The organism is Hominisplanchenecus sp. (genome assembly GCF_046967715.1).
In the GTDB taxonomy this organism is placed as follows: Bacteria; Bacillota; Clostridia; order Lachnospirales; family Lachnospiraceae; genus Hominisplanchenecus; species Hominisplanchenecus faecis.
The window spans coordinates 1-43,759 of record NZ_JBKVNQ010000018.1 but is presented as its reverse complement, the minus strand read 5'-3'; the positions used below and the strand labels follow the sequence as shown (position 1 = coordinate 43,759).

At 46.0% G+C, this 43,759-nt stretch carries 39 protein-coding genes and 1 tRNA gene; 32 read left to right on the top strand and 8 right to left on the bottom strand.

Annotated features, from left to right (window positions below):
• Both ACLTL4_RS04225 and ACLTL4_RS04220 read left to right on the top strand, forming a co-directional pair.
• Positions 1 to 471 (top strand): RNA-guided endonuclease TnpB family protein (locus ACLTL4_RS04225; RefSeq protein ID WP_412320272.1); only part of this gene is annotated, 471 nt, incomplete at its 5' end.
• A 290-nt stretch (positions 472 to 761) separates the two neighbouring features.
• A complete protein-coding gene (locus ACLTL4_RS04220) occupies positions 762 to 1,553 on the top strand; it encodes a hypothetical protein (protein ID WP_412291199.1) in 792 nt (263 codons plus the stop codon).
• A 7-nt stretch (positions 1,554 to 1,560) separates the two neighbouring features.
• Here the strand turns inward: ACLTL4_RS04220 and ACLTL4_RS04215 are convergent, their stop codons facing one another.
• On the bottom strand, positions 1,561 to 2,547 hold the full coding sequence (locus ACLTL4_RS04215; protein ID WP_412291198.1) for a DNA cytosine methyltransferase: 987 nt from the start codon (positions 2,545 to 2,547) through the stop codon (positions 1,561 to 1,563).
• Between the two features lie 497 nt (positions 2,548 to 3,044).
• Between ACLTL4_RS04215 and ACLTL4_RS04210 the strand changes: the two genes are divergently transcribed.
• The 4 genes from ACLTL4_RS04210 (at position 3,045) to ACLTL4_RS04195 (ending at position 6,196) form a co-directional block, all read left to right on the top strand.
• A complete protein-coding gene (locus ACLTL4_RS04210) occupies positions 3,045 to 3,473 on the top strand; it encodes a hypothetical protein (protein ID WP_173866127.1) in 429 nt (142 codons plus the stop codon).
• A 70-nt stretch (positions 3,474 to 3,543) separates the two neighbouring features.
• A complete protein-coding gene (locus ACLTL4_RS04205; protein WP_173897596.1) occupies positions 3,544 to 4,902 on the top strand; it encodes an SLC13 family permease in 1,359 nt (452 codons plus the stop codon).
• A gap of 101 nt (positions 4,903 to 5,003) precedes the next feature.
• Entirely contained in the window at positions 5,004 to 5,606 is a 603-nt protein-coding gene (locus ACLTL4_RS04200; protein WP_173866129.1) for an AAA family ATPase, read from the top strand.
• Positions 5,607 to 5,692: 86 nt separating this feature from the next.
• Positions 5,693 to 6,196, top strand: a complete 504-nt coding sequence (locus ACLTL4_RS04195; RefSeq protein WP_022117990.1) for a PTS glucose transporter subunit IIA — start codon at positions 5,693 to 5,695, stop codon at positions 6,194 to 6,196.
• An 89-nt stretch (positions 6,197 to 6,285) separates the two neighbouring features.
• Here ACLTL4_RS04195 and ACLTL4_RS04190 read toward each other — a convergent pair whose 3' ends face one another.
• Together ACLTL4_RS04190 and ACLTL4_RS04185 are read right to left on the bottom strand one after the other, a co-directional pair.
• Complete coding sequence (locus tag ACLTL4_RS04190; protein WP_412291197.1) at positions 6,286 to 6,474, bottom strand: hypothetical protein; 189 nt, start codon at positions 6,472 to 6,474, stop codon at positions 6,286 to 6,288.
• 364 nt (positions 6,475 to 6,838) lie between these two features.
• Positions 6,839 to 8,047 (bottom strand): IS110 family transposase, encoded by a 1,209-nt coding sequence (locus tag ACLTL4_RS04185; protein ID WP_412320237.1) that lies wholly within the window; start codon positions 8,045 to 8,047, stop codon positions 6,839 to 6,841.
• Positions 8,048 to 8,534: 487 nt separating this feature from the next.
• On the opposite strand from ACLTL4_RS04185, the gene ACLTL4_RS04180 reads away from it, so the two are divergent.
• From ACLTL4_RS04180 to ACLTL4_RS04165, 4 genes are all read left to right on the top strand, one after another.
• Complete coding sequence (locus tag ACLTL4_RS04180) at positions 8,535 to 10,007, top strand: S1C family serine protease (protein WP_173895477.1); 1,473 nt, start codon at positions 8,535 to 8,537, stop codon at positions 10,005 to 10,007.
• Positions 10,008 to 10,161: 154 nt separating this feature from the next.
• Positions 10,162 to 11,205, top strand: a complete 1,044-nt coding sequence (locus ACLTL4_RS04175) for a tetratricopeptide repeat protein (protein ID WP_412320271.1) — start codon at positions 10,162 to 10,164, stop codon at positions 11,203 to 11,205.
• A gap of 22 nt (positions 11,206 to 11,227) precedes the next feature.
• Entirely contained in the window at positions 11,228 to 12,475 is a 1,248-nt protein-coding gene (hflX, locus tag ACLTL4_RS04170) for a GTPase HflX (RefSeq protein WP_147632836.1), read from the top strand.
• A gap of 181 nt (positions 12,476 to 12,656) precedes the next feature.
• Positions 12,657 to 15,032: a ribonucleoside triphosphate reductase gene (locus ACLTL4_RS04165; RefSeq protein ID WP_022117994.1), complete on the top strand. Its 2,376-nt coding sequence runs from the start codon at positions 12,657 to 12,659 to the stop codon at positions 15,030 to 15,032.
• 196 nt (positions 15,033 to 15,228) lie between these two features.
• Here ACLTL4_RS04165 and ACLTL4_RS04160 read toward each other — a convergent pair whose 3' ends face one another.
• On the bottom strand, positions 15,229 to 15,429 hold the full coding sequence (locus ACLTL4_RS04160) for a cold-shock protein (RefSeq protein ID WP_022117995.1): 201 nt from the start codon (positions 15,427 to 15,429) through the stop codon (positions 15,229 to 15,231).
• A 301-nt stretch (positions 15,430 to 15,730) separates the two neighbouring features.
• Here ACLTL4_RS04160 and ACLTL4_RS04155 point away from each other — a divergent pair, with 301 nt between their 5' ends.
• The 15 genes from ACLTL4_RS04155 to ACLTL4_RS04085 all read left to right on the top strand — a co-directional run bounded on the left by ACLTL4_RS04155 (position 15,731) and on the right by ACLTL4_RS04085 (position 31,203).
• Entirely contained in the window at positions 15,731 to 16,552 is an 822-nt protein-coding gene (locus tag ACLTL4_RS04155; RefSeq protein ID WP_022117996.1) for an undecaprenyl-diphosphate phosphatase, read from the top strand.
• A gap of 119 nt (positions 16,553 to 16,671) precedes the next feature.
• A complete protein-coding gene (locus ACLTL4_RS04150) occupies positions 16,672 to 18,012 on the top strand; it encodes a CCA tRNA nucleotidyltransferase (RefSeq protein ID WP_412320270.1) in 1,341 nt (446 codons plus the stop codon).
• Between the two features lie 146 nt (positions 18,013 to 18,158).
• Complete coding sequence (locus tag ACLTL4_RS04145) at positions 18,159 to 19,199, top strand: phosphotransferase (RefSeq protein ID WP_412320269.1); 1,041 nt, start codon at positions 18,159 to 18,161, stop codon at positions 19,197 to 19,199.
• Positions 19,200 to 19,268: 69 nt separating this feature from the next.
• A complete protein-coding gene (locus ACLTL4_RS04140) occupies positions 19,269 to 21,002 on the top strand; it encodes a phospho-sugar mutase (RefSeq protein ID WP_022117999.1) in 1,734 nt (577 codons plus the stop codon).
• 1 nt (position 21,003) lies between these two features.
• Positions 21,004 to 21,513: a MazG nucleotide pyrophosphohydrolase domain-containing protein gene (locus ACLTL4_RS04135; RefSeq protein ID WP_022118000.1), complete on the top strand. Its 510-nt coding sequence runs from the start codon at positions 21,004 to 21,006 to the stop codon at positions 21,511 to 21,513.
• Between the two features lie 47 nt (positions 21,514 to 21,560).
• A complete protein-coding gene (locus ACLTL4_RS04130; RefSeq protein ID WP_173866135.1) occupies positions 21,561 to 21,890 on the top strand; it encodes an HU family DNA-binding protein in 330 nt (109 codons plus the stop codon).
• A 79-nt stretch (positions 21,891 to 21,969) separates the two neighbouring features.
• Positions 21,970 to 22,209, top strand: a complete 240-nt coding sequence (locus ACLTL4_RS04125; protein ID WP_022118002.1) for an RNA-binding S4 domain-containing protein — start codon at positions 21,970 to 21,972, stop codon at positions 22,207 to 22,209.
• Between the two features lie 82 nt (positions 22,210 to 22,291).
• Positions 22,292 to 22,579 carry a sporulation protein YabP gene (gene yabP / locus ACLTL4_RS04120; RefSeq protein ID WP_022118003.1) on the top strand — a complete coding sequence of 96 codons (288 nt, stop codon included), beginning with the start codon at positions 22,292 to 22,294 and terminating at the stop codon, positions 22,577 to 22,579.
• Entirely contained in the window at positions 22,579 to 23,025 is a 447-nt protein-coding gene (yabQ, locus tag ACLTL4_RS04115) for a spore cortex biosynthesis protein YabQ (RefSeq protein ID WP_412320268.1), read from the top strand. Before yabP ends, yabQ begins: the two co-directional genes overlap by 1 nt.
• A 22-nt stretch (positions 23,026 to 23,047) precedes the next feature.
• Positions 23,048 to 23,362: an FtsB family cell division protein gene (locus tag ACLTL4_RS04110; protein ID WP_022118005.1), complete on the top strand. Its 315-nt coding sequence runs from the start codon at positions 23,048 to 23,050 to the stop codon at positions 23,360 to 23,362.
• Between the two features lie 151 nt (positions 23,363 to 23,513).
• Complete coding sequence (locus ACLTL4_RS04105) at positions 23,514 to 24,998, top strand: SpoIIE family protein phosphatase (RefSeq protein WP_412320267.1); 1,485 nt, start codon at positions 23,514 to 23,516, stop codon at positions 24,996 to 24,998.
• 9 nt (positions 24,999 to 25,007) lie between these two features.
• Positions 25,008 to 26,411, top strand: a complete 1,404-nt coding sequence (gene tilS, locus ACLTL4_RS04100) for a tRNA lysidine(34) synthetase TilS (RefSeq protein ID WP_412320266.1) — start codon at positions 25,008 to 25,010, stop codon at positions 26,409 to 26,411.
• Position 26,412: 1 nt separating this feature from the next.
• A complete protein-coding gene (hpt, locus tag ACLTL4_RS04095) occupies positions 26,413 to 26,934 on the top strand; it encodes a hypoxanthine phosphoribosyltransferase (RefSeq protein WP_412291193.1) in 522 nt (173 codons plus the stop codon).
• Positions 26,935 to 26,949: 15 nt separating this feature from the next.
• Positions 26,950 to 28,761: an ATP-dependent zinc metalloprotease FtsH gene (ftsH, locus tag ACLTL4_RS04090; RefSeq protein WP_201887639.1), complete on the top strand. Its 1,812-nt coding sequence runs from the start codon at positions 26,950 to 26,952 to the stop codon at positions 28,759 to 28,761.
• Between the two features lie 339 nt (positions 28,762 to 29,100).
• Positions 29,101 to 31,203 (top strand): glycoside hydrolase family 13 protein, encoded by a 2,103-nt coding sequence (locus ACLTL4_RS04085; protein WP_412320265.1) that lies wholly within the window; start codon positions 29,101 to 29,103, stop codon positions 31,201 to 31,203.
• A gap of 211 nt (positions 31,204 to 31,414) precedes the next feature.
• On the opposite strand, the gene ACLTL4_RS04080 is transcribed toward ACLTL4_RS04085, so the two are convergent.
• Positions 31,415 to 31,487: transfer RNA gene (locus tag ACLTL4_RS04080), tRNA-Gly, on the bottom strand.
• 299 nt (positions 31,488 to 31,786) lie between these two features.
• On the opposite strand from ACLTL4_RS04080, the gene ACLTL4_RS04075 reads away from it, so the two are divergent.
• The 7 genes from ACLTL4_RS04075 to ACLTL4_RS04045 all read left to right on the top strand — a co-directional run bounded on the left by ACLTL4_RS04075 (position 31,787) and on the right by ACLTL4_RS04045 (position 38,758).
• A complete protein-coding gene (locus ACLTL4_RS04075) occupies positions 31,787 to 33,529 on the top strand; it encodes a B12-binding domain-containing radical SAM protein (RefSeq protein WP_412320264.1) in 1,743 nt (580 codons plus the stop codon).
• A complete protein-coding gene (locus ACLTL4_RS04070; RefSeq protein WP_412291189.1) occupies positions 33,526 to 34,245 on the top strand; it encodes a PolC-type DNA polymerase III in 720 nt (239 codons plus the stop codon). The genes ACLTL4_RS04075 and ACLTL4_RS04070 overlap by 4 nt, the downstream gene beginning before the upstream one ends.
• Positions 34,246 to 34,396: 151 nt before the next feature.
• Complete coding sequence (locus ACLTL4_RS04065) at positions 34,397 to 36,040, top strand: VanW family protein (RefSeq protein ID WP_412320263.1); 1,644 nt, start codon at positions 34,397 to 34,399, stop codon at positions 36,038 to 36,040.
• A gap of 24 nt (positions 36,041 to 36,064) precedes the next feature.
• On the top strand, positions 36,065 to 36,589 hold the full coding sequence (locus ACLTL4_RS04060) for an AIR synthase-related protein (protein WP_412320262.1): 525 nt from the start codon (positions 36,065 to 36,067) through the stop codon (positions 36,587 to 36,589).
• Positions 36,590 to 36,603: 14 nt separating this feature from the next.
• Positions 36,604 to 37,086 (top strand): Lrp/AsnC family transcriptional regulator, encoded by a 483-nt coding sequence (locus ACLTL4_RS04055; RefSeq protein ID WP_022119181.1) that lies wholly within the window; start codon positions 36,604 to 36,606, stop codon positions 37,084 to 37,086.
• A complete protein-coding gene (locus ACLTL4_RS04050; RefSeq protein WP_022119182.1) occupies positions 37,083 to 38,255 on the top strand; it encodes a pyridoxal phosphate-dependent aminotransferase in 1,173 nt (390 codons plus the stop codon). Before ACLTL4_RS04055 ends, ACLTL4_RS04050 begins: the two co-directional genes overlap by 4 nt.
• Positions 38,255 to 38,758 (top strand): tRNA (cytidine(34)-2'-O)-methyltransferase, encoded by a 504-nt coding sequence (locus ACLTL4_RS04045; RefSeq protein WP_022119183.1) that lies wholly within the window; start codon positions 38,255 to 38,257, stop codon positions 38,756 to 38,758. The genes ACLTL4_RS04050 and ACLTL4_RS04045 overlap by 1 nt, the downstream gene beginning before the upstream one ends.
• 201 nt (positions 38,759 to 38,959) lie before the next feature.
• On the opposite strand, the gene ACLTL4_RS04040 is transcribed toward ACLTL4_RS04045, so the two are convergent.
• From ACLTL4_RS04040 to ACLTL4_RS04030, 3 genes are all read right to left on the bottom strand, one after another.
• Complete coding sequence (locus tag ACLTL4_RS04040) at positions 38,960 to 40,378, bottom strand: ATP-binding protein (RefSeq protein WP_412291186.1); 1,419 nt, start codon at positions 40,376 to 40,378, stop codon at positions 38,960 to 38,962.
• Positions 40,375 to 41,079 carry a response regulator transcription factor gene (locus ACLTL4_RS04035; RefSeq protein ID WP_022119185.1) on the bottom strand — a complete coding sequence of 235 codons (705 nt, stop codon included), beginning with the start codon at positions 41,077 to 41,079 and terminating at the stop codon, positions 40,375 to 40,377. The genes ACLTL4_RS04040 and ACLTL4_RS04035 overlap by 4 nt, the downstream gene beginning before the upstream one ends.
• A gap of 219 nt (positions 41,080 to 41,298) precedes the next feature.
• The gene (locus ACLTL4_RS04030; protein WP_412320261.1) at positions 41,299 to 43,683 is read right to left on the bottom strand and encodes an endonuclease MutS2; all 2,385 of its coding nucleotides are present in this window, start codon (positions 43,681 to 43,683) and stop codon (positions 41,299 to 41,301) included.
• Between the last annotated feature and the right edge of the window lie 76 nt (positions 43,684 to 43,759).

The window sequence follows — 43,759 nt, the reverse complement described above, 5'->3', positions numbered from 1 at the left end:
CTGGTGAAACTGCAAAGGCAGTTAGCCCATAAAGAGAAAAGAAGTCAAAATTACTGCAAAACAAAGAAAAAGATAGCATTATGCCATGAAAAAATAACAAATACCAGAAAAGATTATCTGCACAAGATGTCCCATGAGATTATCAGCGAAAACCAAGTGATAGTTTCGGAAGATTTGCAGATAAAAAACATGGTAAAAAATCACCGTTTGGCAAAGTCTATAAGTGATGTATCATGGTATGAGCTGACAAGACAGTTAGAATATAAGGCAAAGTGGAATGGCAGGAAATATGTCAAAATAGATAGATTCTATGCCAGTAGTCAGCTGTGTTCAGTCTGTGGATACCAAAATACAGAGACAAAAAATCTATCAGTAAGGGAATGGACATGTCCTGTCTGTGGAACAAATCATGACAGGGATATCAACGCAGCAAAAAATATACTGGAAGAAGGATTAAGACGAATAGCATAAAAGGAATAACAATATAGGGCAGGGACTGCCCGAATGAACGCCTGTGGAGATAGTAGGTTGCGAGGTCTGCGAAGCAGGAAGCCCATTGGCTTTAGACAATGGGTAGTTCACGATATCCTTGCCAATACGATCAGCAAAAAGATCCGTGCCAGGATCCAGGTTCCAACGATGTTTTAACGTACGGGCTTCATGCATGGAAGGAAAACGGAGAACCCCACCCCGGAATCGAAGAATTCTTCAGATGCAAAGAAAAAAGTATGCTGCGTATCAGGAGGCGATGGTGGAAGAGTATGAATAAATGGGAAAAGTTTGAACAGGACTGTGTGGAATTTTTGAACAAAACATATGGCGTGTATGCCAGATTTACGCACAAAGGCGGAGCAGATTCTGCCGTTCCGGATATTTTGGTGGAGACACGACAAGGTTTTTGCTTTTATATAGAGGCGAAACATTCCCCGGCACAGTGCGGTCAGTTTGTTTTATTACCGGACATTATGACACAGACATTTCAGTATAGCAAGCAGAATACAGACAGTATTAATTCGTCAGCACAGATGATCATGGAATATATGAATCAGAAATTCGATGACTACAGAAATGCAGGGACAGCAGGAAAAGAAATTATGATGCCGGGCGGTCAGGAGATTTTTGCAGACTGGATTGCAGAACATTATCGAAAAAAAGATGTCCGATTTTTTATCACCAATGGATTTAAAATTATCCCAATCAGGCAATTTCGGGAGTGTTTTGAGATCAGTGCCACTTATCGTGTGAAAAGAAGTGGCTCAAGTGACGTTGGGAAAAAACGGATTTCTGTTGTAAAAGATTTTCTTTTCAGACAGGATTATGAAATCCGTAATGTACAGACAGAAGGAAACAAACTGTTTATAACTTCAGATCTGCCATATCATGATCAAAGATTTATTTTAAATGAATATGAATACATGTTTTCCCAACGGGGTGAGCGGTATGAGATCAGAAAGCTTTCCAATACCTATAACGCAAACGTAATTTTTTCTGTTAAGTTAAATGAATATGCTTCGGGTCTTACAGATCAGGAATTTATTACAGCATTGATATGATCAGAAGTCAGGATTCGGAGTCTGGCAGAACCTTTCCAATCTCAATGCCGATCAGCTGCAGCACATCGATCACAACAGAATTTCCGAATTGTTTGTATGCCTGGCTGGAACTTGGGCAGAGCTTGTAAGAATCCGGAAATCCCATGATTCTGGCACATTCCCGGGGATGGAGTTTGCGTGTTCTGCCATGGATCAGGTATCCGCCTGTCTTGGCAAAAATACCGCCGCCATAGGCAGATAGGGTGATGGCAATGCCTTTTGTACTGTAGATACGTTCGCCCTGACCACCTTTGTTGACGATGCCGAGCCTTATCGGTTTGTTGCTGTAACTGGTATCGGCAATGCCGTTAAAATAAGTATCCGGTCGACTGATGTACAAATTTTCTACCAGGCTTTCATCTTCCAGAAGAAAATCCTCAACATGTTTTTTGAGTGGAAAAGCCTTTGGAAACGAGAAATCCTTTATCTTCAGATCATTTTGAAAACAGACCATATAGATACGTTCCCGGTTTTGGGGAATTCCGTAATCAACTGCATTCAGGACATCTTTAAAAAAGGTGTATCCAAGTTCCTCAAGAGTGCCTTTTACGACTTCCAGTGTATGTCCGTTATCATGCGAAGCAAAATTCTTTACATTTTCCATAAATACGATTTTTGGATGTTTCTGCCGTATAATCCGGGCAACATCAAAAAAAAGAGTTCCGCGGCTGTCCTCAAATCCACGCTGCTTGCCACTGATAGAGAAAGCCTGGCACGGAAACCCGGCACAGAGGATGTCGTGGTCAGGAATCGTATGTTCATCCACTTTGGTGATGTCCCCTTCCGGGAGGTCACCAAAATTTTCTTTATAGACATTCTGTACCGGTTTGTCCCACTCATTGGAATATACGCACGTTGCCCCAAGAGATTCCAGGGCGAGCCGGAAGCCGCCAAGGCCGGCAAAGAGGTCGATGAAAGTCATTCCTGTCAAAGTTTTTTCTGTGATCGTGATCATAAAATGTCTCCTGAAATGTTGTTACTCTATATCAGATGTGATGTAACTTCTGCCTGTATAAGCAAAAAAGCTGTATCAGTGACGAGATTCAATATCCTGTCTAATATAGCTTTTGAGGGGCTGTAGATGTGTAACGATTATAACACAGGGAGAGAGAATGTCAAATGTTATGTTACTAAAACATTGCATATTGAATAATGATCGATTCTTTTTGAAATTAAAGAGATAATTAAGAGCGTGTAATATATTATATACAAAAAACAGATTTTGATAATGGAAAATGTATATGAAAAAAATAAACCATTTTCTTAAAAAAATCTATTGTCAAATACCTCAAAAAGTTGTAAAGTTGTTGCTGGAATAAAATAACATCAAAAACGGTCAAATATTATGAAAAATATGACGGAATTTGAACGCAGAGAAGCGGATTGTGAATGTCCACTTTACTGACGATGAATTTTCGGATAAACAGCGGACATACTACAGGAGGTGAGGACATGAGGCTGTCAGTTGGCAAAAGAGTGATACCGGTTTTTGTGGTTGTAGCAGTTTTGATTTTTTCGACGATCGGGCTGGCACATATGAAAACAGAGTTGATTCAGCAGCAGAGGGTATCTGTCCAGACAGCCACATGTCTTATGAAGATGTCTCTTGTAAGAGCACAGGAGTCTGCAGAAATAGACGAAGTACATACAAGGCGGATCAGTCGCCTTATTTTTCTGGAGCGGAGCAGAGAGTTTCGGGATGGCAATATGCGTCTGCATATGCTGTTTTTCCTGTCAGCGATCTGGTGCGGCTGCTTCTGCTTTTTTGAACGAAATGTAAGAAGCATACATGAGCACTGTTCCAGAAAGCGAAATCTCGTGATTTCCTATATTCACAGTCAGGATGGGCAAAAGCACAGGAGACTGGCTTTTAGCATCTGATACAAACGAAAGATGATATCTGCAAAGCTTTTGGTGCGGATATCGATTATGTGAAAAAAGGAGAACACAAATGTTAGCACAAGTATTAGCAATCATCATTTTCCTTGCCATGTTCCTGCTGATCATTCTGGAGATCTGGGAAAGGCAGTGGATCACGCTGGCGTGCGGTCTTCTGACCCTGCTTCTGGTCTTTGGGCTTGGTATGCACAGCATGGGGGCGATCATGCGTACCCTGAATTTACAGAGTTTCTTTACAACCGGATTCTGGTATGCAGCAGGTGAATCCAGCGAGGCTTCTTCCGGTATCAACTGGCAGACGATCATTTTTATCGCCGGCATGATGATCATGGTAGAAGGTATGGCAAAAGTCGGTTTCTTCCGCTGGCTCTGCATGGAAATCGCAAAGATGGTAAAATATCAGGTTATTCCGATCTTTATGACGTTTATGCTGCTGTCTTTCGTACTGGCTATGTTCATCGACAGTATCACCGTTATCCTGTTTCTGGCAGCAGTTACGATCGAACTGTCACAGCTTCTGGAGTTTGATCCGGTTCCGATGATCTTATCGGAAATTTTCTGTGCCAATCTCGGAGGATCGGCAACGATGTGCGGAGATCCGCCAAACATTATCATCGGTACATCCCTGGGATATTCTTTCACCGACTTCATTACCAATACTGGTCTGATGGCAGTCGTATCCCTGGTATTTGTCGTTATCTATTTTTACTTTGCATTTAGAAAAGAACTGAAAAAGAGCGGGGCAAATAAAAAAGATCATGCTTCTTATCCAGATCCGAAGGAAGCAATCACAGACAAACGTGGATTTATCGCAAGCTGTATTATTTTCCTGTGTGCTGTTGTGCTTCTGGTATCACATGCACAGACGGGGCTGACTGTATCGACGATCGGTGTTGCTATTGCAATCGTAACCTTGATCGTGGCAGGAAAAGATGCACTGGAACTTCTGAAAAAAGTAGATTACAAAACACTGCTGTTCTTTGTCGGACTGTTTGTTGTCGTAAGTGGTCTGGAGGAAACCGGTGTTCTGGAAATTCTGGCAGGCTTTATCGGATCTGTCAGTGGCGGAAATATTGCTGTTATGATTGCTATTATCATTATCGTATCTGCAGTGGCAAGTGCCTTTATCGATAACATTCCGTTTGCGGCAACCATGATCCCGGTTATCACGGATCTGGCATCCGATGTTGCAGGCGTGAACTTAAGTGTTCTTGCATGGGCACTGGCGATCGGTACCGATATCGGAGGAAGTGCAACACCGATCGGTGCATCGGCGAACGTTGTAGGTATCGCAACCGCAGCACGTGAAGGTCATATTATTAAATGGGGAAAGTATTGCAAATATATGGCTCCTGCTACTATAATAGTAGTAGCAATATCTCTGGTGATGATCTACGTCAGATATTTATGATGCCAGGGTCAGAAGCCAAAAAACACGATGTGCTTGCACAGGAGTTTTTTAATGGCATCATTTGGCTTTAACATTATACCTATAAAAGGGGGCTGACCAAAATGGAAAAACAATTAATTATTTCGGTAGGACGTGAGTTCGGAAGTGGCGGTCATGAAGTCGCACAGAAACTTGCTGATGATTATGGCATTGCACTGTATGACCATGACCTGTTAAAAGAGATCGCAACAAAGAAAAATTTAAAAAGTGAAGATCTCGAAGCATATGATGAACTGAAATGGAACCGCTTTCTGTATCGTACTGTTCGCGGACTGAACAGTTCACCGGAGCAGAACGTTGCAAACCTGCAGTTTGATTTCCTGAAAGAAAAAGCAAAATCAGGAGAGTCTTTTGTGGTAGTCGGACGTTGTTCCGAGACAATCCTTCGTGAGTACGAAAGCATGGTATCCATTTTTATCCGTGGTGACAAGCCACAGAAGGCAGAGCGTATTATGAAATATTATAATATGAACGAAAAGGATGCTCTGGGCTTCATGAAAGAAAAAGATAAAAGAAGAAAACAGTATCACAACCGTTACTGCCCGATCGCCTGGGGAGATTCCAGAAACTATGATCTGGTGGTAAACAGCAGCCGTGTCGGTGTGGACGGATGCGTGGAACAGGTAAAACATTACATCGACTTAGTAAGAAAATATCACAAATAATGGATTGAGCCTTGCAACTTCTCTGCAATCTATGATATGATTTACTCTAGTAGTGTGAAAATTAATGAAACAACAGGAGGGAAATTATGTTATCATTTTTCAAGAAAAAAGCTGCAAAATCAGAAGAAGCTGCAAATGGCAAAACTATGAAAGCATACCTGACCGGAAAAGTAATTCCGATTGAGGAAGTAAACGATGGTGTTTTCTCAGCAAAGATCATGGGTGACGGTATTGCGATCATCCCGGAAAACGAAGTTCTGACTGCTCCGGCTGACGGTGAAATCACCGTTGTTATGGACGGATCTTTCCATGCAGTAGGTATGAGACTGGACAATGGAGTAGAACTACTGCTTCACATCGGTGTAGATACGGTAGGCATGAACGGAGAAGGCTTCAAACCATATGTAACCGTGGGTGATAAAGTAAAAACAGGTGACAACCTGATCGGTTTCAGCAAATCTGCAATCGCAGCACATGGTCTGCGTGACGTGACAATGCTGATCGTTACCAACGGCGATGAGTGCCCACCGGTAAAACTGATGTCCGGTATGGATGCAGTTGCAGGTGAGACCGTAGTAGCAGAGATGTAATCCGGAACACCATTACACGAAAACATAATATGATGCCAGGGTCAAAAGCCTGAAACCACGATGTGCTTGCACAAGAGTGGTTTTATGGCTTAATGACCCGCCCCGATATGAGCATAAAAGTGGGATGATAATCCCACGATATGCGAATACTGGGGTGCTATGTGCCAGTGGCACATGTTTAGCACCGACCGAAGCGGAGCGTAGAAAGGATTGTGGGAGTGCAACGCACGGAACAATCCGTAGGCATCATAGTTGGGGACTTTTGACACCCACATCATAATATTTCTTATAAAAAACTTCAGACAGAGTGAAACCTCACTCTGTCTGAAGTTTTTTTAGTCTCCAGAACGGTGACTGTTTTATTATTAGTGATGTCTTCACCAGCGACACCGCCGTGCCCACGAAACGTTTTCTGCTTTCAGGTATTGGGTGGCTTTGTATCCCCTGGCAATGTGCAAAATGAACAATTCTCAAGCAGACACTTTTACGTGTCCTGCGGGGAATTTGTTCATTTGCACATTAAGCCTGCAAATAAAAAGTCAAGGCTAAATTGAAGAACATTGAAAATTTTATACAGGTTGAAAATTAGGTATCAAAATAAGACCACCACACCAGTGCTGGTCTGAAAATATTAGTGGATAATTAAGATTCTGGAAGAGATGAAAGATATTCTTTCACTCGTCCGTAGTAGATTCTTAGAAACTTGTTGGCACCTGCAGTCATATAGACATAGTAAGGCTTGCCTTGAGCACGTTTCTTATCTAAGAACTGATAAACAGGATCATCTTGAGGATGCGTTTTAATTAGGACATCCATTACCTGAAATAAAGTCTTTCTTAGATCAGCGGAACCTCGTTTTGAGGTAGGAACACTTTTTTGTTCATAGGTTCCAGATTCATTAACACCGGGATCTACACCGGCAAATGCAGTAATAGCACTTTTGTGAGTGAAACGGGAAACATCTCCGATCTCAGCCATCAACTGAGGACCAAGTGAAGTTCCAACCCCTTTCATAGCCATAACGACAGGATATTCCGGGAGTTTGGATGCAGTTTCATTCATGAGAGTGCGTAGTGACTCAACAGTTGTAGAGGCACTATTAAGCTGGTCTACAGCCTGCTTGATAATAAGCTTTGTAATGGCATCCTTTGGAAGTACAGGAACAAGTTCCTTTGCTTTTCCATAGATTTCTTCAGCTTTTGACTGACTGAAGTTGTACTTCTTGCGTTTGCACCAGTTTTGATAATGGTCGATAAAGGCATTCAGGGACATTTTACGGACACAGTCCACATGCCAGTATGTAGATGCAAAATCAACCCATTTCTGGCTGCCGTCACTGCGTGCAGGACTGTCAAAGTAAGTATTAACACCAGGATAGGTTTGGTCAAGGATGCCGATAAGATTATTTTTCATAGCCGTCTTGTGCTTCATGTAAAAGCCGAACTGACGGTTCATGGTTTTGAGCTGATTGCGTAATTCATCCATAACATTATACTGTTTAAGATTTTGCCATTTGTCAAGAGTATATCGGGCAATCTTAACAGCATCTGCTTTATCAGATTTCACTTTACGAAGAGAATCATTATCAAAGTCTTTGATAAGTTTTGGGTTAATGGCACTGACGAAAAGATTTGCCTCTGAAAGCTGATGAGCGAGGACTTCATAATAACGTCCTGTGTGCTCCATCACGATTCGGGACTCACCTTCAACAGAGTTGATGAGTTCTACAAGTGAATTGATATCACTGGCTGTGTGTTTGATTTCGAAAGGTGCGGAAACAATTTCACCGAAAGGTCGCATGATAGCAACCATACTCTTACCTTTTGAAACATCGATACCTACTGCGTTCATAAATTGTCACTCCTTAAGATTATTGCAATGGATAAGTACCAGTTTTACTCATTGCCTATTCAATCTACTGTGGTGTGACACGAATGCACCTATGGCGATTCAACCTGCATAAAACGAACGCTGCGAATGAGGAGCTGGTTATCAGTCTTAATTGCGGACGCGATGTCCAAGAAAAGGGACGATATACCAATTGCTCCATCATTATACAGCTTAAGCAACAAGATGGATAATTCCTTACTGGCTGTAAGGGATATTAACCATAAATATATTGTAGTAGAAAGAATACAAACATCTCCCCCACCCTGAAACCAGAAAACCAGGGCACACTTTCTTCACAAAATCACCTCAGACTCATCACATATTTACAACATTTCAAACACAAATCGCAGATATACTGTTAGACATAAAGAACAAGAACAACAAAGAATAATAAACATCAGGTTTCCGAAAAGGAAAACCGGATGAGCAAATACAGGAGGTAGTCATTATGTCAGATATGTATAACTTCGATAACAACAATTACAACAACGAGAATCACGATGGATTCAATCACTATGAATTTGATGAAAACAACAGCAACACACCGAACCACAAAAAACCAAATGCAAAGATGGTAAAATTTGCAAAGAAAGTCGGAGCCATTGCATTAAGTGCCGTTCTCTTCGGAGGCGTTGCAGCAGGATCTTATCAGGGAGTAAATGCTCTGTTCGGAACTTCCACACAGACAGAGGCACAGGCAACGACATCAACAAAGAGCAGTCTTCTGAAAACAACTTCCAGCACAACTTCAAAGGGTACGATGGATGTGACTGACATTGTAAAATCCGCAATGCCTTCTATCGTTTCCATCACAAGCAAATCAGTTCAGGAAGTGGAAAATTATTTCGGAATGTTCGGCGGACGTAATTCTATTCAGCAGCAGGAAGTCGAAAGTGCCGGTTCCGGTATCATCATCGGAAAGAATGACAGCGAACTGCTGATCGCCACCAACAATCATGTCATTGATGGTGCAGAGACAGTTTCGGTATCCTTTGTAGATAATGAAACTTATGAGGCAACGATCAAAGGAACCGATTCTGATAAAGACCTTGCAGTTGTAGCCGTTCCGCTTTCCAGCATCTCAAGCGATACGATGTCGAAGATTTCTGTGGCAACGATCGGTGATTCTTCCAAACTGGAAGTTGGCGAACAGGTTGTAGCCATCGGTAATGCACTTGGATATGGACAGTCCGTTACAACCGGTATTGTAAGTGCTACAAACCGTACACTGGATTCGGAAGACAGCAGTGAAGCAAGCTATGACGGTATCAGCCTGATCCAGACCGATGCAGCCATCAACCCTGGCAACAGCGGCGGTGCTCTGCTGAACATGAACGGCGAAGTTATCGGTATCAACTCCGCCAAACTGGCTTCCACAGAAGTAGAAGGTATGGGTTATGCAATTTCTATGAACGATGCATATGATACGATTGAAGAGCTGATGAATGAGACGACAAGAACAAAAGTCTCCGATGATGAGAAAGCAAGCCTTGGCATCTCCGGTACCGGTGTAAGTGATGAGGCAGCAGAAGCTTATGGCATTCCGTCCGGTGTCTTTGTGTCACAGGTAACCGAAGGCGGGGCAGCAGAGCAGGCAGGTATCACAGCAAACTCGATCATTACTGCATTTGACGGCAAATCCGTCAGCGATATCAGCGAACTGAAAAGTCGTCTGGAATACTATAAAGCAGGCGAAGAAGTAGAAGTAACCTTACAGGTACCGGATGGCAATGGTTATACGGAAAAAAACGTTACCGTCACCCTCGGAAAAGCGGACAGCAGCACAAGCGGAAGCAGCCAGCAGTCCGGCAGTGACGAAAGTCAGGATCAGAACCAGGGACAGGATCCGTATAATTACGGCGGTTCTGATGACAATTCTGGAAACTATTTCCGTTTCTCAAACAGCCAGAAAAGCTTTTGAACAGAAAAAATATCTTAAAAATTTTCATACAGCCAAACTACAGATACAAAGTTTGCCCCTGACATTTTACAACGACCCTTTACAGTACGGCTTTTCAAATGCTATACTGTAGAGGGTTTTTTGACGAAAAGAAACATAGATGAGGAGTATACTTATGAAGAAAAGATTTGCGATCATTCTGACAGCGGCAACTCTTTCCATGACCGGATGCAGTCTGCTTGGGCAGGATACTTACTATATAGATCAGGGAATGGAACAGATAAACAGCGGCAATTATGAGGAGGCACTGACCAGCTTTTCTTCCGCAGAGCAGGAAGGGAAGCATCTCGTGGAGAGTTACCGCGGCAGCGGCATGGCGTATATGGCACTTGGAGAATACGACAAGGCGGTAGAGGCGTTTGACCGTGCAGTGGATCTGACAAAAGAGAAGCAGAAAGATGTGAGGAAAGATATTCTGATGTACAAGGCAACAGCACTGTATCAGTCCGGCGATTACGAGGGGGCAGCCAAAGTCTGCGATACGATCCAGACTTTCGGGGACAGTGCAGATGCTTATTATCTTCAGGGACTGTGCTATATGGAGCTGGATGAGAAGGATAAAGCAGGTGTGGACTTTACGACTGCGGTCAAATTATCTCCGCAGGACTACGATCTGCTTCTGAATATTTATGAATGTTATGATGACAAGAATCTTTCCGCAGAGGGGGATGCTTATCTTCAGCAGGCTCTGGCGATCAACAGCGATGATTCTGAAGATATTTACCAGAAAGCGAGAATTTATTATTTTCTTGGCGATTATGACGATGCAAAGACAGAGCTGAATAAAATGGCAGACAGCATGGATGAGCGTTCGACCATGCTTCTGTGCAGAACTTATATGAAGCAGGATGACACCGCACACGCAAGGCAGCTTTATCAGCAGTACATGGACAAATACGGTGAGACACCGGAGGCATACAATGGCATGGTACTGTGTGATATTGCGGATGAAAATTATGACAGTGCCTTGGAAAACATCACAAAAGGCCTGGCACTTTCAAACGACAAAGGAAAACAGGATCTGTATTTTAACGAGATTGTTGTCTATGAAAAGAAGCTGGATTTTGCGACCGCAAAAGAAAAAGCAGCAGAATATGTGAAAAATTATCCTGCGGACGAGGCGGGTATCCGGGAAAATAATTTCCTGAAGACCAGATAATTATGCAGAAGGAGGATCATTTATGCAGCCATATGATATGAAAGAACTGGAAGAGAGGGTGATCCTGGTCGGCGTTCAGGAGAGTTTTTCGGAAGATGTGGAAGAATCTCTGGATGAACTTGCAGAGCTTTGTGAGACAGCCGGGGCACTGGTGGTCGGAAGGGTGATCCAGAATCGTGAAAAGATCCACCCGGGCACCTATGTCGGAAAAGGAAAGATCGAGGAGATCGCCCTTCTGATGGAGGAACTGGGAGCGACCGGCATTGTCTGCGATGACGAGCTTTCTCCGGCACAGCTTAATAATCTGGAGAAAGAGCTGGACTGCAAAGTCATGGACCGTACGCTGATCATTCTGGATATTTTTGCGGCGAGAGCCAACACAAGCGAGGGAAATATCCAGGTTGAGCTTGCACAGCTGCGTTACCGTGCGGCAAGGCTGGTCGGACTTCGCAATTCGCTCTCCAGACTCGGAGGCGGTATCGGTACGAGAGGACCGGGTGAGAAAAAGCTGGAGATGGACAGACGACTGATCCATGCCCGCATTTCACAGCTCAAGGCAGAGCTTGCACAGGTGCAGAAGCACCGTGAACTGATAAGGAGCAAACGAAAAAAAGACCAGATGGTGGTTGCGGCGATCGTCGGTTATACCAATGCTGGCAAGTCCACGTTGCTCAACACACTGACAGATGCCGGTGTTCTGGAGGAAGATAAGCTCTTTGCAACCCTTGATCCGACGACACGCCTTCTGGAACTGCCGGGCGGTCAGAATATTCTTCTGACGGATACGGTCGGGTTTATCCGCAAACTGCCGCATCATCTGATCGAGGCCTTTAAGAGCACGCTGGAAGAGGCAAAGTATGCGGACATCATCATCCATGTGGTGGATGCGTCCAATCCGCAGAAGGAAAAACAGATGCATGTTGTTTATGAGACATTAAAAGATCTCGGTGTGAAGGATCAGCCGATCCTGACGCTGTTCAACAAGCAGGACCGTATTGAAAATCCGGAAATTTTAAAAGACATGAAAGCGGACAAAACTTTAAAAATTTCCGCAAAAACAGGGCAGGGGCTTGATGATCTGAAGGACGAGCTGGAGAAGATATTGCGTGCCAGAAGTATCCTTTTAGAGCGTGTTTTTCCGTATGAAAAGGCCGGTCTGATCCAGATTGTGCGGGCAAAAGGACAGCTTCTGGAAGAGGAGTACAGGGGCGACGGAATCTACGTAAAAGCCTTTGTTCCGGCGGAGATTTACGGCAAAGTTGCATATTAAAAAGTCAGAAATCACACAAACAAAATACTATATCTTGTATGTATTTTTAAAATACAATCCAAGATATAGTATTTTTTGCATTGACTCGCAAACGATAATCTGCTAGAATAAGTTCCTGACAGCATCTGCCGGGAGGCGGATGCGAAAGACGATAATCATGCGGAAGGAGCAGATAATATATATGTTTAAGGTAGTAAAAAGGGACGGCGAAGTCGCAGACTTTGACCTTCAGAAAATCGGGTGCGCTATTGAGAAAGCATTTGATGCGACACAGATGCAGTATAACAAAGACATGGTAGATCTGCTGAATTTGCGAGTGACTGCTGATTTCCAGAAAAAGATTAAAGACGACAAGATCGATGTGGAGAGCATTCAGGACAGCGTGGAGAATGTACTGGTTCAGGCCGGCTATGCAGATGTGGCAAAGGCGTACATTCTGTACCGTAAGCAGAGAGAAAAAATCCGCAATATGAAATCTACGATCCTGGACTACAAAGAGATCGTGGACAGTTATGTGAAAGTAGAAGACTGGCGTGTAAAAGAAAATTCTACGGTTACTTATTCCGTAGGCGGTCTGATCCTGAGCAACTCGGGAGCGGTTACGGCAAACTACTGGCTGTCTGAGATTTACGATGATGAGGTCGCTCATGCACACCGGAATGCCGATATCCATATCCATGATCTGTCGATGCTGACCGGATACTGTGCAGGCTGGTCTTTGAAACAGCTGATCACAGAGGGACTTGGCGGCATTGAGGGCAAGATCACATCGGCACCGGCCAAACATCTGTCCGTACTTTGCAATCAGATGGTCAATTTCCTCGGCATCATGCAGAATGAATGGGCAGGAGCACAGGCATTTTCTTCTTTTGACACGTATCTGGCACCGTTTGTCAAAGTGGACAATCTGGACTATCCGGAAGTCAAGAAATGCATCGAATCTTTTGTATACGGCGTAAATACACCGAGCCGCTGGGGGACGCAGGCACCATTCTCCAACATCACACTGGACTGGACGGTTCCGGCTGACCTTGCCGAGCTTCCGGCAATCGTGGGCGGCAAGCCGCAGGACTTCTGCTATAAAGACTGCAAAAAAGAGATGGATATGATCAACCGTGCCTTTATTGAGACGATGATCGAGGGCGATGCAAACGGACGCGGTTTCCAGTATCCGATCCCGACTTACTCGATCACAAAGGATTTCGACTGGTCCGATACACAGAACAACCGCCTGTTATTTGAGATGACATCCAAATACGGTACACCGTATTTTTCAAACTATATCAACAGCGATATGGAGCCGAGCGATGTACGAAGCATGTGCTGTCGTCTGCGTCTGGATCTGCGTGAACTGCGTAAGAAGAGCGGCGGATTCTTCGGTTCCGGAGAGAGTACCGGAAGTGTGGGCGTTGTGACGATCAACCTTCCGAGAATCGCTTACCTGTCCGAGACAAAAGAGGATTTCTATAAGAGACTGGATCGTATGATGGATATTTCCGCCCGTTCCCTGAAGATCAAACGAGATGTGATCTCCAAACTGCTGGACGAAGGACTGTATCCTTATACAAAACGTTACCTCGGAACTTTTGCAAATCATTTTTCCACGATCGGTATGATCGGTATGAACGAAGTCGGACTCAATGCAAAATGGCTTCGCAAAGACCTTACTCATGTGGAGACGCAGGATTTTGCAAAAGAAGTGCTGAACCATATGCGTGACAGACTGGTGATGTACCAGGAAGAGTACGGAGATCTCTACAACCTGGAGGCAACACCGGCAGAGTCCACGACCTACCGTCTGGCAAAACACGACAAAGAGCAGTATCCGGATATCATCACAGCCGGCGAGCCGGGTGATACACCGTACTACACAAACAGCTCCCATCTTCCGGTTGGCTATACGGCGGACATTTTCGATGCACTGGATATTCAGGACGGACTTCAGACTCTTTATACCTCCGGAACGGTATTCCATGCATTCTTAGGTGAGAAGCTGCCGAACTGGAAAGCCGCCGCAGCACTGGTACGCAAGATCGCAGAAAATTACAGCCTGCCGTACTACACACTATCACCGACCTACTCTGTCTGTAAAGAACACGGCTACCTTGCAGGCGAGCATTTCACCTGCCCGATCTGCGGTAAGAAATCCGAAGTTTACAGCAGGATCACCGGTTACTACCGTCCGGTTCAGAACTGGAATGACGGCAAGACACAGGAGTACAAAAACCGTAAACTTTATGATGTAGAGCATTCCTGTATGAAAAAAGTCAAGACCAGCCTTGTGACTGTACGCAAAGAAGATGTTGAGATCAAGCCGGTGGAGAGCGTGAAATACCTGTTCACGACAAAGACCTGTCCGAACTGCAAGATCGCAAAAGAGATTCTCAAAGGAGAAGATTATCAGATCATCGATGCAGAGGAAAATCAGGATCTTGTAAGAAAATACGGCATCATGCAGGCACCGACACTGGTGGTGACAGACGGCACAAAAGCAAAGAAATACGTGAATGCGTCAAACATCAAGAAATATGTGGCAGATGTAAAACAGACTGTCTGATTGTGAAGTGATTCTTAATTTCAGGACTCGCAGCAAGAATGCCAGAGGCATTCTTGAAAATCAGAAAAAAAGGGAAGCCCGGATTTTAAAGGACTTCCCTGATGTTTGGCATAAAACATAATGAAAAATACCGCTCCTCATTTGTTTATGAATGAGAAGCGGTATTTTTTGGAGAATCTTCAGTTCATCCGATCAATTAGCATTTAACAACGTTAGCTGCCTGCATTCCGCGAGCACCTTCTGTTAAATCATAAGTTACTGCCTGACCTTCGTCAAGAGATTTGAAGCCTTCACCCTGGATAGCGGAAAAATGTACAAATACATCGTTTCCGTCTTCACCTGTGATAAATCCGTAACCTTTTTCAGCGTTGAACCATTTTACTGTACCTTTGTTCATGATGGTACCTCCATTAGATAATAAAATTTTATTGTGGACTTTTGAGTTAAAAAAATCCACCAGTTATTACAGATTATATAGGGGTGAGTATAATCTCTAATAACTAGTGAATTACTTTCATCCAATAAATCCCTCAACGGATATTATAGATTTAACCACCGCAAATGTCAAGAGAATTGTGTATTGTTTTGCACCTGTATATCGGTTATACTGATACTGTTTCCGGGCATGAATCCTGACAAAAAAGGTAGGAAATCCTTTGTCAGGAAGCCACAAAACAGCAAAAAGAAAGGAAGATGAGATGTCAGAAATCATAAAAGCGATCCTGTTCGGAATCGTGGAAGGAATCACAGAATGGCTTCCGGTCAGCAGCACCGGTCATATGATCATTCTCGATGAACTGATCAAACTGAACGTGTCAAAAGAGTTTCTGGAAGTATTTCTGGTAGTGATCCAGCTTGGAGCGATCCTTGCGGTCGTAATGCTCTACTGGAATCAGCTGTTTCCGTTCTCCTTTAAAAAGGGCGAAGACACGATTCGCAAAGACGTATTTTCTATGTGGTTCAAAGTAATCGCAGCCTGCATTCCGGCGGCGGTGGTCGGTATTTTGTTTGACGACCAGATCAACGAGCTTTTTTACAATTACCAGACGGTAGCAACGGCACTGATCGTGTTTGGTATTTTATTTATTGTAATCGAAAATAAAAATCAGACGAAAAAAGCACGCATCACCAGTATTGCCCAGATCACATACCGGGATGCGATGCTGGTCGGACTTTTCCAGCTGATCGCGGCCATTTTTCCGGGAACTTCCAGATCCGGTGCGACCATTCTTGGCGGTATCCTGATCGGACTTTCCAGAACAACCGCAGCAGAGTTTACCTTTTTCCTGGCCGTTCCGGTCATGGCAGGAGCCAGCCTTTTAAAGATCCTGAAATTTGGTCTGGCTTTCTCAGGGGCAGAAATGATGATCCTGCTGGTCGGTATGGCAGTGTCATTTGTTGTATCGGTTCTGGTGATCAAATTTCTGATGAATTACATAAGAAAGCACGATTTCAAGATTTTCGGCTGGTACCGTATCGTACTTGGTATCCTGGTGATTTTGTTTTTTACATTCCGGTAATTCTGCTCTGAGACAGAGACAGGTGGAATTGCAGAAAACAGTTCCGTGGATTTTACGTCCAGACTGTGAAAGTACCTGGAAAAATTACAGACAGAATAACAGAAAGGGGAAATAAGAGAATGAAGATCACACTTCCGGATGATGTGAAACAGATCATCGAAACACTGGAACAACATGGATATGAAGGCTATGCGGTCGGCGGCTGCGTGCGTGATTCGATTCTTGGACGGATACCAAATGACTGGGATATCACGACTTCTGCGACACCGCAGCAAGTCAAGAAACTGTTCCCACGCACGGTCGATACCGGGATCCAGCACGGAACGGTAACCGTTCTGATGGGAAAAGAAGGTTATGAAGTGACGACCTATCGTGTGGATGGAGAATATGAGGATGCAAGACATCCAAAAGAAGTGACTTTTACGGCAAATCTGGAAGAAGACCTGCGTCGCCGTGATTTTACGATCAACGCCATGGCGTATAATGACAGCGAGGGTCTTGTGGACGTGTTCGGCGGAAGAGCGGACATCGAGCAGAAAGTGATCCGCTGCGTCGGCAATGCCGAAGAACGTTTCGGGGAAGATGCACTGCGTATCATGCGTGCTGTCCGTTTTTCGGCACAGCTCGGATTTACGGTCGATCCGGACACGGCAGAAGCGGCGAAAAAGCTGGCGGGGACGCTCTCAAAGATCAGTGCTGAGCGTATCCAGACGGAGCTGGTCAAACTGCTGGTTTCCCCGCATCCGGATTATCTGAGGTATGCCTGGGAGTACGGCATCACGGCAGTTGTTCTGCCGGAGTTTGACCGCACGATGGAGACACCGCAGAATAACCCGCATCACTGCTATAACGTCGGAGAACATACGCTGGAAGCCTTAAGGAACATAGAGGCAGACAAAACGCTGCGTCTGGCGGCATTGTTTCACGATTTCGGCAAGCCGCAGACACATACCACGGACGCAGACGGGATCGACCATTTTCACGGGCATGCAAAGATCAGTGCCGAGCTTGCAAATAATATCATGCATCGTCTTAAATTCGACAACGACACTTTAAATAAAGTCAAAGTTTATGTGCGATACCACGATCTGCGACCGGAACTGACCGAAAAATCGGTGCGAAGAGCAGTGAGCAAAGTCGGGGCAGACGCTTTTGCAGAGGTTCTGAAACTGAAAATGGCAGATACCCTGGCTCAGTCCCCGAAGTGGCAGCCGGAGAAGAAAGCTTATTTAAAAGAGCTGACAGCCCTGTATCACACCATTTTAGAGAAACAGCAGTGCCTTTGCATCAAAGATCTGAAGATCAGCGGAAAAGATCTGATCGAAGACGGCATGAAGCCGGGCAAAGAGATGGGCGAGATCCTTGCAAAGCTGCTGGAGCTGGTATTAGAGGAGCCGCAGCGAAATGAGCGGGAATGGCTGATCGGAAAAAGCAGAGAACTGCGAAATACCGAAGGATAACTTCCCGTATATTTGCCCCCTGCATTTCATAAGATAGAGTAGCTTTAGGTGCCAGAATTGTGAGAGTACGAAGTAAGGAACAATTCGTGTGGCATTTTTGATCTTAATAGCTGGTTTTATTGAGAAGAATTGTGGGGGGATCAAAAGTGAATGAAAAAGATCTGGTGATTTTGGAGCAGTACGACCTGCATGTGCAAAGCACAAGGCGGGGGCGTGGCTCCTTTCTTTGTGATACGGACAGAGGGCTTGTTCAGGTGACTGAATTTTCCGGTTCGCAGGAGCGGCTGTTTTTTCAGAACAGAGTGCTTTTTTTTCTGACAGAAAGAGGGATACGCTGCGATCTGCTCCTGGAAAATACAGAAGGAAATCTGGTCACTTCTGACCGCTACGGCAACGGGTACGTAGTCAAAAAATGGTTTTCCGGGCGGGAGTGTGATACGAAAAGCCGGGAAGATATTGTAGGGGCGGTGCATTATCTTGCAAGGCTGCACAATGTCCTGCGTCTGCCGGAAATACAGGAATTTCAGATGGCGGCGGCACAGACGGATGAGGCAGATCCGGCAGAAGAGAAAAAAGTCAGAAAAAATTTAGAGTATATAGCAGAGCCGCTTGACGAGGAGATCGAGCGGCACACAAAAGAGCTGAAAAAGGTGCGGAATTTCATGCGGACACGAAAGAAAAAGACCGCTTTTGAGAGCCGTTTCCTGGAACTGTATCCGGAATTTATGGCTCAGGCAGAAGAAGTAACCAGACGGGTATGTGTCAGCAGTTCACATGCTCTGCACCGGCAGTGCATACGGGAGCGGCGGGTCTGCCATGGGGATTACAGTCAGCATAACCTGTTTTTTGACCGGGAAGGAGCGGTGGCAGTCAATTTTGCGAGATGCTGTTTTGATGTACAGATCTCCGATTTTTATCAGTTTTTCCGCAAGATCATGGAAAAGCAGGGCTGGAATCAGAAGCTTGGCATGGAGATGATCCATGCATATCAGGAAGTGCGTCCGCTTGGCGATGCAGAATTTGAAAATTTTTGTATAAGACTCGCCTATCCGGAAAAATTCTGGAAGCTTGCCAACCATTATTTCAACAGCCGCAAAACCTGGATACCGGAAAAAAGCCTTCAGAAGCTGGAAATTCTCGATATGCAGGAAAAAAAACGGCGAGAATTTGTAAAGTTTCTGCATTAGAGGTTTCTTTTTAGACCTTTTTATTATATAATATAGCCACCTATTGAATATTTTAATGGAGGTAGCACAATGGATTATAAAAAGGTCTATGAAGAGTGGCTCGCAAATCCATACTTTGACGAAGCTACAAAGGAAGAACTGCGAGCAATTGAGGGAGACGAAAAAGAAATCAAAGAACGCTTTTATGCGGATCTGGAGTTTGGTACTGCCGGTTTAAGAGGTATCATCGGGGCAGGTACAAACCGTATGAACGTTTACACTGTGCGTAAAGCTACACAGGGACTTGCAAACTATATCAAGTCAGTAGGAGCACAGGAAAAAGGCGTAGCGATCGCTTACGATTCCAGACATATGTCACCGGAATTTGCAGATGAAGCAGCACTGTGCCTGGCTGCAAACGGCATCAAGGCTTATGTGTTTGAGTCACTGAGACCGACTCCGGAGCTGTCCTTTGCTGTGCGTACACTGAAATGTACGGCAGGTATCAATGTCACAGCAAGTCATAATCCGCCGGAATACAATGGCTATAAAGTTTACTGGGAGGATGGAGCACAGATCACACCGCCTCACGACACCGGTATCATGGCTGAAGTAAAAGCAGTTACCGACTATGCAAACGTAAAAACAATGGACAAAGATGCAGCAGTCACAGCAGGACTTTACGAAGTGATCGGTGCGAACATCGATGATCCATATATTGAAGCACTGAAGAGCCAGGTGATCCACTGGGATTCCATCCGTGAAGTCAGCAAAGATCTCAAGATCGTTTACACACCGTTGCACGGTACTGGCAATATCCCGGCAAGACGCGTCTTAAAAGAGCTTGGCTTTGAGCATGTATATGTAGTAAAAGAGCAGGAACTGCCGGACGGCGATTTCCCGACGGTAAGTTATCCGAACCCGGAAGCAGAAGAAGCTTTCGAACTGGGACTGAAACTTGCAAAAGAAGTCGATGCAGACCTGGTTCTGGCAACCGATCCGGACGCAGACCGTCTCGGTGTGCATGTCAAAGACAAAGATGGTGTATACCATACTCTGACCGGAAATATGTCTGGATGCCTGCTTGAAGAATACGAGCTGAGCCAGAGAAAGGCAGCAAACGGCAGCCTTCCGGAAGACGGAGCAGTAGTCAGCACGATCGTTACTACAAACATGGCAGGAACGATCGCCAGATCCTACGGACTGCGTTTCATCGAAGTCCTGACCGGATTCAAATACATCGGACAGCAGATCCTTGGTTTTGAACAGAGTGGAAAAGGAACCTACCTCTTCGGATTCGAGGAGAGCTATGGCTGCCTGATCGGAACACATGCAAGAGACAAAGATGCGATCGTTGCAACGATGGCTCTGTGTGAAGCAGCAGCTTACTATAAGACACAGGGTAAGACACTGTGGGATGCCATGATCGATATGTACGAGAAATACGGCTACTACAAAGATGACATCCAGGCGATCACACTGAAAGGTATCGAAGGACTTCAGAAGATCCAGGAGATCATGGAGACCCTCAGAAATGAGACACCGTCCGAGATCGCAGGCTACAAAGTGCTTTCTGCAAGGGATTACAAGAAAGATACCATCAAAAACATGGAAAGCGGCGAAATGACAAAGACCGGTCTTCCGTCCTCAAATGTTCTGTATTATGATCTGAGTGATGAAGCATGGTTGTGCGTGAGACCGTCCGGAACTGAGCCGAAAGTAAAATTCTACTATGGCGTAAAGGGCACATCCCTGGAAGATGCAGATGCAAAATCCGCAGCTCTTGGTAAACAGGTTGTAGCTATGATCCAGGAAATGCTGTAAAATGGCAAAAACATATGATTTTGATGATTTCTGTCAGATCACGGAAATGCTGCGAAAGAAAGAGGGCGGCTGCCCGTGGGATCTTTCCCAGACGCATCAAAGCCTGAAGCCCTATATGCTATCAGAGACAGCTGAGGCAGTGGCGGCGATCGATCTTTATGAGCAGACAAAAGATGCGTCCAATCTCTGCGAAGAGCTTGGAGATATGCTCTTTCAGGTTGTGATACAGAGCCAGATCGCAGCAGAAGAAGGTCTTTTTACGATCAATGATGTCGTGCAGAGCATCAGCGAAAAAATGATCCGCCGTCATCCGCATGTTTTCGGAGAGGAGAGCTATGAGCTTTTAGGCGGACATGCTGACAGCTGGAAGGAGATCAAGCAGATTGAGAAGGCAGGTATGGCAGAAGATCAGAAAAAAGCTCAGGAAAGAGCAGTTTATCTGGCAACACAGCAGATCATAGAACATTTACAGAAATCCCTTGACAAATATGGGGATAACGATTATAAATAAACATAGCCAACAAGGCTGTTGTGTTCCGGAAGCGATGGGCGGACGGGATGCCGCAGCCTTGTTCTCAGGAATCAAAACAGCAATTACAGGAGGAAAGGTCCATGAATAAGACAGAATTAGTAGCAGCTATCGCTGAACAGACAGAATTATCCAAAAAAGATGCAGAAAAGGCACTGAAAGCTTTCACAGATATCGTTGCAGATGAACTGAAAAAAGGTGAAAAAGTACAGCTGGTAGGCTTTGGTACTTTTGAAGTATCCGAAAGAGCAGCAAGAGAAGGAAGAAATCCTCAGAGCGGTGAACCGATGACGATCGCAGCTTCCAAAGCTCCGAAATTCAAAGCAGGCAAAGCACTGAAAGATATGATCAACAACTAATTCCTGTATTTGGAATCATCAGCTGTCGCGGAACATTTCTGCGGCAGTTTTTTTCTTATCAGCAAAAGGAGAAATGACTATGAGACTGGATAAATTTTTAAAGGTTTCCAGACTGATCAAAAGACGTACTGTTGCGAATGAAGCCTGTGATGCCGGAAGAGTTCTGATCAACGGAAGAACGGCAAAAGCATCTGCGGCAGTCAAGGCAGGCGATGTGATCGAGATCCAGTTTGGAACAAAAGCCGTAAAAGTAGAAGTTCTGGATGTGCAGGAGACAGTCAAAAAGGACAATGCGGCAGAACTCTATAAATACCTGTAGCTTCCGGATGTGAGCTTTTTTACGCTGGCATAAACAAAAGCAGAGCTTCATATACTTTTGCAAAGAGTGTATGGAGAATGGCATGGACGAAAAACAGGCTCAGGGAACAGCACACAGGGTAATGATCCAGGGAAGGCACAGCGGCACCATCAGCGGGGTATCGGATGTGCTTTCTTTTGATTTAAATGAGATCGTACTCCAGACGACACAGGGGATGCTGATGATACGCGGACAGGAGCTTCATATGAACCGGCTGACACTGGAAAAAGGCGAAGTGGATATCGAGGGAAAGATTGACAGCTTTGTTTATTCCGAACAGAAAGGCGAGAACGGAAAAGATACCTCCTTTCTTGGACGGCTGTTCCGGTAATGCACACGGTGATCGCAGCAGAGGCCCTCTTTTTTGTGCTGGCCTTTGCAAAAGGAGCAGGTATCATGCTGGGCTACGATATCCTGCGTGCGTTTCGCAGAGGATTTCCGCACGGGGGCCGGCTTGTCGCAGCAGAAGACTTTTTTTACTGGGTGTTCGCCTGGATTTTTGTGTTTTTGATGTTCCGTGATCGGAATTATGGGCAGATCCGGGGGTATGTGCTGGCGGCACTGATTCTGGGGATGCTTTTTTATATTTTGCTGCTCAGTCGGAGGATCCTTCTCGTATTTTCGACTTTTTTCGGCTTTCTTTCCCGCATGATTGCCGGTCTTTTCCGGCTGATTTTGATGCCTGCCGGAAAATCGGTCAAAAAATTGAGAAAAATGGTCAGGAAAGCATTGAAAAAGAAGATAAAACAGGTTAGAATGGTCATAGTCAAAAAGTAAGTCAGAAAGTCGGGAAGGGTATATGAAAAAAAGAAAACAGACACGCAGAAGGAGAGATGCGGCACAGAGAAGAGGAAAGCTTGGCATCTCTACTGTGATTGTTGTGCTGATTGCAGTATTTTTGCTGAGAGGCCATACAATGGATCAGAGAAATGCGGCATATGTCGAAGAGCTGGCACAGCTGCAGAACAAGATCGATGCAGAAGAAGCCCGCACGCAGGACATTGCTGATCTGGAAGCTTATATGCAGACAGATGAGTATGCGGAGCAGGTTGCCAAGGACAAGCTTGGTCTGGTCTATGAAGATGAGATTATTTTTAAACCAGAAGAGAACTAAAGAAAAAGGAGAAAGGCAGCGTGATAAGCTTCCTTTCTTTTTTGTCGAAAACTTTTTTTGGAGGCGTACCGCCTTTGACAAAATTTTCCGGAGCCATTCGCTATACTGAATCCGTTAAAGCAGCGTGGAAAAGGCTGTGTGAGGAGGCAGTATGGGGGATTTTATCATTATTACACTGATGGTCAGCAGCTTCTGGCTTTTGTGGGAGATCATCCGTGTGGTCAGTATGGAGTGGCTGAACCGGGATGAGATCACATTGCCGGCGGGCGAGCTTGGGAGAAGCGAGCTGCTGCGTTGTGCAGATTCTTTCGAACAGCTTTCCGAGATGTTTCAGGGCATGGTTACCAAAAAGGAGGAACTTTCCGGGCAGGATATGGATGAGGTGCTCTTTCGGGTGCAGACGAGCGTCTGCCGCAGCTGTTCGGCCGCAGCGCAGTGCTGGGACTATGGAAGTGAAACGGGGATCTGCAGATTCAACCGGATCGCAGAGAGCATTATCCAGGGGAAAGAGCTGAACAATGGCAGAAAAGAGGCACTTCAGAAACAATGTCTGCACGGAGACTTCTTTTTCGAAGCGGTGGCAGATCAGATTGAAAAAGCGAGAATGGATATGCTGTGGCACAATCGCCTGATGGAGAGCAGAAGTGCGGCGGCGGACCAGCTCCATGAGACGGCGTGCATCATACGGAAGGCGGCGGGGCATATCTGCGATGTCAGACGCGTAGACGGGAGTATCCGCCAGCAGGCAGACATCCGCCTGCGGATGCACGGGATGATCCTCAAGGATATCTGGTGTATCCGACAGCCAAGAAATATACAGCTCTATGTGACACTCCGCACGGCAAAGAAGGGCAGATGCATCCGCACAAAAGAAGTGGCAGGACTTCTGTCTGCAGCGTTCGGGACGAGGCTGATGCCGGATGAACAGGGGAAAACCGTAGTAAATTATGAGTACAGTACCATTTTATTTTATACGGAACCACAGTATTACATGACCGGCGGTGTGGCGAGGATCGCCAGGGACGGAGAAGTGATCTCCGGTGACAATTTTTCCCTGTTTCCAGCGGCGGACGGTCAGATGATCCTCAGCATTTCAGACGGGATGGGTTCCGGTCTTGCGGCATACAAAGAAAGCGAGGCAGTGATCGATCTGCTGGAGCAGTTTCTTGGCAGCGGTTTTGACAAAGAGACGGCGATTCGCCTGATCCACAGTTCGATGCTTTTGCAGACAGAAGGGCAGAGTTCGGCGACGGTGGATCTGTGCATGGCAGATCTTTACACCGGAGACTGTGAATTCTTAAAAATCGGTGCTTCAACGACCTTTCTGAAGCGAAAACACTGGGTTGAGACGATCACGTCGACCAGCATGCCGATGGGGATCCTTCAGGATGTGGATTATGAGTGCACCAGAAAGCGGCTCGAAGAGGGCGATTATATCGTCATGGTGTCCGATGGCGTGATGGATGCCCTGCCGCAGATGGATGCGGAGGAGATGATCAAAGATTATCTTCTGCAAAGTGAAACGGAAAATGCAAAAGAACTTGCCAGATCTCTGCTGAACTATGTATTGCAGTCGGACAGGCAGCAGGCAAGAGATGATATGACCGTTCTGGTGGGCGGTATGAGAAGAAGATAGAGAGAATATATGAGACAGGTACAGAATTTTATCAGAGAACAGAAGATGATCATGCCGGGAGATTTTGTCATTGCCGGAGTTTCGGGGGGAGCAGATTCTGTCTGCCTTTTCTTTGAACTGCTTGCATATCAGAAAGAGATCCCGTTTTCCATGGAAGTTGTGCACATCGAACATGGGATCCGTGGACAGGACAGCCTTGCAGATGCGAACTATGTGGAAAACCTCTGCAAAGAATATGGTGTACCGTTTCACCTGGTTTCCTGTGATATTAAAAAGATGGCACAGGAAAGCAGCCTGACGGTCGAGGAGGCAGGGCGGAAAGCCCGCTATCAGGCCTTTGAGCAGGCGGCAAAAAAGAGCGGCAGGTCAAACTGCAAGATTGCCGTTGCCCATAATCTGGATGACCAGGCAGAGACGATTCTGATGAATCTCGCAAGGGGAAGCGGTCTTCGAGGACTTGGCGGGATCCGTCCGGTGCGTGAAAACATTATCCGCCCGCTTTTAAATACCAGAAGAAGCGAGATCGAGGCGGCACTTCGGGGGCGTCAGATCACATGGCGGACGGATAAGACGAACCATCAGACTGAGTACACGAGAAACAGGATCCGCCTGGAGATCCTGCCGCTGCTTGCACAGGGCGTGAACGGACAGGCAGCGAGCCATATCGCACAGGCAGGGCTGCGGCTTCAGGAGGCAGAGGATTATATCCAGAGCCAGGTGCAGAAACTTGCAGAGCGTTACGTACATTATGAGGAAAAAGCGGAGCCAGAAGTATTTCTTGAGCGGGAAGGATTCTGCCGTCAGGAGCATCTGATGCAGGAATATCTGATAAGATTTTGCCTGGAAAAAATGATCGCCGGTCAGAAAGATGTCAGCCGCCGGCATATCGGGGCACTTCTGGAGCTTGCCGCCGGTCAGAATGGAAAATCATTAAATCTTCCAGGCGGCATACGTGCCGTAAATAAAAATGAATTTCTTGTTTTTGAGAAAAACAGATCAATAAGAAAAAAGGGAAATGAAGCTGCAAAGTGCAGGGGAGAAAATTTGCAGATCCCGGGTGTGACAGGGTGGAGAGATCTTCGTATTACAGCCGATGTTTTTTCTTATGAAAAGCAAATAATTCCGCAAAAGAAGTGTACAAAATGGTTTGATTATGATACCATAAACCATAGACTGGAGATTCGTACGCGTCAGGCGGGCGATACTCTCAGTGTGCATGCAGAAGGCGGGACAAAGCCTCTGAAAAGGTATATGATTGATGAGAAGATCCTGCGAGAGAGACGGGATGAGATACCGCTCATTGCGGACGGCTCCCATATTCTTTGGGTGGTCGGATACCGGATCAGTGAGGCATACAAGGTAACAGAACGTACAAAAAAGATTCTGCAAATACAAATAGATAAGGAGAACTAAAATGGAAGATAAGATTCGTGTACTGTTGACAGAAGAAGAAGTAAATGAAAAAATCAAAAAAATCGGTGAGCAGGTCAGCAAAGATTATGCCGGCAAGTCCGTTCATATGATCTGCGTGCTCAAAGGCGGCGTATTTTTCACCTGTGAACTGGCAAAGAGAATCACCGTTCCGGTATCTCTCGATTTTATGTCCGTGAGCAGCTACGGTTCGGAGACAAAATCAAGTGGTATCGTAAAGATCATCAAAGACCTGGATGAGCCGCTGGAAGGAAAAGATGTCCTGATCGTAGAAGATATCATTGATTCCGGACGTACCTTAAGTTATCTGATCGAGATCCTGAAGAAAAGAAACCCGGCAAGCATCCGTCTGTGCACGCTTCTGGACAAACCGGAACGCAGAGTGACAGATGTAAAGGTAGATTATGTTGCTTTCAACATTCCGGATGAATTTGTTGTAGGATATGGTCTGGATTATGCCCAGAAATACCGCAACCTTCCGTTCATCGGAGTGGTAGAGCAGTAGAAAGGGGAACCCGAATTGAAGAATGTTCTAAAAGGGAGTATCTTCTATGTTATTATTGCGATCATTGTGGTTCTGGGGATCAATTATATCCGGGGCAACCTCGTAGAGAATACAGGAGTCACCTATTCACAGTTCCAGAAATATGTCGCACAGAATAAGGTCAGCGGCGTAGAGATCAGACAAAATTCTCAGGGAGTGACAGGAGAACTTACTATTCACATGAAACAAGGCGAAAATCTGACACTTGATGTTTCTGATGTGACAAAGGCAGAAGAGCTTCTGGATCAGAAGCAGATTCCATACAGGGTCACAGTTGAAAAAGAGAGCATTTTTATGACGACGGTACTGCCGATGCTTCTGATTTGTGTGATTTTTATGGTTTTTTTCACGATGGGCAGCCGTCAGGCGACGGGAGGCAATGCCCGGATGATGAATTTTGGCAAAAGCCGTGCAACCCTGACCATGCCGGACAACAGCAAAGTTACGTTTAAAGATGTTGCCGGTCTTCAGGAAGAAAAAGAAGATCTGCAGGAGATTGTCGATTTCCTGAAAGAACCGAAAAAATATCTCCAGGTCGGAGCACGTATCCCGAAAGGTGTGCTGCTTGTCGGCCCTCCGGGAACCGGTAAGACCCTGCTGGCGAAAGCCGTGGCAGGAGAAGCGGGTGTTCCGTTCTTCAGCATTTCCGGTTCCGATTTCGTGGAAATGTTTGTCGGTGTCGGTGCATCCCGTGTGCGTGATATGTTTACCGAGGCGAAACTTCATGCACCGTGTATCATCTTTATCGATGAGATCGATGCAGTTGCCAGAAGACGAGGAGCCGGCGTAGGCGGCGGTCACGATGAACGTGAGCAGACGCTGAACCAGATGCTCGTTGAGATGGATGGTTTCGGATACAACGAAGGCATCATCGTGATGGCGGCGACAAACCGTGTGGACATCCTCGATCCGGCAATCTTAAGACCGGGACGTTTCGACCGCAAGATCGGCGTCGGACGACCGGATGTACGCGGAAGAGAAGAGATCCTGGCAGTCCATATCAAAAACAAGCCGCTTGGAGAGGACGTAGATCTCAAAGAGATTGCCAGAACATCCGCAGGATTTACCGGGGCAGATCTGGAAAACCTGATGAATGAGGCGGCAATTTATGCGGCAAAGGCAAAACGTGCCTATATCATGCAGGAAGATATCCGCCGTGCCTTCATCAAAGTCGGCATCGGCGAGGAGAAAAAGAGTCGGATCATCAGCGAGAAAGAAAAGAAGATCACCGCTTACCACGAGGCAGGTCATGCGATCCTGTTCCATGTGCTGCCGGATATGGGACCGGTCCATACGATCTCCGTGATCCCGACCGGAATGGGGGCAGCCGGTTATACGATGCCGCTTCCGGGTGAAGATGAGATGTTCAACAGCAAAAAGAAAATGCTGCAGAATATCATCGTGGACTTTGGGGGACGCGTTGCAGAAGAGCTGATCTTTGGCGATGTGACGACCGGAGCATCCCAGGATATTAAACAGGCAACGCAGATGGCAAGAGCCATGGTCACACAGTACGGTATGTCGGACAAAGTCGGTCTGATCCATTATGGAAGCGATGACGATGAAGTCTTTATCGGACGCGACCTGGCACATACAAAGGGTTACGCAGACCAGACAGCTGCACTGATCGACGGTGAAGTAAAAAACATCATTGATGAGTCTTATGCAAAAGCAAAAGAACTTCTTCAGGAGCATATGGATGTTTTACATCGCTGTGCACAGCTTCTGATCGAGAAAGAAAAAATTGGCAGGGAAGAGTTTGAAAGCCTTTTTGGTGAAAATGCATAAAAAATAATTTCAGATTTTGTGAAGATTATGCACACTTAAATTTGTACCTGTGGTATATTATTACTTGTAAAACCCCCAATACATTATATAGTTTTTGCTACACCCCATAAGAAGAAATACCTTCTCCAAAGAAAGACAGTTCATATGAACTGTCTTTTTCCCTTTTCTGGATTATTTCGTTGTGAATTTGAAAAATATGGTGTAAGATAGTAATAATTCTACAGTTTGAATGCAGGTTATGAACGTCTTGCAGGCGTTTCCTTTAAAATGACCGCAAAAGAGCCGTAAGAACGTGATCCGGGTGTGTGAAGACGCTCTTGGTCTTCTTAGGAGGAAAATATGAACTTAGCAAATATAGAATATCAGGATAAGCTTCGTCAGTATGTGCTGCAGATGCGTCCTGTGTTTAAACCGAATGCACTTTTCAGCGATGAGACGGCAAATTATGTAACACCGATGGAACCTGATCCGGGCGACATTGTTACGATACGTTTTCGAACCTGGAAAGATAATGTTGATAAAGTATATCTGGTAAGCAATGACAGGCATCTTGCTATGGAATACGAAAAATCAGAAGGAGATTTTGATTATTTCAAAATCCGTCTGGTCATGCAGGAAGAATCCATCCACTATTTTTTTGAGATACATGCTGGCAAGATCCGATGTTTCTACAACAAGATCGGTGTATCCAGGGATCGCCTCGATGTCTATGATTTTACGATCGCACCGGGTTTCCACACGCCGGAATGGGCAAAAGGTGCTGTTATGTACCAGATCTTTGTGGATCGTTTTTCAAGCGGGGACACGAACAATACCGTCGAAGACTGCGAGTACTATTACATCGGCGACTACTCCCGGAAGGTGACTGACTGGCGGAAGAACCCATCCTTTATGGGCGTGCGTGAATTTTACGGCGGTGACCTTCAAGGCGTGATGAACAAGCTGGATTATCTGCAGGATCTTGGCGTGGATGTTATTTATTTCAACCCGATCTTTGTCTCACCGTCCAACCATAAATACGATATCCAGGATTATGATTACATTGATCCGCACTATGGAAAGATCGTAAGCGACGGTGGCGAGACTCTGAAGGACGGGGATACGATCAATGCCCATGCTTCCAAATACATCAAACGAGTAACCGACAAAGCAAACCTGGAGTCCAGTAACACCTTTTTTGTTCAGCTGGTCGAAGAAATTCACCGCAGGGGCATGAAAGTGATCCTGGACGGTGTGTTCAACCACTGCGGTTCCTTTAATAAATGGATGGACCGTGAGCAGATTTATGAGAATCAGGAGGGATATGAACCGGGAGCTTATGTTTCCGCAGACAGTCCTTATCGCAGCTTTTTCAAATTCAATAACGACCAGGCATGGCCGTACAACCCGAATTACGATGGCTGGTGGGGACATGATACCCTGCCGAAGCTTTGCTATGAGCAGTCACCGAAGCTGCACGATTATATTCTGGAGATCGGAAAGAAATGGGTTTCCCCGCCGTTCAATGTCGATGGCTGGAGACTGGATGTGGCTGCTGACCTTGGATTTTCCAATGAATATAACCATCAGTTCTGGAAAGAATTCCGCAAAGTCGTAAAAGAGGCCAATCCGAATGCGATCATTCTGGCAGAACATTACGGCGATGCCAAGTCCTGGCTTTGCGGTGATGAATGGGATACCGTTATGAATTATGATGCCTTTATGGAGCCACTGACCTGGTTCTTTACCGGAATGGAAAAGCACAGCGATGAGTTCCGCGGCGACCTGCTCGGCAATGAAGCAGCATTTACCGGAGCAATGCGTCATCATATGGCAAGCTTTCTGGCACCATCGCTTCAGGTGGCGATGAACGAGCTTTCCAACCATGACCATTCTCGTTTCCTGACCAGAACGAACCACAAAGTAGGGCGTGTGGCGAACTTGGGATATGAGGCAGCCTCCCAGGATATCAACGTGGCGGTCATGCGTGAGGCCGTTGTGATGCAGATGACCTGGCCGGGAGCACCGACGATCTATTACGGCGATGAGGCCGGAGTCTGTGGATTTACCGATCCGGACAACCGCAGGACCTATCCGTGGGGCGAGGAAAATCACGACCTGATCACATTCCACAAAGAAATGATCCGTATCCATAAAGCATGTCCTGTGCTGACACATGGCTCCCTGAAATTCCTGGAGCAGAGACATAACGTACTTTCTTATGGAAGATTCTCGCAGGACGAGCAGATGGTTGTGGCATTTAACAACGATCTGAATGAGCAGACGATCACCCTGTCTGTATGGCAGGTAAATGTGCCGCAGCATAACTGTAAAATGGAACGCCTGATGCTGACGCATGCACAGGGCTATACGACCGAGCAGTACTTTACAGAAGTGCATGGCGGAAAAATTGAACTGACATTGCCGCCGCTGTCCGGGATTGTGCTCCGACACGGGGAATAAGAAAATAAAAACAGTTGATAAGATAAAAAACCCGGAAGCCTTTCTTTTGATTAAGATAAAAGGTTCCCGGGTTTTTTTGCTGTCAGGGAAGAATGCGGGATAAGACGGAAAATACGGTTTTGGGAAAGCTGGCGGATTTCAGATTAGGTATGACAGGTATTATGAGTAATTTAATGAATTAAAGCAATAAAGCAAAAGAATAAAAAATAAAAGCGCGAGACGGGACTCGAACCCGCGGCCTCGACCTTGGCAAGGTCGCGCTCCACCAACTGAGCCACTCGCGCATTTCTTTGTGTTTGTAAGTTGTGTTCCGCAACTCACAGGTCATATAATACAATAGAAATATGCATTTGTCAACAGGAAATTTTAAAAAAATTCAAAAAAAATAAGAAGTTTAAATTTTTGCGACGATTCGATGCAAAAGGAGAATTCGGAATCCGCTTGACAGATGTATTTCTTTGCGTGATACTTAGTTGAAAAACATCCGGGGGAAGAGAGCGGATGAACAGGAAGTTTAATCAAATCAGGTAATGTCCGGCGTTCGGCTTGAAGTGCAGGGAGTTGCCTGTATCAGGAGGATGGCATGAAAATATTGCTGGTCGCAATCAATGCGAAATATATACATTCCAATCTTGCGGTGTACTGCCTGAAAAGTTATGCGGCAAAGAGAGGAATTGAGGTGGAACTTACGGAATATACGATCAATCACCGACGAGACGATATTCTGATGGATATTTATCAGAGAAAGCCGGATGTGGTGGCATTTTCCTGCTATATCTGGAATTTGGAATTTGTTCAGGATATTGCAGCAGATCTGTATAAGGTTCTGCCGGATCTGGAAATCTGGGGAGGCGGACCGGAGGTTTCCTATGATGCAGAGAAATTTCTGGCGAAGCATCCGGAATTTCGCGGCATTATGAAAGGCGAGGGTGAGCGGACTTTTTGTGAACTTGCCGGACTTTACCAGATATATGGCAAAGAGGCGGTGAACAAACTGGACGAGTGCCATGGTATTGTATGGCGGGACCCGAAAGGGGAGATCAGTCAGGGACTGCCGCAGGCACCAATCAGTCTGGATGAAGTTCCTTTTATATATGAAGAATATGAAAATATGATGCCGTTTGAGAATCGTATTCTCTATTATGAGACGAGCAGAGGCTGCCCGTTTTCGTGCAGTTATTGCCTTTCTTCGATCGATAAGCGGGTGCGGCTTCGAAGCATGGAGCTGGTAGAGAAGGAATTGCAGTTTTTCCTGGATCATAAAGTGCCGCAGGTCAAGTTTGTGGACCGGACGTTTAACTGCAATCACAGACACAGCATGGCAATCTGGCGTTACATCAAAGAGCATGACAATGGCATCACAAACTTCCATTTTGAAATTGCGGCAGATATTTTAAATGAAGAAGAAATGGATCTGCTTGCCACATTCCGGCCGGGACTTGCCCAGCTCGAGATTGGTGTGCAGTCCACAAACATGCAGACCATCCATGAGATCGACCGTATGATGGATTTTGATATGGTTACACAGAAAGTGCAGCGGGTGGCAAGTGCCGAAAATATCCATCAGCATCTGGATCTGATCGCCGGGCTGCCGTATGAGAATCTGGAGAGCTTCAAAAAATCCTTCAACGATGTCTACCGCCTGCGGCCGCAGCAGTTCCAGCTTGGTTTTCTGAAAGTCTTAAAAGGCTCAAAAATGCATGAGAAGGCAGGAGAATACGGGATCGTTTACCATACACGCCCTATGTACGAGGTTTTATCGACAAACTGGCTGACTTACGATGAAGTCATCTATTTAAAAGGCATAGAAGAGATGGTTGAGGTTTACTATAACAGCTGTCAGTTCCGCTGTACAATGCGGACACTGGAGGCGGAGTTTGACACACCGTTTGCCATGTACGAGGCACTGGCAGAATATTATGAAGAAAACAGGCTGAACGGCCTGAAACATTCACGCATGGGACGCTTTGATATTTTGCACGATTTTATTCTTTCCTATGTGAAGAAAGAACATGCACCGAAATATGAGGATGATCTTCTGATGGATCTTTACTTGAGGGAAAAGAGCAAGAGCCGTCCGTCCTGGGCTGCGGATCTTTCAGGATATAAGAGCGAGATCCAGGAATTTTTCAGAAAAGAAGCGGAGGAAAAACGTTATCTGAAAGACTACGAAGGCTACAGCTGGAAACAGATCCTGAATATGACGCACGTTGAGGTCGATTCGAAGGGAAAATGGACGCTGTTTGATTATAAAAGGCGAGATCCGCTCACAAAAGATGCAAAAACGTATCGGATTCTGGAACGGAAGGAAGAGGAAAGGGCATGATAAGAGATTATGTGGCACTTGACCTGGAAATGACGGGACTGAGCCCGAGAAAGGATGCGATCCTGGAGATCGGTGCGGTGAAAGTCCGGGATATGGAAGTGACGGAGACCTACACTGCCATGGTAAATCCAGGATTTCCGGTTCCGGAGCATGTCACAGAGCTGACCGGGATCACGACCGAAATGGCACAGCAGGGCAGGGAAATCCACACGGTATTGCCGGAATTTCTGGAATTCTGTGGACAATCCGTGATCCTTGGGCATAACATAGGCTTTGATTTTGGATTTCTTCAGCAAAACGCGGCAAACATGGGGAAAACCTTCCCGGATATGGCGATCGATACCCTTGCGATCGCACGCAAATTTCTGCCGGAACTGCCAAGCCGGAAGTTAGGTGATCTGTGTGATCATTATCAGATCCGGGAGGAGAGATGGCACCGTGCGTGCGACGATGCGGATGCGGCGAGCCGGCTGTATCAGAAACTGGCAGAAGCATTTTCTGAGGAAAACGAAACTTACTTTGAGCCGAAAAAACTTACTTATAAGGTAAGAAAAGATGCACCGGCGACGAAAATACAAAAAGTCTACTTGAATGATTTGATGAAATATCATAAAATAGAAACGAATGTTGCCCTGGATCTGCTGACGAGAAGTCAGGCTTCCAGGCTTACAGACAGAATCATATTACAGTATGGGAAAATGATAAGGGGTGATTGATATGATGCATTTTCGTGACAAAAAAACAAAACGGATTCTTTCCGGGATTCTTGTGGTACTGATCGTGATCGCGATGGTACTTCCTACGCTGGCAGCTGTTATTGGAATGTTTTAAAGTATCACACAGGTGATATGGAGGTAAATGATTATTATGAAAAAAATCGGAGTTTTAGGACTGATGGCAGCACTGGCTGTTACAGGTGCAGTTGCTTTTTTGCCGAAAGGGGTTATGGCTGCCGAAGATTCTGATCAGACGATCAGCCAGGGCGTATATATCGGAGACGTGGATGTCTCCGGGATGACGCAGGAAGAAGCGAAAAAAGCAGTGGAAGATGGTATGAGCGAAGCGAAAGCGGCGAACATTACCTTAAAAGTAGATGATCAGGAGACCGTGGTAAGTGCGGGAGATCTCGGACTTTCCTGGGCAAATGAAGAGGTTGTGCAGGAGGCGGCGGAGCTTGGCAAATCCGGCAACATCATCAAACGTTACAAAGACAAAAAGGATCTGGAGAATGAATCCAGAAAATATGACATAGATTATTCTGTAGACAGAAGCAGCATCCAGAAAGTTCTGGAGGAAAAAGAAGATGTCTTCAACCGGGAACCGACCGATGCACAGCTTTCTACGGAAAATGGTGCTTTTGAAGTCGTTCAGGGCGAGAATGGAATTGAGCTGAATGTGGAGAAATCGGTCAAAAAGATTTTGAAATCTCTCAAAACTGACTGGGACGGCAAAAATACTACGATCGAGCTGGCGGCCGATATCAAAGAGCCGGAGTGTACAACGGAGGATCTGGCGAGCATCACTGATGTACTCGGAACAGCCACTACATACTACGGATCGACCACAGGCAGAAACAAAAATGTAGAGACAGGTGCAGAGAAGTTAAACGGACATATCCTGATGCCGGGAGAAGAGTTCTCCGTAACGGATGCAGTCGTTCCGTTTACTGAAGAGAACGGCTACGAGCTGGCACCTTCCTATGAGAGCGGAAAAGTCGTAGACAGTTACGGCGGCGGTATCTGCCAGGTTTCCACAACACTTTACAATGCAGTTTTAAATGCAGAACTGGAAGTGCTGGAACGCCACAATCATACCATGATCGTTACTTATGTGGATCCTTCCAAAGATGCGGCGATCGCAGAGGGGCTGATGGATCTTCGTTTTGCGAATAATACGGACTATCCGATTTATATTTCCGGCTATGCTTACGGCGGTGAGCTGACGTTCACGATCTATGGCCATGAGACAAGAGATCCAAATCGTACGGTAGAATACGTCAGCGAGACAACCGGAACAACGACTGCGGATGGTGTAGCACTCTATGCCACGGATCAGCCGGTCGGCTACTTAAGCCAGACACAGGGAGCACTGCAGGGGCTTACTGCGGTTCTGTGGAAATATGTTACCGAAAATGGTGAGACGACAAAAGAACAGGTGAACTCCAGTACGTATCAGGCAACGCCGGTCTGCTATGATGTCGGAGTAAATACGGATAACCCGACTGTGGCAGCGGCGATACAGTCTGCGATCGCAAACAATGACCTGGATCAGGTTCAGGCGATCATAAACGGAAATTACGGACAGACAAGTACAGCGACAGCGAATCAGGCACAGAGTGAGTCACAGGCACAGGATCAGACACAGAGTGAATCACAGGCACAGGATCAGCAGCAGAGCGAATCACAGGCACAGAGCGATTCCGCAGCAGACAATACGCAGGGTGGAGATGGAAGTTCCACACCGGATGTGGCACTGCCGGATGACCCGACAAACGGAGCTGTTATTGAGTAAAAAATTGATAGAAGGATATAAACTATGGATCTTGTTTTGACAAAATGGATAGCATTAAAAGGCACTTCCGTCCTTGCTTCGTGCAGGGCAGAAGAGCTGTCCAGCCGTTTTCCGTCCGTGATGATACGTGATGCGGCAGGTTTTACCTGCTATCTGTCCACAGAGCGAGAGTACCAGATCTCAGGAGGATATGGTGCTGCCGCCATTTACCCGCTTGGAAAAGGCGGGGTATTAGGCGGGCTCTGGAATATGCTGGAGCAGATAAATGCAGGTATGGAAATTGATCTTCGGAAAATATCGATCCGCCAGGAGACTGTGGAGATTTGCGAGTTTTTTGACCTGAATCCCTACTATACCGATTCCACCGGGGCACTTCTTGTGGCAGTGGAAGACGGATTCGGGCTGGTTTCCGTGCTGGAACGTGAAGGGATTCACGCAGCCGTGATCGGAAGAACGAACGATGGCAATGACCGTATCATTTATAATCAGGGAAAAAAGAGATACCTGGACCGTCCTCAGAAGGAGGAACTGGAAAAGGTGTTCGATTAGAAGGAGGCTTAAAAATGAGAGAACAGATATTGACATTTTTAGAAAAGAACAGCCGTATTGATCCGAAAGAACTGGCTGTTTTACTTGGCAGCGATGAAGTAACGATCATGAATGAGATCGCAAAGATGGAAGAGGAAAAGGTTATCTGCGGTTATCACACACTGATTGACTGGGAAAAGGTTTCCGATGAGAAAGTAACCGCTCTGATCGAAGTGCGTGTCACTCCGATGCGTGGACAGGGATTTGATTCCATCGCAGAGCGTATTTATAATTATCCGGAGGTAAGAAGCGTATATCTGATCTCCGGTGCCTATGATCTGATGGTCATTCTGGAAGGAAAGACTCTGAAACAGGTATCAGGATTTGTTTCTGACAAGCTTTCCACACTGGATTCTGTTTTAAGTACAGCTACTCATTTCATCCTGAAAAAATATAAAGATCACGGAACGATTTTTACAAAGAAAAGCAAAGATGAAAGGATGCTGGTGACACCATGAAAAATGTAATTTCCGATAAAGTTCTGGGGCTTCAGCCTTCCGGAATCAGAAAATTTTTTGATATTGTAAGCGAGATGGACGATGTCATTTCGCTTGGTGTGGGAGAACCGGATTTTGATACGCCGTGGCATATCCGTGATGAGGGTATCTACAGTCTGGAGAGAGGACGTACTTTCTACACATCCAATGCAGGTTTAAAAGAGCTGCGAGAGGAGATCTGCAGATATTTAAGCCGCAGATGCAAAGTTGACTATACGATCGACGAGACGCTGATCACCGTAGGCGGAAGTGAGGCGATCGACCTTGCGATGCGTGTACTGTTAAATCCGGGCGATGAAGTGCTGATTCCGCAGCCAAGTTTTGTATCTTATCTGCCGTGTGCTGTTTTAGCGGACGGTGTTCCGGTTGTCATCAACCTGAAAGCAGAGAATGAGTTCCGTTTAACGGCACAGGAGCTGGAGGATGCGATCACCGATAAGACAAAACTTCTGGTACTGCCGTTCCCGAACAATCCGACCGGTGCGGTTATGACAAGAGAAGATCTCGAAGCGATCGCAGAAGTGATCATCCGCCACGATATTTACGTGCTTTCTGATGAGATTTATTCTGAGCTGACCTACGCAGGAGATCATGTATCGATCGCAAGTCTGCCGGGCATGAAAGAACGCACGATCACCATGAACGGATTTTCTAAGGCTTACGCAATGACAGGATGGAGACTTGGCTATGCGTGCGGACCAAGGGAGATCATCAAGCAGATGACAAAGGTACATCAGTTTGCGATCATGTGTGCTCCGACCAACAGCCAGTATGCAGCCGTAGAAGCACTGAGAAACGGCGATGATGATGTGATCAAAATGCGTGAATCCTACAATGGCAGAAGACGTTATCTGCTGCATGCATTTGCAGAGATGGGACTGCCGTGCTTTGAGCCGCTTGGAGCTTTCTATGCATTCCCATGCATCAAAGAGTTTGGCATGACTTCCGATGAGTTTGCATCCAGACTGCTGAAAGAGGAGAAGGTCGCTGTCGTTCCGGGAAGTGCATTTGGTGAGTGTGGCGAAGGGTACCTGCGAATTTCCTATGCTTATTCACTGGAAGATCTTAAGAAAGCACTGGACCGCATGGCAGATTTCGTGAAGAGACTGAAAGAAGAGGGCAGCAGATAATGGCAAAGCTGAATATCGTGCTCTTTGAGCCGGAGATTCCGGCAAACACCGGAAATATAGGCAGAACCTGTGTGGCAACCGGGACAAGACTGCATCTGATCGAGCCGCTTGGCTTCCGCTTAAACGAAAAGGCATTAAAGAGAGCCGGGATGGATTACTGGAAAGATCTCGATGTGACTACTTACATTGATTATGCGGACTTTCTGGAGAAGAATCCGGGAGCCAAGATCTATATGGCGACGACCAAGGCAAAAAAAACCTACACGGAAGTGGCCTATGAGCCGGATTGTTACATTATGTTCGGAAAAGAAAGTGCCGGGATCCCGGAAGAAATTCTGGTAGAGAATCAGGAGACGGCGATCCGTATCCCGATGATCAATGATATCCGCTCCCTGAATCTTGGCAATTCTGTGGCGATCGTGCTTTATGAGGCACTTCGCCAGAACCACTTCGATCATATGCAGCTGGAAGGCGACCTGCACCGGCTGCACTGGAAGGGATAGCTGCGGAGGTTTTCTTAATCTGCAAACGAAATGCATTGAAAAACATAGTGCGTAAAATAATACAGCCATGATGAATTCGAAAACAAATCGCTCTGACGGTAGCGAGGCTTCCGTCGTGAGATTGTTTTCGAATCATCATGGCGTACTATTTTTTACAAAACTATTTTTGCAACGTTCATTTGCACATTTACAAAATTCCCGTCACTTTTTGTTTTTGCTGCATGGCAGTGTAAACGTAAACTCGGTTCCTACGCCCTGCGTGCTGACAACGTTGATATTTTCACCGTGGGCCTGGATGATTTCTTTGACGATCGAAAGGCCAAGTCCGGTGCCTTTTTTATCTTTTCCTCTGGATGGATCGCTCTTATAGAAACGCTCCCAGATTTTATTTAAGCTGTCCTTTGCGATGCCTTCGCCGGTATCTTTTACGGATACAAAGACTTTTCCGTGTTTTTCCAGAGAAGAGATGTAGATCAGAGAATCCGGATGACTGAATTTTACGGCGTTGTCGATCAGATTATAGAGAACCTGCTGGATCTTTCCGACATCGGCATTGACGTACAGTGACTCTTCTTCGAACGTAAGATGGAAAGAAATGTGTTTGTCCCAGCACAGGCTGCGGAAGGTTTCCACAGTCTGGCGGATGATCGCATTGATGTCGAAATCTGCAAGTTCCAGGTACGTTCCCTTATCATCGAAGTTGTTGAGAGTCAGCAGTCCTTTTGTGAGCTTGGTCAGACGGTTTGTTTCTGAGAGAACGACATTGAGGTATCGCTCCTGCATTTCCGGTGGGATCGTGCCGTCCAGCATGGCTTCTACGTACCCTTTGATGGAAGTAAGCGGAGAACGGAAATCATGCGAAATGTTGGAAATAAATTTTCGCTGGCTTTCGCCGGAGTTGTTCAGCTCGCCTGCCATATAATTCATAGAAGCGGCAAGGTAACCGATTTCATCGTTGGATTCGACCGGGATCTTGTAGTTCAGGTTGCCGGCGGCATATTCATCTGCTCCGTGTATGATGCGGCGGATCGGAAAATATACTACAAATGTAAATGTAATCAATACGATCAGAGAAAGAGCCAGGATCATAGCCAGTGTGATGTAGGAACAGTTGAGAATGGAATTTTTCTCCGTTTCCAGTTTGTTCTTTTCATAATGGACTGCAATGTAGCCTTTCGTGATGTAGTTGGATGTGATCGGTGCGACCACACTGAGCATATCTTCATCAAAATAGTCAAAAAAGCGACCGGTTTGATAATAATTGCCGGACAGGGATGCCGGATCAAAAGAATCCAGCTGCGTGATCTTTGACTGATCATAGCCGACAGCCGTATCGATCAGGATCTTGCCATTACTGTCCATCAGCCAGAGCCGCATGGACTGGTAAGAGGCGACGGCCAGCAGGTTCGTGTAGGTGTCCTGCAAAGAAGCCCGCTCGGTGTAATTCTGTGCGAGCCTTCCGGCAGCGATCACATTTGCTTCGCGGTACATGCCTTCTGTCCTGTTTTTGATCAGATGCTTTTCCACAAGCGAAGAAGTGATACCAGCTACGGATACAAAACTCAGTACGGCGAAACAGATCCATGCCAGAATGAGTTTTTGGTAAAGTCTGCGTTTCATATATTTTTAACCTCAAATTTATAGCCGATACCCCATACGGTGGTCAGTGCCCAGGAATCATTTCCTTTGATCTTTTCCCGGAGACGTTTGATATGTACGTCAACCGTACGGGTATCGCCGATGTATTCATAGCCCCAGATGTGATCCAGCAGCTGTTCTCTTGTGAAAACCTGGTTTGGTGAAGAAGCCAGGAAATAGAGCAGTTCCAGTTCTTTTGGCGGCATGTCAACGGTAGATCCTTTATAGATAACAGAATAGTTGGTCTGATTTACGATCAGATCCGGGTATTCCACGATCTTGCCGGAATTCTGTGAACTGGAAGATTTCTCTGGCTGGAAACGGCGGAGAACCGCTTTGACTCTGGCAACCAGCTCTTTGGAATCAAACGGTTTGATCATGTAATCATCTGCACCAAGTTCCAGACCGAGTACCTTGTCAAACACCTCACCCTTTGCAGACAGAATGATGATCGGCACGGAAGAACGCTGACGCAGTTCGCGGCATACCTGATAGCCGTCCATGCCCGGAAGCATCAGATCCAGCAGAACCAAATTCGGTCCGTAAGTATCAAATTCACGCATGGCACTTTCGCCGTCGTGAACAATTCGCGTGTTAAAACACTCTTTGGTGAGATACAAAGAGATCAGCTCTGCAATGTTCTCATCATCATCAACAATCATAATCTTTTGTCTGTTTACCATAATATATACTCCTCATGTTTTTAAATAATATTTAATAATGCTAAGGTCAAAAGCCTGAAACCACGATGTGCTTGCACAGGAGTGGTTTTATGGCTTAATGACCTGCACCGATATGAGCATAAAAGTGGAGCGTAAGCTTCACGATATGCGAATGTCGGATAGAATTGTGAGAGTACGAAGTACGGAACAATTCTTAAGGCATTATTGATTTTAACAGTTTTATTTGAACTCCACGATCGTAACTCCGGCATCACCCTCGCCGAATTCGCCAAGGCGATAGCTCTTGACATGCTTCTGGCGGCGGAGATAATTGTGAACACCTTTTCGAAGTGCACCGGTACCTTTTCCGTGTACGATACGGACGGAAGGAAGGTGGGCAATGTAAGCATCGTCAAGATATTTATCCAGCTCCATGATCGCCTCGTCAACGGTCTTTCCAAGCAGATTGATCTCTGTGCTGACAGATGCCGATTTGGACATTTTGATCTTGCCGGAACCGGTCTTGCTGAAATTGCCTCCGGTGATCACGGTATCATCCAGTTTTTCCAGATCCCGGATGTTTACCTGAGAACGCAGGATTCCCATCTGAACAAACAGGTTGCCTTTTGCATCCGGCAGCGTGCTGACCGTACCTTTGAGGTTCAGGCTCAGTACCTTTATGCTGTCGCCGATGCGCAGATCTTTGGCGGTAAGCTGTTTATGCGATTTTTTCGGAGCTGCATTCTTCGCAGAAAGCTTTTTGTCAACTGTGGACATTTTCTCACGTAGTTTGCCGCGTTCCTTTTCCATGTCTTTGGCAGACACGCCGGCAGCCTTTCCATATTTCTGGAAATTGCGGATCGTAGTATCGGCATAATCTTTGGCTTCCTGCAAAATGTTGCGTGCCTGCTCATTTGCTTCACGGAGAATCTTGTCGCGGCTTAAGTCCAGTTTTTCCTGTTTGGATTCAAGACGCTGCTTTAATTCGCGGATCTCTTCTTTATAGGAATTGATCTGGTCACGTTCCTGTTCTATTGTAACACGTTTTTGCTCCAGATCAGCAAGTAAATCTTCAAAATCTTCATCCTGTTTGGTCAAATGTGTTTTTGCTTCCTCGATAATGTCCTGTGACAGACCAAGTTTCTGAGAAATCGCAAAAGCATTACTTTTACCCGGAACACCGATCAGCAGCCGGTAAGTCGGACGCAGAGTTTCCACATCAAACTCGCAGCAGCCGTTTTCCACGCCCGGTGTGGAAAGTGCAAACACCTTTAATTCGCTGTAGTGCGTGGTTGCCATAACGCGGGAACCGCGGCGATGCAGGTTGGAAAGGATCGCGATCGCAAGGGCTGCACCTTCGGTCGGATCGGTTCCGGCACCAAGCTCATCGAACAACACGAGCGAACGGTCATCCGCTTCTTTTAAGATCGATACCGTATTTGTCATATGGGCGGAAAAAGTACTGAGACTCTGCTCAATGCTCTGCTCATCGCCGATATCCGCAAAAACTTCGTGAAATACGGAAAGCTCTGAGTGGTCAAATGCCGGGATATGCAGTCCGGCCTGTCCCATCAGGGTAAAAAGTCCGACTGTTTTCAGGGAAACGGTTTTACCGCCGGTATTCGGACCGGTGATGATCAGCAGTTCAAAATCCTTACCGAGCTGAATGTCGATCGGAACGACTTTCTTTTTATCGAGAAGCGGATGTCTTCCTTTTTTGATGAGGATACGGCCTTCCTCGTTGAAATCCGGCTGTGTGCCGTTCATTGAGCGGGAGAGCTGTGCTCTGGCAAAAATAAAATCCAGTTTTGTCAGAAGATCCAGGTCATCACGCAGAGCTTCGGTTTCTTCACCACATCTGGCACTTAAGGTGGCAAGGATCATCTCGATTTCTTTTTCTTCTTTTAATTCCAGTTCACGCAGGTCATTGTTCAGTTTGATGACAGCCATCGGCTCCACAAACAGGGTAGAACCGGTGGAGGACTGATCATGGATCATGCCCGGAATCTGTCCGCGGTGCTCTGCTTTGACCGGGATACAGTAGCGTCCGTTTCGCATGGTGACAACCGCATCCTGCAAGTAGGTGCGGGCGGAGCCATTTACCATCGTCTGGAGCTGAGCGTGGACCTTGTCGTTGATCTGACGCATGGAGCGGCGGATCTTGAACAGTGCAGGACTGGCATCGTCATTTAATTCCTCCTCCGAGGCGATACATCTGCGGATCTCGGAAGAAACCGGTGTCAGAGGCTGCAGTGCCTGAAACATAGCTTCCAGAGAATCCTCAAAATCAGGATCACGGTCATTTCTGGAATAAGCCTTTACCTTGCTGCAGACATCAAGAAGACTGCAGATCGAAAGCAGTTCATTGATACCGATGATCGCACCGATCTCCAGACGCTTGATGGAGCCGCGGATGTCGCGGACGCCGCGGAACGATACCGCACCTTTCTGATAAATACGGGAAAGGGCATCGCTTGTCTCCTTCTGGAGAGCCTGAATCTCGTACAGATCCGTGGATGGCTGCAGATTGCGGCACATCTCTTTTGCAAGTGCCGAACCGGCAAATTCTGTGAGTTTGTCAATGATTTTATTATATTCTAAAGTTTTTAAAGCCTTTGGGTTCATATAGCATACCTCTTGTAGTGATGTGTAACAAAAGATGCCATACGAATTGTTCCGTACTTCGTACTCCCACAATTCT

What these genes read in the sequence shown, in the direction of transcription:
- ACLTL4_RS04220 (WP_412291199.1), top strand. Translation starts at nt 762, where the DNA reads ATGAATAAATGGGAAAAGTTTGAACAGGACTGTGTGGAATTTTTGAAC.
- ACLTL4_RS04215 (WP_412291198.1), bottom strand. Translation starts at nt 2,547, where the DNA reads ATGATCACGATCACAGAAAAAACTTTGACAGGAATGACTTTCATCGAC.
- ACLTL4_RS04210 (WP_173866127.1), top strand. Translation starts at nt 3,045, where the DNA reads ATGAGGCTGTCAGTTGGCAAAAGAGTGATACCGGTTTTTGTGGTTGTA.
- ACLTL4_RS04205 (WP_173897596.1), top strand. Translation starts at nt 3,544, where the DNA reads ATGTTAGCACAAGTATTAGCAATCATCATTTTCCTTGCCATGTTCCTG.
- ACLTL4_RS04200 (WP_173866129.1), top strand. Translation starts at nt 5,004, where the DNA reads ATGGAAAAACAATTAATTATTTCGGTAGGACGTGAGTTCGGAAGTGGC.
- ACLTL4_RS04195 (WP_022117990.1), top strand. Translation starts at nt 5,693, where the DNA reads ATGTTATCATTTTTCAAGAAAAAAGCTGCAAAATCAGAAGAAGCTGCA.
- ACLTL4_RS04190 (WP_412291197.1), bottom strand. Translation starts at nt 6,474, where the DNA reads ATGATGTGGGTGTCAAAAGTCCCCAACTATGATGCCTACGGATTGTTC.
- ACLTL4_RS04185 (WP_412320237.1), bottom strand. Translation starts at nt 8,047, where the DNA reads ATGAACGCAGTAGGTATCGATGTTTCAAAAGGTAAGAGTATGGTTGCT.
- ACLTL4_RS04180 (WP_173895477.1), top strand. Translation starts at nt 8,535, where the DNA reads ATGTCAGATATGTATAACTTCGATAACAACAATTACAACAACGAGAAT.
- ACLTL4_RS04175 (WP_412320271.1), top strand. Translation starts at nt 10,162, where the DNA reads ATGAAGAAAAGATTTGCGATCATTCTGACAGCGGCAACTCTTTCCATG.
- hflX (WP_147632836.1), top strand. Translation starts at nt 11,228, where the DNA reads ATGCAGCCATATGATATGAAAGAACTGGAAGAGAGGGTGATCCTGGTC.
- ACLTL4_RS04165 (WP_022117994.1), top strand. Translation starts at nt 12,657, where the DNA reads ATGTTTAAGGTAGTAAAAAGGGACGGCGAAGTCGCAGACTTTGACCTT.
- ACLTL4_RS04160 (WP_022117995.1), bottom strand. Translation starts at nt 15,429, where the DNA reads ATGAACAAAGGTACAGTAAAATGGTTCAACGCTGAAAAAGGTTACGGA.
- ACLTL4_RS04155 (WP_022117996.1), top strand. Translation starts at nt 15,731, where the DNA reads ATGTCAGAAATCATAAAAGCGATCCTGTTCGGAATCGTGGAAGGAATC.
- ACLTL4_RS04150 (WP_412320270.1), top strand. Translation starts at nt 16,672, where the DNA reads ATGAAGATCACACTTCCGGATGATGTGAAACAGATCATCGAAACACTG.
- ACLTL4_RS04140 (WP_022117999.1), top strand. Translation starts at nt 19,269, where the DNA reads ATGGATTATAAAAAGGTCTATGAAGAGTGGCTCGCAAATCCATACTTT.
- ACLTL4_RS04135 (WP_022118000.1), top strand. Translation starts at nt 21,004, where the DNA reads ATGGCAAAAACATATGATTTTGATGATTTCTGTCAGATCACGGAAATG.
- ACLTL4_RS04130 (WP_173866135.1), top strand. Translation starts at nt 21,561, where the DNA reads ATGCCGCAGCCTTGTTCTCAGGAATCAAAACAGCAATTACAGGAGGAA.
- ACLTL4_RS04125 (WP_022118002.1), top strand. Translation starts at nt 21,970, where the DNA reads ATGAGACTGGATAAATTTTTAAAGGTTTCCAGACTGATCAAAAGACGT.
- yabP (WP_022118003.1), top strand. Translation starts at nt 22,292, where the DNA reads ATGGACGAAAAACAGGCTCAGGGAACAGCACACAGGGTAATGATCCAG.
- yabQ (WP_412320268.1), top strand. Translation starts at nt 22,579, where the DNA reads ATGCACACGGTGATCGCAGCAGAGGCCCTCTTTTTTGTGCTGGCCTTT.
- ACLTL4_RS04110 (WP_022118005.1), top strand. Translation starts at nt 23,048, where the DNA reads ATGAAAAAAAGAAAACAGACACGCAGAAGGAGAGATGCGGCACAGAGA.
- ACLTL4_RS04105 (WP_412320267.1), top strand. Translation starts at nt 23,514, where the DNA reads ATGGGGGATTTTATCATTATTACACTGATGGTCAGCAGCTTCTGGCTT.
- tilS (WP_412320266.1), top strand. Translation starts at nt 25,008, where the DNA reads ATGAGACAGGTACAGAATTTTATCAGAGAACAGAAGATGATCATGCCG.
- hpt (WP_412291193.1), top strand. Translation starts at nt 26,413, where the DNA reads ATGGAAGATAAGATTCGTGTACTGTTGACAGAAGAAGAAGTAAATGAA.
- ACLTL4_RS04085 (WP_412320265.1), top strand. Translation starts at nt 29,101, where the DNA reads ATGAACTTAGCAAATATAGAATATCAGGATAAGCTTCGTCAGTATGTG.
- ACLTL4_RS04075 (WP_412320264.1), top strand. Translation starts at nt 31,787, where the DNA reads ATGAAAATATTGCTGGTCGCAATCAATGCGAAATATATACATTCCAAT.
- ACLTL4_RS04070 (WP_412291189.1), top strand. Translation starts at nt 33,526, where the DNA reads ATGATAAGAGATTATGTGGCACTTGACCTGGAAATGACGGGACTGAGC.
- ACLTL4_RS04065 (WP_412320263.1), top strand. Translation starts at nt 34,397, where the DNA reads ATGAAAAAAATCGGAGTTTTAGGACTGATGGCAGCACTGGCTGTTACA.
- ACLTL4_RS04060 (WP_412320262.1), top strand. Translation starts at nt 36,065, where the DNA reads ATGGATCTTGTTTTGACAAAATGGATAGCATTAAAAGGCACTTCCGTC.
- ACLTL4_RS04055 (WP_022119181.1), top strand. Translation starts at nt 36,604, where the DNA reads ATGAGAGAACAGATATTGACATTTTTAGAAAAGAACAGCCGTATTGAT.
- ACLTL4_RS04050 (WP_022119182.1), top strand. Translation starts at nt 37,083, where the DNA reads ATGAAAAATGTAATTTCCGATAAAGTTCTGGGGCTTCAGCCTTCCGGA.
- ACLTL4_RS04045 (WP_022119183.1), top strand. Translation starts at nt 38,255, where the DNA reads ATGGCAAAGCTGAATATCGTGCTCTTTGAGCCGGAGATTCCGGCAAAC.
- ACLTL4_RS04040 (WP_412291186.1), bottom strand. Translation starts at nt 40,378, where the DNA reads ATGAAACGCAGACTTTACCAAAAACTCATTCTGGCATGGATCTGTTTC.
- ACLTL4_RS04035 (WP_022119185.1), bottom strand. Translation starts at nt 41,079, where the DNA reads ATGGTAAACAGACAAAAGATTATGATTGTTGATGATGATGAGAACATT.
- ACLTL4_RS04030 (WP_412320261.1), bottom strand. Translation starts at nt 43,683, where the DNA reads ATGAACCCAAAGGCTTTAAAAACTTTAGAATATAATAAAATCATTGAC.